This is a genomic window from Vibrio porteresiae DSM 19223 (assembly GCF_024347055.1).
GTDB classification, from domain to species: domain Bacteria; phylum Pseudomonadota; class Gammaproteobacteria; order Enterobacterales; family Vibrionaceae; genus Vibrio; species Vibrio porteresiae.
This window is the reverse complement of sequence record NZ_AP024896.1, coordinates 1,672,240-1,729,910: the sequence shown is the minus strand read 5'-3', so window position 1 is coordinate 1,729,910 and position 57,671 is coordinate 1,672,240. Positions and strand designations below refer to the sequence as shown.

General features: G+C 45.6%; 44 protein-coding genes and 1 pseudogene (2 of these 45 only partly in view). 19 read left to right on the top strand and 26 right to left on the bottom strand.

What is annotated here, in order from left to right; genetic code table 11:
- Both OCV11_RS24355 and OCV11_RS24350 read right to left on the bottom strand, forming a co-directional pair.
- A protein-coding gene (locus tag OCV11_RS24355; protein WP_261897035.1) for a carbohydrate porin crosses the window boundary here: on the bottom strand, positions 1-538 show its beginning. It extends 986 nt beyond the left edge of the window; the window shows 538 of its 1,524 coding nt (coding positions 1-538); it begins with the start codon at positions 536-538; its stop codon lies off the left edge, out of view.
- Positions 539-708: 170 nt separating this feature from the next.
- On the bottom strand, positions 709-4,053 hold the full coding sequence (locus tag OCV11_RS24350) for a glycosyl hydrolase (protein ID WP_261897034.1): 3,345 nt from the start codon (positions 4,051-4,053) through the stop codon (positions 709-711).
- Between the two features lie 179 nt (positions 4,054-4,232).
- Between OCV11_RS24350 and OCV11_RS24345 the strand changes: the two genes are divergently transcribed.
- The gene (locus OCV11_RS24345; RefSeq protein WP_261897033.1) at positions 4,233-5,138 is read left to right on the top strand and encodes a LysR family transcriptional regulator; all 906 of its coding nucleotides are present in this window, start codon (positions 4,233-4,235) and stop codon (positions 5,136-5,138) included.
- Between the two features lie 112 nt (positions 5,139-5,250).
- Positions 5,251-6,888 (top strand): tannase/feruloyl esterase family alpha/beta hydrolase, encoded by a 1,638-nt coding sequence (locus tag OCV11_RS24340; RefSeq protein WP_261897032.1) that lies wholly within the window; start codon positions 5,251-5,253, stop codon positions 6,886-6,888.
- A 110-nt stretch (positions 6,889-6,998) separates the two neighbouring features.
- On the opposite strand, the gene OCV11_RS24335 is transcribed toward OCV11_RS24340, so the two are convergent.
- Both OCV11_RS24335 and OCV11_RS24330 read right to left on the bottom strand, forming a co-directional pair.
- On the bottom strand, positions 6,999-7,379 hold the full coding sequence (locus OCV11_RS24335; RefSeq protein ID WP_261897031.1) for a DUF2750 domain-containing protein: 381 nt from the start codon (positions 7,377-7,379) through the stop codon (positions 6,999-7,001).
- A 487-nt stretch (positions 7,380-7,866) separates the two neighbouring features.
- A complete protein-coding gene (locus OCV11_RS24330; protein ID WP_261897030.1) occupies positions 7,867-8,997 on the bottom strand; it encodes a lactonase family protein in 1,131 nt (376 codons plus the stop codon).
- Between the two features lie 146 nt (positions 8,998-9,143).
- Here OCV11_RS24330 and OCV11_RS24325 point away from each other — a divergent pair, with 146 nt between their 5' ends.
- Both OCV11_RS24325 and OCV11_RS24320 read left to right on the top strand, forming a co-directional pair.
- Positions 9,144-10,202, top strand: a complete 1,059-nt coding sequence (locus OCV11_RS24325; RefSeq protein ID WP_261897029.1) for a LacI family DNA-binding transcriptional regulator — start codon at positions 9,144-9,146, stop codon at positions 10,200-10,202.
- Positions 10,203-10,745: 543 nt separating this feature from the next.
- Positions 10,746-12,188 carry a glycoside hydrolase family 1 protein gene (locus OCV11_RS24320; RefSeq protein ID WP_261897028.1) on the top strand — a complete coding sequence of 481 codons (1,443 nt, stop codon included), beginning with the start codon at positions 10,746-10,748 and terminating at the stop codon, positions 12,186-12,188.
- A gap of 115 nt (positions 12,189-12,303) precedes the next feature.
- Here the strand turns inward: OCV11_RS24320 and OCV11_RS24315 are convergent, their stop codons facing one another.
- Complete coding sequence (locus OCV11_RS24315; protein WP_261897027.1) at positions 12,304-12,552, bottom strand: hypothetical protein; 249 nt, start codon at positions 12,550-12,552, stop codon at positions 12,304-12,306.
- 261 nt (positions 12,553-12,813) lie between these two features.
- Here OCV11_RS24315 and OCV11_RS24310 point away from each other — a divergent pair, with 261 nt between their 5' ends.
- Positions 12,814-14,031: a MalY/PatB family protein gene (locus OCV11_RS24310; protein ID WP_261897026.1), complete on the top strand. Its 1,218-nt coding sequence runs from the start codon at positions 12,814-12,816 to the stop codon at positions 14,029-14,031.
- A 152-nt stretch (positions 14,032-14,183) separates the two neighbouring features.
- Entirely contained in the window at positions 14,184-15,863 is a 1,680-nt protein-coding gene (locus OCV11_RS24305) for an Hsp70 family protein (RefSeq protein ID WP_261897025.1), read from the top strand.
- A gap of 80 nt (positions 15,864-15,943) precedes the next feature.
- Here the strand turns inward: OCV11_RS24305 and OCV11_RS24300 are convergent, their stop codons facing one another.
- Both OCV11_RS24300 and OCV11_RS24295 read right to left on the bottom strand, forming a co-directional pair.
- Positions 15,944-18,760 carry a J domain-containing protein gene (locus OCV11_RS24300; RefSeq protein ID WP_261897024.1) on the bottom strand — a complete coding sequence of 939 codons (2,817 nt, stop codon included), beginning with the start codon at positions 18,758-18,760 and terminating at the stop codon, positions 15,944-15,946.
- Positions 18,757-19,545 carry a DUF1266 domain-containing protein gene (locus OCV11_RS24295; protein WP_261897023.1) on the bottom strand — a complete coding sequence of 263 codons (789 nt, stop codon included), beginning with the start codon at positions 19,543-19,545 and terminating at the stop codon, positions 18,757-18,759. The genes OCV11_RS24300 and OCV11_RS24295 overlap by 4 nt, the downstream gene beginning before the upstream one ends.
- 361 nt (positions 19,546-19,906) lie before the next feature.
- On the opposite strand from OCV11_RS24295, the gene OCV11_RS24290 reads away from it, so the two are divergent.
- Positions 19,907-20,425 (top strand): Hcp family type VI secretion system effector, encoded by a 519-nt coding sequence (locus tag OCV11_RS24290; protein WP_261897022.1) that lies wholly within the window; start codon positions 19,907-19,909, stop codon positions 20,423-20,425.
- A 185-nt stretch (positions 20,426-20,610) separates the two neighbouring features.
- Here OCV11_RS24290 and OCV11_RS24285 read toward each other — a convergent pair whose 3' ends face one another.
- Together OCV11_RS24285 and ptrR are read right to left on the bottom strand one after the other, a co-directional pair.
- On the bottom strand, positions 20,611-20,943 hold the full coding sequence (locus OCV11_RS24285; RefSeq protein WP_261897997.1) for a hypothetical protein: 333 nt from the start codon (positions 20,941-20,943) through the stop codon (positions 20,611-20,613).
- 945 nt (positions 20,944-21,888) lie between these two features.
- Entirely contained in the window at positions 21,889-22,764 is an 876-nt protein-coding gene (gene ptrR, locus OCV11_RS24280; protein WP_261897021.1) for a putrescine utilization regulator PtrR, read from the bottom strand.
- A gap of 145 nt (positions 22,765-22,909) precedes the next feature.
- Here ptrR and OCV11_RS24275 point away from each other — a divergent pair, with 145 nt between their 5' ends.
- Positions 22,910-24,307, top strand: a complete 1,398-nt coding sequence (locus OCV11_RS24275) for an aldehyde dehydrogenase family protein (protein ID WP_261897020.1) — start codon at positions 22,910-22,912, stop codon at positions 24,305-24,307.
- A 128-nt stretch (positions 24,308-24,435) separates the two neighbouring features.
- On the opposite strand, the gene OCV11_RS24270 is transcribed toward OCV11_RS24275, so the two are convergent.
- Genes OCV11_RS24270 through OCV11_RS24260 form a run of 3 tightly spaced genes read right to left on the bottom strand, consistent with a single transcriptional unit; the run spans position 24,436 to position 29,241 of the window.
- Positions 24,436-25,461, bottom strand: a complete 1,026-nt coding sequence (locus OCV11_RS24270) for an L-threonylcarbamoyladenylate synthase (protein ID WP_261897019.1) — start codon at positions 25,459-25,461, stop codon at positions 24,436-24,438.
- Positions 25,445-27,874: a DUF2309 domain-containing protein gene (locus OCV11_RS24265; RefSeq protein WP_261897018.1), complete on the bottom strand. Its 2,430-nt coding sequence runs from the start codon at positions 27,872-27,874 to the stop codon at positions 25,445-25,447. Before OCV11_RS24265 ends, OCV11_RS24270 begins: the two co-directional genes overlap by 17 nt.
- Positions 27,874-29,241, bottom strand: coding sequence for an NADH-quinone oxidoreductase subunit L (locus OCV11_RS24260; RefSeq protein WP_261897017.1), 1,368 nt, complete (start codon positions 29,239-29,241; stop codon positions 27,874-27,876). The genes OCV11_RS24265 and OCV11_RS24260 overlap by 1 nt, the downstream gene beginning before the upstream one ends.
- A gap of 99 nt (positions 29,242-29,340) precedes the next feature.
- On the opposite strand from OCV11_RS24260, the gene OCV11_RS24255 reads away from it, so the two are divergent.
- Positions 29,341-30,213 carry a LysR family transcriptional regulator gene (locus OCV11_RS24255; protein WP_261897016.1) on the top strand — a complete coding sequence of 291 codons (873 nt, stop codon included), beginning with the start codon at positions 29,341-29,343 and terminating at the stop codon, positions 30,211-30,213.
- A 4-nt stretch (positions 30,214-30,217) separates the two neighbouring features.
- On the opposite strand, the gene OCV11_RS24250 is transcribed toward OCV11_RS24255, so the two are convergent.
- From OCV11_RS24250 to OCV11_RS24220, 7 genes are all read right to left on the bottom strand, one after another.
- Positions 30,218-30,694 carry a L,D-transpeptidase family protein gene (locus tag OCV11_RS24250; RefSeq protein WP_261897015.1) on the bottom strand — a complete coding sequence of 159 codons (477 nt, stop codon included), beginning with the start codon at positions 30,692-30,694 and terminating at the stop codon, positions 30,218-30,220.
- 206 nt (positions 30,695-30,900) lie between these two features.
- The gene (locus OCV11_RS24245; protein WP_261897014.1) at positions 30,901-32,553 is read right to left on the bottom strand and encodes a BatD family protein; all 1,653 of its coding nucleotides are present in this window, start codon (positions 32,551-32,553) and stop codon (positions 30,901-30,903) included.
- A 2-nt stretch (positions 32,554-32,555) separates the two neighbouring features.
- Positions 32,556-34,511, bottom strand: coding sequence for a vWA domain-containing protein (locus OCV11_RS24240; protein ID WP_261897013.1), 1,956 nt, complete (start codon positions 34,509-34,511; stop codon positions 32,556-32,558).
- Positions 34,504-35,472, bottom strand: a complete 969-nt coding sequence (locus tag OCV11_RS24235) for a VWA domain-containing protein (protein ID WP_261897992.1) — start codon at positions 35,470-35,472, stop codon at positions 34,504-34,506. Before OCV11_RS24235 ends, OCV11_RS24240 begins: the two co-directional genes overlap by 8 nt.
- A complete protein-coding gene (locus OCV11_RS24230; protein ID WP_261897012.1) occupies positions 35,459-35,947 on the bottom strand; it encodes a DUF4381 domain-containing protein in 489 nt (162 codons plus the stop codon). Before OCV11_RS24230 ends, OCV11_RS24235 begins: the two co-directional genes overlap by 14 nt.
- 6 nt (positions 35,948-35,953) lie before the next feature.
- Positions 35,954-36,871: a DUF58 domain-containing protein gene (locus tag OCV11_RS24225; protein WP_261897011.1), complete on the bottom strand. Its 918-nt coding sequence runs from the start codon at positions 36,869-36,871 to the stop codon at positions 35,954-35,956.
- 9 nt (positions 36,872-36,880) lie between these two features.
- A complete protein-coding gene (locus tag OCV11_RS24220) occupies positions 36,881-37,837 on the bottom strand; it encodes an AAA family ATPase (RefSeq protein ID WP_261897010.1) in 957 nt (318 codons plus the stop codon).
- A 312-nt stretch (positions 37,838-38,149) separates the two neighbouring features.
- On the opposite strand from OCV11_RS24220, the gene OCV11_RS24215 reads away from it, so the two are divergent.
- The 3 genes from OCV11_RS24215 (at position 38,150) to OCV11_RS24205 (ending at position 41,869) form a co-directional block, all read left to right on the top strand.
- Complete coding sequence (locus OCV11_RS24215; protein WP_261897009.1) at positions 38,150-40,066, top strand: methyl-accepting chemotaxis protein; 1,917 nt, start codon at positions 38,150-38,152, stop codon at positions 40,064-40,066.
- 65 nt (positions 40,067-40,131) lie between these two features.
- Entirely contained in the window at positions 40,132-40,332 is a 201-nt protein-coding gene (locus tag OCV11_RS24210) for a restriction endonuclease subunit S (protein WP_261897008.1), read from the top strand.
- A gap of 319 nt (positions 40,333-40,651) precedes the next feature.
- A complete protein-coding gene (locus tag OCV11_RS24205; RefSeq protein ID WP_261897007.1) occupies positions 40,652-41,869 on the top strand; it encodes an aldose 1-epimerase family protein in 1,218 nt (405 codons plus the stop codon).
- Between the two features lie 82 nt (positions 41,870-41,951).
- On the opposite strand, the gene OCV11_RS24200 is transcribed toward OCV11_RS24205, so the two are convergent.
- A complete protein-coding gene (locus OCV11_RS24200) occupies positions 41,952-42,974 on the bottom strand; it encodes an arabinan endo-1,5-alpha-L-arabinosidase (protein ID WP_261897006.1) in 1,023 nt (340 codons plus the stop codon).
- Positions 42,975-43,154: 180 nt separating this feature from the next.
- Here OCV11_RS24200 and OCV11_RS24195 point away from each other — a divergent pair, with 180 nt between their 5' ends.
- Positions 43,155-43,595 carry a hypothetical protein gene (locus OCV11_RS24195; RefSeq protein WP_261897005.1) on the top strand — a complete coding sequence of 147 codons (441 nt, stop codon included), beginning with the start codon at positions 43,155-43,157 and terminating at the stop codon, positions 43,593-43,595.
- Between the two features lie 5 nt (positions 43,596-43,600).
- On the opposite strand, the gene OCV11_RS24190 is transcribed toward OCV11_RS24195, so the two are convergent.
- On the bottom strand, positions 43,601-44,263 hold the full coding sequence (locus OCV11_RS24190; RefSeq protein ID WP_261897004.1) for a DsbA family oxidoreductase: 663 nt from the start codon (positions 44,261-44,263) through the stop codon (positions 43,601-43,603).
- Between the two features lie 417 nt (positions 44,264-44,680).
- On the opposite strand from OCV11_RS24190, the gene OCV11_RS24185 reads away from it, so the two are divergent.
- From OCV11_RS24185 to OCV11_RS24175, 3 genes and pseudogenes are all read left to right on the top strand, one after another.
- Positions 44,681-46,036, top strand: a complete 1,356-nt coding sequence (locus OCV11_RS24185) for an alpha-amylase family glycosyl hydrolase (protein ID WP_261897003.1) — start codon at positions 44,681-44,683, stop codon at positions 46,034-46,036.
- 661 nt (positions 46,037-46,697) lie between these two features.
- On the top strand, positions 46,698-47,930 hold the full coding sequence (gene pepT / locus OCV11_RS24180) for a peptidase T (protein ID WP_261897002.1): 1,233 nt from the start codon (positions 46,698-46,700) through the stop codon (positions 47,928-47,930).
- Positions 47,931-48,229: 299 nt separating this feature from the next.
- Positions 48,230-49,084: pseudogene (locus OCV11_RS24175) on the top strand (mechanosensitive ion channel family protein); the annotation flags it as partial.
- Positions 49,085-49,181: 97 nt separating this feature from the next.
- On the opposite strand, the gene norR reads toward OCV11_RS24175, so the two are convergent.
- The gene (gene norR / locus OCV11_RS24170; RefSeq protein WP_261897001.1) at positions 49,182-50,786 is read right to left on the bottom strand and encodes a nitric oxide reductase transcriptional regulator NorR; all 1,605 of its coding nucleotides are present in this window, start codon (positions 50,784-50,786) and stop codon (positions 49,182-49,184) included.
- Between the two features lie 232 nt (positions 50,787-51,018).
- Between norR and hmpA the strand changes: the two genes are divergently transcribed.
- Positions 51,019-52,194, top strand: a complete 1,176-nt coding sequence (gene hmpA / locus OCV11_RS24165) for an NO-inducible flavohemoprotein (protein ID WP_261897000.1) — start codon at positions 51,019-51,021, stop codon at positions 52,192-52,194.
- 8 nt (positions 52,195-52,202) lie between these two features.
- On the opposite strand, the gene OCV11_RS24160 is transcribed toward hmpA, so the two are convergent.
- A complete protein-coding gene (locus OCV11_RS24160; protein ID WP_261896999.1) occupies positions 52,203-53,294 on the bottom strand; it encodes a GGDEF domain-containing protein in 1,092 nt (363 codons plus the stop codon).
- 357 nt (positions 53,295-53,651) lie between these two features.
- Positions 53,652-53,861, bottom strand: a complete 210-nt coding sequence (locus OCV11_RS24155) for a cold-shock protein (RefSeq protein ID WP_068716393.1) — start codon at positions 53,859-53,861, stop codon at positions 53,652-53,654.
- A gap of 369 nt (positions 53,862-54,230) precedes the next feature.
- Between OCV11_RS24155 and OCV11_RS24150 the strand changes: the two genes are divergently transcribed.
- Complete coding sequence (locus OCV11_RS24150) at positions 54,231-54,443, top strand: alternative ribosome-rescue factor A (RefSeq protein ID WP_261896998.1); 213 nt, start codon at positions 54,231-54,233, stop codon at positions 54,441-54,443.
- A 106-nt stretch (positions 54,444-54,549) separates the two neighbouring features.
- On the opposite strand, the gene OCV11_RS24145 is transcribed toward OCV11_RS24150, so the two are convergent.
- Together OCV11_RS24145 and OCV11_RS24140 are read right to left on the bottom strand one after the other, a co-directional pair.
- Positions 54,550-55,713 (bottom strand): threonine/serine exporter family protein, encoded by a 1,164-nt coding sequence (locus OCV11_RS24145; protein WP_261896997.1) that lies wholly within the window; start codon positions 55,711-55,713, stop codon positions 54,550-54,552.
- A gap of 164 nt (positions 55,714-55,877) precedes the next feature.
- On the bottom strand, positions 55,878-56,822 hold the full coding sequence (locus OCV11_RS24140) for a LysR family transcriptional regulator (RefSeq protein WP_261896996.1): 945 nt from the start codon (positions 56,820-56,822) through the stop codon (positions 55,878-55,880).
- Between the two features lie 344 nt (positions 56,823-57,166).
- Between OCV11_RS24140 and dgcN the strand changes: the two genes are divergently transcribed.
- On the top strand, positions 57,167-57,671 hold the start of the coding sequence (dgcN, locus tag OCV11_RS24135) for an N-acetyltransferase DgcN (protein ID WP_261896995.1). 506 nt of this gene lie beyond the right edge of the window; the window shows 505 of its 1,011 coding nt (coding positions 1-505); the start codon lies at positions 57,167-57,169; its stop codon lies beyond the right edge, outside the window.

The following is a 57,671-nucleotide window of genomic DNA, read 5'->3' as shown; positions in this document are numbered from 1 at the left end:
CGCGCACGTACATGTCGAGGAATTGAAAGTAATCATCGGTATTTTCTGGATTACCCACTACTTCACCGTTGTTCTCTAGGCCTGTATTACCATCGATCATGATGATGGCATCGACCCAGCGGTCTTCTTTTTCGTATGCGCGTTCGCTAAAGATTAGATCGTAAGCTCCGTTGTATTCATTACCCAGGCGACCTAGAGATCCTGGCGCGTAACGTTCTGGCCCACCTTTGTTCGAGCCTGCAATACCAGCACGAAAGTAGCCGCTGTAGTTGAAGGTGCTGTTGACATCTTCTCGTTTCTTTTGAACGGATTCCGTTGATGGTGGGAGGTCATAAGGTTTGTTTTCCGGCTTCGCGTTCAATTTGGCTTCAAGTTCTGCAAGGTGTGTTTGTGTTTGCAATAACTGAGTTTTGAGTTGTTCAAATTCCTCTTTCGATATGTCGCTCGGAGCGGAAAAAGCATAGTTAGACGCTGCTAATGAAGCAACTAAGCCTGCGGTAATCATTTTTTGCGTAATAATGTTCTGTTTGTAGGACACAGTGAGCTCTCCTTTGTAAACAAGGATTGATTAAAGTACGGGATGGTTGATCTGCAGACGTCACGAGAATCGCCGTCTAGGTACAGAGGGTGTTGATTGGTTAATCAAGAGCTCTCCTAGTAATGGCTTGGAGAGCTCTAGAGTTTCATCGCTATGGATGATGTGTTGAATTAGTGTTTAACCACCAAGCTTATTGGACCTATTAAGCCAGAAGGCGTTAATTTTGCGTCGGCTTTAAAGGTTGGCGCTGATGTCCAAGCCAGAACTTTTGCTCCCGGTTGTTTGTCACCAATCAGACGGTTAGTCCAAGTGTTGGATACCGTTACTGTTAGGTCGTTGTGTGCTTCAGTGAGGTACTGGCTAATATCAACACGTTTTGGCGCATACCAAACTGTGCCAGCATCTTGACCATTGACTTCAACGCGAGCCACATTACCCACAGTGCCTAGGTCTAACCAAACTTGGTCTTGGTCGACTAAGTTCGCAGGACGGTCGATTTGAGTTTGGTATTTCACCGTACCAGAGAAGTAACGTACCGCTTTGTTTTTGCTTTCATTTAGCGGCATTAGTGTTTTCATGGTCATTGGTTTAGGAAGTTCTAAGCCTTTTTCGAAATGCACTGCCCAAGGTGAAGTGATATCGATGGTTTGTTTTACTTGCGCCACAGTGGCAGTGTGTTGCTGCTCAGTGGTTGGCTCAGTAAAGACCACGAAGAGTGATTCTTCAGGGGCAAAGTCTACATCCACAACGGTTTGACCGTTTTCTACATGGAAACTTGCATCGCGATGGCTACCATCCACTGGGTTCCAGATTTGTGGTGCAAAACCAGTCACATTGAACGTCAGTGATTGATTCATGGTATTTTCGGTGCGGTTGCTCACGTAGTAAATATGGCCGTTATCCAACTGACGATGACGGAACATCAAGTGATCATTTTCTAGTACGTGGTCTAGAGCATCCACATCATGAGGAACGTTCATTGCGACTAAGGTGTTGTCGAAATCGTTTGATTCCACCACATTGTCCATACCCCAAATCATATTCACATAAGCGTGGAATAGAGCGGAGTTGTCTTCTAGGCTTGGGCTCTTCTCTGGTTTATCACCAATGATTTTCACCTCTTGTTTCGCCAAACGAAGCAGTTGCTCTAGAGCAGAAACGGTCAATTCACGCGTGTTACCGAACAAGCCAAGAGCTTGGTATTCCGCTCCTGCAGGGCTCACGATGTGTTTGTCTGCTGTGACAGTTAGCGCCGCTAACATGTCTTTATTGACGAAATCGTAGGTGTAATGTTTTGGTAGACCTTCAGGAACGCCATCAGCGTACATGGTAGTAACAGGCGTGTCTTCACCATAGAACAAAGCGATTTCAGAGCGATCTTTACCGGATTGAAGCATGTACGCGCTGCGTGCCATGTAATCCACCCAAGCGCTAGCCATGCCAGCCCAAGAGTCGTGACGGTTAAAGTGTTGACCGAAGATGAATAGAGACAGACCTGGATTTTTGTCATCCACTGGTTGGTGAACCGAAGTGTGTACCACTGGGCGGTTTACACCGTACAGGAATTCAAGGTCGATAACGTGTTTCAAATCTTCTGGAGCCAATGCCCAAGGTGCGAATGCTGACGTCATTGATTCAGCTGCCACAAGGTTTTGACCGTAGAAGTGCGACGTTGATGCTGCGCCGCGCACATCACCTAGTAGACCCGGACGAGCTTGGCTGTCTTTAGGGTAGTACCACAATGCAGCCATTGGGATGTCAGTGTAACGACGTGCAGCAATATCATCGCCCAATACTGGACGTTGGTCTTCTAGGAATTCACCGTAAGTGGTTAAGCCGTTGGCATGTGCCACTTTTGCTACGGTGCCGTAGTGCGCTTCAGAGATTAAATCTGCCAAAGTAGTACGGAAGTCGAACAAGAATTTATCCGTTTGTTGTGGTGTACCAAGCACTGTACCAGTCAAAGTAGGCAACCAAGGTTTGGCATCGTAGCCACGACGTTGTTGGAATTCTGCTAATAGATTTGGTGTCCAGTTGGACGCACCGATTTCCACACTGTCGTTCACTAAAGAGGTCACGCCTTTCTTACCAAACATGTCATCGCCAACCAAGGCTTTGTATTTGTCTAGGTAAGTGTTTAGGTAAGCTTCAACGGCTTTCGCATCGTATTTATCGACTTCTAAACCAGTGGCTTCTTTGGTCGCAGGGTGGTTAGTTTTACCGGTTAGCGTCCAACCCATGTTGATGATTTTCCAATCATGACCTTGAGGTGGCACCCAATTGATTTTGCCATCCGCACCGATTTTGTCAGTCAAATCGACCACATCGTTTAACGCAGCGGTGCTTTCATCGAATTGGTTATTGAACTTGTAATAGTCTTTAACGGTGTTAAAGCCCGCTTTCACTTCTGATTGGTTAACTTTAGGTTGAGCGTAAAGGTGGAAATCGAGAACATCGATATCACCTGTTGCAGTTGGGAAGAGATCCAATACTTCCGCGCCTTTCACTGCGCCCAAAATGTCTGCAGAAGAAGCGGCTGGGCGAGGAGTCACAATCACACGGAAATCTTGCGCAGTCAGTGCCGAGAAGCCAACCGTCGTGGTGGTGGTGCTCAATGGGATGTCGCTGACATTTTGCCATTCGCCGTTCACTTGTGCTTCTAAAACCACGTCGAAACGAGCTGGGGCAAATGGCATTTGACCATCTTTAATCAAGATACGCGCAGAGCGAACAGTGGTAGGTTGGTCGTAATGAACCGCGAACACCGCTTTGTTGTCTTTGATTGGCACGGCAACGCTGGTTTGAAAATCGTCGTCAGTAAGAGCCGCAGCATCTTTGGCTTCGCCATTGATCAGCACATGAGCAAAAGGAGTCAAAACAGGATGAGGCAGTGGTACAGCGTAAACGCCAATTTTACCGTCTGCGTAAGGGACTTTTGTACCTCCTTCGTCATCATTAAATAGATGGTTAAAGCCAACGGTTTGGAACGGGCCTGTTGCGTGTGGGAAATCTTTCAGTGGTTGCTCAATAGGTTCACCGCCAGTCACGATCTGTTCTGACCATACCACTTTTTTCATGCCGTCTTTGGCTGCAACCCAAGGACCACCGGTTTCACTCCAACCTGGCGAAGATGCAATGCCAAATTCCATATCATATTGGTCAGCCAGTTTCACTGCATGGCGAAAAGCCTCTTGCCATTTAGGCGTCATATATACCAAGCGTTCTTTAACCACTTGTGGTGTTGGCAGGTTGGCGTCAAAACTGTGTACACCACCTATGCCTACTTGATGCATCCAAGCAAGGTCTTTATCGATACCATCGATAGTAATGTTGCCATCCATCCAGTGCCACCAAACCCGAGGTTTTGCTGAGTTTGGTGGTGAAGTGAAGCCATTCTCTAAGGCTGTGGTTGTTTGTGTCGCGGCATAACTGATAGGAGCCATTACAATAGATAAGGAGATAGCTGCCGCGAGCGTAGAGAGCTTTTTGAATCCTAATGTAGTACAAGAAGACATAGGTATTCCTTTGTTTTGTCGGTATAGGATGAATCGGTTTATGGGGCGGAACATATCACTGCTGCTATCGAACAGAAATTGAAATAGTTGCGATTATCCATCGAATTTATCAATAGTTGACGTGGCAATAAGGGTTGGAGTTGTGTATAACAATTTGCTGAATTATGGGGGATGTGATCGTGTTCAAAACTACGTTAGACCAGTGGATTGTGTTTAAAACTGTGGCAGAGCAAAAAGGCTTTAGTGCCGCAGCCGAAGTTCTCAATCGAAGTCAGTCGACCATCAGTTATTCCATGTCCAAATTGCAGTCACAAATTGGTGTGCAATTGGTTTATATGGAAGGGAAGAAGTGCGAACTAACGTCTTCGGGAAAGTTGCTGTTACAAACAGTGAAAACCATTATTAATGATTTCGACTATCTGGAGACGGTAGCGCAGGGAATCTCTAAAGGTATCGAGGCGAATTTGACGTTAAGTATCGATACGCTTTTCCCGAGAGAGCTGCTGTTTGATGCGATTGCCTCATTTGGTAAGCAATTTCCAGCTACCGAAGTGTTTATTGATGAACATTTACGTTTGATGCCAAGTGATAAACGGGAATACGATTTATCGGTCAGTACCTCAGAGCATGGGCTGATTCCAGGACCTAAACTGTTGGATGTTCCTTTGATTCCTGTCGCGCATAGAGAGCATCCCATTTTTACTGCCAATATCCCTTATTATTCCGTTGAGGATATTGCAGCACACAAACAGATTTTTTATAAACGTTCGCTAGGTACCGAATTGGAAACCATGCCATCTACCCCAAATAAGATGTGGACAGTTGATTCGTTAGAATCGGCAATTGCTGCGATTCGCGCTAACTTATGTTACGGATGGTTACCCAAACATCATGTCGAATCGATTATTGCGCAAGGAGAGGTTCAAGTTGTGTCGTTTGAAAATCCTCCGGTTTGTGAAGTCCCCCTCTATTTGGTAGAAAAGAATTTGGTCGCTCGAGGCCCGGCGGCTAGATGCTTGGCCGGATTAATTAGAGAGCGCTGTGAGCGAGCGTTGCGCGAGGAACGTAATAAATATGCGTCGTAGATAATCTAATTTTTCGATAGATATGAGTGATTATTTGAATATTTAATTGAATTTATCAATGTTAAATTGGCCTGACCTACAGAACTTCATCTCTATTGGTTTGGAGCTAATTGTGAAAGCATTGAAAGTATATCCAGTTGGATTAGCGATATTAGGGGTTGCTGGATTTGCCAATCCCGCCCTCGCTGCCAGCGCACAGCAGTGTGCTCAGTTGCAAAATACTGAGCTGTTTAACGGCAAAATTACTGAGGCAGAATATGTAAAAGAAGGTATGTCTCAGTTGGATCCTAACCGCATGTTCACCGGGGCATCGAACCATACCTTCAAGCTGCCAGCCCATTGTTTAGTCCGTGGTGAAGTCACTCGGCATAAAGGCGCAGACGGTAAAGACTACGCGTTACGTTTTGAACTGCGTTTACCGGATGAATGGGCGAATAAGTTTATTTTCCAAGGTGGCGGTGGTACCGATGGTTTCCTTGCTAACGCGATTGGTACTATCCCTCTTTATGGCGCAACTGAATTGCCTGCGCTCGCTCGAGGCTTTGCCGTAGTTTCGATGAACGGCGGACACGATGGCTTAGATGCGTCTTTCGGTTTAGACCAACAAGCTCGTCTTGATTACGCTTACGCAGCGATTGGTAAAGTGACGGATACAGCAAAATATTTGATCAAAACGTATTACCAAAAAGCGCCACAACACTCTTTCTTTATGGGATGTTCAAACGGTGGGCGTGAAGCAATGATCGCTGCACAACGTTATCCAACTCAGTTTGATGGTGTCGTTGCCGCTAACCCTGGTTTCCATCTAAGCCGCGCTGGCGTGAGTGAAGCTTGGGATACCAAACAGCTGATGAACATCGCACCAAAAGACAAAAATGGCAAAAAAGTGCTAGCGAACGCTCTGAGCGATCAAGATTTGACTCTGCTTAGCAACGCTGTACTGAAAAAATGTGATGCAATTGATGGTCTTAAAGATGGCATCATCAATGATTATCTAGCCTGCGACTTCCAACCTGAAGACGTGCAATGTAAAGCCGGTAACACTAAAAATTGTCTATCAGCAGAGAAAGTCAACACTATCAAAACGGTGTTTGGCGGTCCTAAAGATAGCCAAGGCAATGACCTCTACAGCGATTGGCCATACGATGCTGGTGTGAACGCGATGGGGTGGCGAATGTGGAAACTAGGGTCATCTCAAGATGCCGATAAACCCGATGCACTAAATGCAACGTTAGGTTTGAACTCACTACAGTTCTACTTCATGACACCGCCAAATATGGAAGTGAATCCATCTAACTTTGACTTTGATAAAGACGTGGTGAAAACCAATGAGACGGGGGCAATCAACGATGCAACCAGTACCATGCTTTCTACCTTTAAAGCTCGCGGCGGAAAACTGATAGTGGTTCAAGGTGTTTCTGACCCTGTTTTCTCTGCAAACGACATCAAACGTTGGTATGAAAATACGTCGAAGCATACAGATGGCGACATGAACAAAACTCGTGAATGGGGCCGTCTATTTATGGTTCCTGGTATGACTCACTGCGGCGGTGGCCCTGCTCTTGATGATATCGACCCACTAACAGCGATTGATAACTGGGTAACGAAAAATCAAGCGCCAGCTTACCTACCAGCGAAAGGTGGCCAAGCGTTCCCTGGTAAATCACAACCTATCTGTCCTTTCCCACAAGTGGCGAAATACAACGGTAAAGGTGATGCAAACGACATCAACTCATTCCACTGTGAATAAGCGTTTTTGATAGAGAAAAGCATGTACTTCTCTCACTAAAGTGATACTAAAGAATAAGCCGCTCTCATGAGCGGCTTATTTGTTCAATCTGTTTCTTCGGTTAACGTGGATTAACGACGTTTATTTTCGCGTTTTGCTAGTTCAAATTCAAACTCGTCTGGATATAGAACAATGCCTTCACCTTGGGCATCTGGGAAAACGATAATCGAAAGTTCGTCTTCTTCTAGACCTTGAGTCCAGCGGCTTTTCCATTTAGCGACTGAAATCGCTTCCGTTTGAAAACCTTCCCACTCATCGGTTGCCCATAATGCGGCGTGCTCTTGCGATGGCCATACAGGGACACAATCGTCTTCGTCGGCGGTGAGCAGCACACTGCCATGCTCATCAATCAAAAGCCATATTTTAAGATCGGTCGCTACGGCATTGAAGAATTGATTCATTCGTTCGGTTGGATCTTTAGGAAGAGTGTCTAAAGAGATAGTTGCTGTCATGAAAAGCCTTTGCTTCTGTTTGCTGGTGGACAGTATTTAGTATAACGGTATGTGTCAGGTTTTTAGAATGTTTTTACAGCTCTAGCTAAAAAAGCGAATTATCTGGTGCGTAATATGGGAGAAAGTGTGTTTCTGCTCTTTTTTAAGCATTAACAAAAAATGTCAGGCGTATCACATAATCGCGCATCTGATTTCACTATATTCGCCGTGAAAACAGGCTTCTCGTTACGAGAATGCTTATTGGAAGATCAGCTAGTATCTTCCTGTTCGTTGGTCTTGCCAGCGTTCGAACGGATTCAACGCGAAGCGAAATGCGTTAAGTGCGTGATATAGAGGTGCGAATATGAAAGTGATCATCATTTTATTGGCGGCTTTATTGTTTACTGTTGCCAGCTTTGCTTAAAGCAGCGCTGGGAAAATAATTCCCCCTTATTGAAACAAAGCAGCAGTCATCCTTGCAGGAATGGTTGCTGTTTTGCTTTATATTTCATTTACTATTTTTCATTTTGAACGTAACGCTGACCCAATTTGCACCTTTACCGCAAGGGGCTTCACATTGGCGCGTTAAATATCCTGTAGCGCTATTAATAGCATAAAGCCCAATAACCGAAGACTGTTCGCCAGTGACGATGAGCCATTGATCATCCGGTGTAATAGCAAAACTTCTCGGGCAGGTCTCGACGGGAAACGAACACACATAACGCATTGATCCTGCATCAATCTCAAACAAGGAAATGCGGCTGGTGGTTCGCTCTGAGGTGTAAATAAACCGCCCGTTATGGGTGAGATGAATATCCGCTGCCCAGACCCGAGGTTGAGTGTCGTTCTGGCGCTGCTCTGGCGCAAGACCTGGAGCTATTCCCATTTCTGCAAAAGGCAATATGGCACAGCGATCTCGCTCGATAAGTGACGGCAGAGACACGTCGTCTTCACTTGCTGATTCTATGCGGTAACGGATCACTTCTCCCGACATCTCGGTTAAGAGATACAGCTCATCTCCCGCTGGTGAAAAGACAAAATGGCGCGGACCAGACTTTGGTGTGACGTTAATGTGCCTAAGTTCACCATGCTCTGCGCTGTAAGAAGAAATCTGTAGCCTATCGCTACCTAACTCACTATGAATTAACCATTTTTGATCTGGGCTGATATGAATCGCATGCGGATGTGAGCCACAAGAAAAACATTCTGTTGTGTCATCACTTGCGTCTTGTAAACGGGTCTGTGCCCAAAGGTTATCGGCAAAAGAGACGCTATAGGCGGTTAAGCCATCTGGGCTTAGTTCGATATTTGCCATGCTAGCGGGTAATGGCCACTCTTGAGTGAGGCTTAATCCTTTAGGCTCAATACGATATTGCAATAAGCGATAGGGTTTAGAACGAATAACCGCATACAAAAGTGCGCGTTTTTCGTCGATGGTCATTGGCATCACGAGCGGTGCGGCTGGAATATCGGTTACCCAACGCAAGATCTCCGTTGTATTAGGCGTACTGGTGTCGAGTTCGTAACAGGATATTGTTCCAGATTCGGCATTGGAAACAAAGAGTTGGTAGGGCATCGGCAGCGTCTCGAAATTATTTTGACCCAGTATATCAATCCGGCAATGAAAGGCAGCTGGCATCAGCAACCAATCGCCGACCTTTTGAGAAATATCGCATTTTTCCGTTCAGATAGGTTAAGCGATGGTATTTCCCCAAGAGAGACTTATTCCTTTTATTTAGTACGTGTTAATATGCACAAACTAAATCGTTGAGGTGTTAATAAGTTATGACAACTATATTGGATGTGTCTCGCCGGGCAGGAGTGGCAAAATCTACGGTTTCTCGAGTGTTGAGTGGTCGTGGTTACACATCAGAAAAAACGCGTGATGCAGTGTTAAAAGCAGCTCAAGAATTGAATTATCGTCCTAATGTGCTTGCGCGTAATTTAGCTCGTCAAACATCAGATACGATAGGGTTAATTTTACCTGCTGGGGCGAACGTTTCGCGCTATTTGGCATCGCTGATTGATGAAATCCATAAGTCGGCCCATGCGGCGGGAAAAGATGTCATCATGAGACACATCGAAGATTTGCCTGGCCAAGCGTTATCGTCTATCTACGATTTGATCGACCACCGCTGCGAAGCTGTGCTCTATTACAATGCTTCTAGTTCGGCTCATTATGAAGAAACCATTGCAGTGATCGATGAGGAAATTGAAAAATTTCCAGTTCCAGTCATGTTACTCAACAGCTACTTACCTAAACACCCTAATTATTGTGTTTGGTATGAGCATGAAAAATATGCCGCTAAACCAGTCGAATATCTGATTGAAAAAGGGCATCGTCAAATTGCCTATCTTAGTTGCTCGTTAGTTCAACGTACTGCACAGGCGCGTCAGATTGGTTATCAGCAAGCATTAAGCCAAGCTGGAATTGATTACGATCCTCAGAGATTTATTGAGGGCTTGCCAGTCAGTGAAGATGGCAGTGTGCCGCGAGATATGTGTGAAGTGGGGTATTTGGCGTGTAAGGAGTTACTTGCTCGTGACGTATCATTTACCGCTATTTGCTGCGTTAACGATCATCTCGCAATTGGCGCGTTAAAAGCGCTGCAAGAACACGGACTGAATGTGCCTAATGATGTTGCTTTGTTTGGTTTTGATGACAGCCCAGTGCTCAACTACTTTACGCCATCCATAAGCTCAGTGATTCTGCCATCAGCAGAATTGATCAGTTACGCCGTGGCATTGTGCTTTGCTCATCTAAATAAAACGCCATTTCCTGATTATCAGCAGCATCACATTGACGCACAGTTGGTGATTCGCGACTCGGTTACGAATAGATAAACGTAACGACGATAGATATTGAGCAACAAAAGCCGCAGGCGTAAGTTCCACATCAAGAATAGAGTTTTAATTCAAGGTGGAATTCATTGCTGAGGCTTTTTCGTTTGTGATTATGTCATCACTAGATAGCCGCATTGCCATAGAAACTTGAGTCGCGCATTGGTTGGATTTGTTGATAGAGTGATGCCGATTTTCACTCAAGTTGACATGTCATTCTAACGACCTTTTTCTCAAGCAAATTTCGATTGAATCACAAAAGATCAATTTTACGACAAAAATGTGGAAACGGTTTCCTATCGGTTTTGGGTTGTGCTAGATTAATCGACACAGTAACCCGCATGGGTTGCCGGTTTCATTTTATCAAAGCGTGATAAGGTTGGAGGTCAACCTGCAAGGTTGAGTTTCACTTCAGCTACCCTACCCATTAAGCGAATAGAGAAGTCGCTTTTATTATCGCCACAAATGGAACCGGTTACAGTTTTGAGTGGATCAACGTGAGTTTTGCTCTGTTGGTTTAACACATTGAAATATGGAGAAATAAAAATGACAACATCCGTTTTCCCTAAAGATTTCTTGTGGGGTGGTGCAACAGCAGCAAACCAATTTGAAGGCGCTTGGAACGTTGATGGCAAAGGTCCAAGCTGTAGCGATATGTTAAGCGGAGGTACACACACTACTCCTCGTCGCATTACCCGCACGAATGAGCAGGGCGTGCATTACCCTTCTCATGAAGCGATTGATTTTTATCACCGTTACAAAGAAGACATTAAGCTGTTTGCTGAAATGGGCTTCAAAACATTCCGTCTTTCCATTAACTGGTCACGTATTTTCCCAACCGGTATGGAACAAGAACCGAACGAAGCTGGCTTGCAGTTTTACGATGATGTGTTTGATGAATTGAAAAAATATAACATCGAACCACTCGTGACCATTTCTCACTACGAACTGCCATTTGGTTTGACTCAAGAGTACAACGGTTGGGCGGGTCGTGAAGTGATTGAACACTTTACTCGCTACGCAGAAACCCTGTTCACTCGTTATCAAAATAAAGTGAAATACTGGCTAACCTTCAATGAAATCAACTGCGGTACAGCAGAATTCGGTGCTTACTTAGCACTGGGTATCTTGCACAAAGACACCAAAGATTTCTTACACCAAGTGGATGAACCAGCGGTACGTTTCCAAGCACTACACCACCAATTTGTAGCCAGTGCTCGTGCAGTGCAAATCGGTCACAAAATCAATCCAGATTTCAAAATCGGTTGTATGATCGCGTACATGACCACTTACCCATACACCTGTAACCCAGAAGATATTTTGTTGGCGCAAGAGTACAACAACATTCGCAATAACTACTGTGGTGATATTCAAGTTCGTGGCGAATACCCTTACTACGCAAAACGCTTCCTAAAAGAACACAACATCGAATTAGATATTCGTGATGGTGACTTAGAAGACATTAAAGCGGGTACCGTGGATTACTACACCTTCAGTTATTACATGTCTAACTGCGTATCAACCGATCCTAAGTTAGAAAACACCTCAGGTAACATTAACGGTGGTGTGAAAAACCCATACTTGCAAGCATCCGATTGGGGCTGGCAAATCGACCCTAAAGGTCTGCGTTACTCCTTGAACGAAATCTACGGTCGTTACGGCATTCCAATGATGGTGGTTGAAAACGGTCTGGGTGCATTTGATACGGTTGAAGCTGATGGTTCAATCAACGATAGCTACCGCATCGATTACCTAAAAGAGCACATTGAACAAATGGGTGAAGCGATTAAAGATGGCGTTGAACTTTGGGGTTACACACCTTGGGGTTGTATCGACCTTGTGAGTGCTTCAACCGGTGAGATGGAAAAACGTTACGGCTTTATCTATGTTGATAAAGATAACCAAGGTAAAGGCACATTGGATCGTAAGAAAAAGGCGTCTTTCTTCTGGTATAAAGACGTGATTGAATCTAATGGTGAAAACCTTTAACCCGAAGTTAAGCCTTGATGAGATGAGCACTGATATGCTCCGGTGCTCTTAATCTCGGCTGAACTAAAAAAGCCAGTTCACGGGGAGGTGACTGGCTTTTTTATTGAGAACGGAATTAGCGACGTTTTTTCGGTCCGTAGCGAACCATCTCTTTACCATTCTCATACACGTCTTGAGATACCCAACGACCCAAAACCAGTTGGTGTTTGTCGTCTAGTACGGCAACAAAAGGGCGTCCGTCGGCGTTATTCGTAGCAAGGGCAACGCCTTCTACGTTTTTTAAACCTAAGCCACCTTTTTCAACCAAGATTAGAAAGGTTTCCAGTTCTTCTAATGTGTTGATTACATCATTGTCGTTGATCATAACGCTCTGCTCATGTTCTATATTAGCCGCCAAGCATACCAGCTTTCGGTATGGCTTCGAACCTTTCTGCTTTTACTTGATGAAAGTTTAGGCGTTTTACAGTGTAAACTTTAACGCCAACAACTCATATCGTTTTGAATCTCTCAACTTTAGGCTGCTGATATTTTGCTATTTTTACTAATGGTTTAATGAAATCAGTGAGTTGAAATTATTTTGGGTATATTATGAGCACTTAGGAATATGTCGCAAAGAGAGGGAACGATGCACTACGATTTTGATGAAATCATCAGCCGTGAAGAGACCAACAGTATGAGTTTCGAAGGCTGGAAATCTTATATTTTCAAAGGCCGCGACAACGTCAATTTTCAGTATGACGACAAAGACTATATAAGAATGTGGGTGGCGGATATGGATTTTGCGACGCCAGCTCCAGTGTTAGATGCCATTCGTGCTCGATTGGACCGAAAAATCTTAGGTTATACCCAAGTTTTTGATCCCAAATATTTTGCTACGTTAGAAAGCTGGTTTTGTCGTCATTACGATGTGGCGATCAAAAAAGAAGAAGTGGTTCTCTCTCCAGGTGTGGTTCCGGCGCTAAAGCACCTCGTGCCTTTGATCATGCAAGCCGATGAAAGTGTGCTGATTTGTACGCCATCCTATACGCCTTTTAAAGTGGCGGGCGAATTTAACAAGCGTCGAGTGTTGACCTCGAAACTGGTCAATACCAATGGTGATTACCGTATGGATTTTGCTGATATCGAGCAGAAAATAGCGAATCCAGACAATAAAATCTCACTGTTTATTCTATGTAATCCACATAACCCAACCGGACGAATTTGGACCCATGAGGAATTAGCTCACCTCGGCCAAATCTGTGTAGACCATGGTGTATGGCTAATTTCCGATGAGATTCATTGTGATTTATTGCGCGTAGGTAAACAGTTTCATCCTATGGTAAATGTGCTGCCAGAGTATAAAAAGCTCATCACCTGTACTGCTCCGAGCAAAACCTTCAACCTTGCGGGGAACTTAGTTTCTCATATCTTCATTCGTGACAGCATACTGCGCGCTAAGTGGTTAGAGCGTCATTATGATATTCAAAATCCGCTCGCCCTAGCGGCGGCTCAAGCGGCTTACAGCGATTGTGATGAATGGTTGGCGCAACTCAAATGTTATCTTGATGATAACTTCGCACTGGTTGAGCAATTTTTGCAAACCCACCTCCCTGCAGCCAAATTCAAAGTGCCAGAAGCGACTTACTTAGCTTGGATCGATTTTTCTGCCTATCTGAGTAACACCGACAGTTTTGCTGAACCTGCCTACTTCTTTGCTAAAGAAGCGGGTGTGTTACTTGAGGGGGGCAATATGTTTGTCGACAATTGCGCTGGTTTTGTGCGAATCAATATTGCTTGTCCACGCAGTGTGTTACAAGAAGGGCTCGAACGTATCCTGCAAGCCTTGGTTAAACAAGAAATCTAACCTATCACTGCTTGGGTGGTACTTAAGGATTAAGCACCACCCGTTTTCTGATCACTGTTCCAATTTCTCAATCTAGCGGCTTGATGCAATGAGAAGCGTCCACTAACGTGGCGCTTTATTTAAGCAATAACAATAATAGGTTAGGTTCGGTTATGGTAGATAAGGCAGAATTGGCGATCGGCATAGATTTGGGTACCACCAACAGTGCGATTGCGGTTTGGCGAGATGGCAAGGCGCAGCTTATTCCCAATGCCTTGGGAAGCTTTTTAACACCATCGGTAGTGAGTATTGATGACGAGGGTCATGTGCTGGTGGGGGAGGCGGCGAGAGCTCGCTTGGTGACTAAGCCAACAGAGACGGTTGCCGCTTTCAAACGTTTTATGGGTTCAGAAAAGCAATTTACTCTACAAACGCAACATTACACGCCAACTGAGTTAAGTGCCTTAGTCCTTAAGTCGCTAAAAGCTGACGCAGAAGCGTATCTAGGATGCACCATTCGCGATGTGGTGATTTCAGTGCCCGCCTATTTTAGTGATCAACAGCGTAAGCAAGTCTATCAAGCGGCAGAGCTTGCTGATTTGAATGCGGTACGCTTAATCAATGAACCCACGGCAGCATGTCTTGCTTACAGCCTAAAACAGCAACAAGAGCGGCGTTTCCTTGTGTTTGATTTGGGCGGGGGGACTTTCGATGTCACCGTGGTGGAGTATCAAGACAGTTTTGTTGAAGTGCGTTCTTCTACCGGGGATAACCGACTAGGTGGTGAAGATTTTACCGAAGCTTTAGTTTCGCACGTTTTAGACGCCCTTAATCTGTCGCTTGAAACCATTGACGTTAGCGATCTGGCAAAAATTGTCAGTGTCTGTGAACGAGCTAAAAAACAGAGTAACGACCCGCTCGTGATTGAATTACCAGAGCCATTCAATCAAACATTAACGCTCAATAACAAAGCCTTGGAAGAGGTTTGGCATAACGTGCTAACTCGCTTGGCATTACCGCTTAAGCGTGCGCTAAATGATGCCAAAATGACACCGAGCGAGATTGATGAACTCATTTTTGTCGGCGGGGCAACACGTCTGCGCCAAGTTCAACAATTAGCTAATCGGCTACTGGGTCGTTTTGGCAGTCATGAGCTTGATCCTGATTTAGTGGTCGCGATGGGCGCAGCTACCCAAGCGGCTTGTCGTTTACGTGATGAGGCAGTTGAAGAGCTGATTCTAACCGATGTGTGTCCATTCTCTTTGGGAATAGAAGTCGGGACGAATGAGCACTCTGGGGTGTTTAGCCCGATTATTGAGCGCAATACTGTCATTCCTACCTCGCGCGTAGAGCGTTATTTCACTTCACATGACGATCAGACCCAGGTTGATGTGTCGATTTATCAAGGTGAACGGTATTGGGCGAAAGAGAATATCTATATCGATACCTTAACCGTTGATGTTCCAGCAGGTAAACGAGGTGAACAACAAGTTGATGTGCGTTTTAGTTACGATATCAATGGATTACTCGAAGTGGATGTGACGGTTGTTTCGACACAAAAGACCACGCAAAAGGTCATTGACCGTTCACCAGTTGGCATGACACCAGAGCAGCAGCAACTGAGCCGAGAGCGTTTAGAACGTCTGAAAGTGCATCCTCGTGATCAACTACCTAACATCACCTTAGCTGAAAAACTCAATCGTCTATATGAAGAGTTATTAGGTGAACAGCGTGACGCGGTGGGAGAGATGATTCGCTTTTTTACCAAGGCCGTTGATAGCCAAGATGACAAGGTGATTCGTGGCGCGCGTAAAGAGATAGAGTCACATCTGAAGGCTTTTTTGTTTATCTAGACATTTGCACTTCAATACAAAGCTGCGGGAGAGCATGGCTCTCCCGCGGTTATTTTGATTCTCCAAATCAGTGGTGATGGTTACTTCTCTACTTTGATAAAGGGGATTTTAAGTAGTGAGTTAATGTCAATTTTGCCTTTGTTAATGATGCGGTTATTCCAGCGCTGATTGGCATAGGCCGATCTAATTCGCCATGTTTGACCAAAGTGAATAACGCATGTGAGCCCTGCTATCCACGAGCTACCAAACCCCATAGCCAAAAGATAGAGTGGCCAAACCGTGATTTGATAAAGTCTCTTTTCACTCTTAAGCGGCATGGCTCGACAAATTTTTATCGTCAGCCCCAATTGAGCAAATGTCATCATCAGTATTGAAACCAAATTGGCAGTTGAAAACAGCGGCTGATTCCCCAGTGTGGCGTCAAACAGACCAAACCATAGCAGAGTGAATAGGCCACAGGTTGCCAATAAACTCGAACGTCCCAATTTCTTGAGTCGTTTTTCCTTCACTTCGTTCGTAAAGCGCTCTTCTAAGCGTTGATTGACGAGACCTATACCGAGATTAATCGCCTGTTGTTCTTCTTCACTGTAACTTTCGCTAGTTTGTTTGCGAAGATTGAAGATAGGAGCAAGAGAGTAACCTTGCTCTGGTAAGCCATGAATCAACGTACTGAGTAAATATCCTATCGGATGGTGGAAGCGTTTAGCATCATCGTTGGGGATGCGGTTACCGATTTCATCAATCTGGGGAATGTGGGTCATGTCTTCATTGAGATAGAGAGCATACGCATTGTATTCACCTAGATCGTAAGTCTCTTTTATCCACTCTTTCTTATTCGCTTCGCTCACCAAACAATTATTGAGTGTGGTGAGTAAAAAGGAATAGATGGGTGTGTTGGTAACATTAATCCGTAGCAAGTTATAGTAAAAGATGGCTAATTCGAGTTGGGAATAACGATAGCGCAGAGCCAGCATCGCGTAGGCTTCTGGTCGATGTTGTGCTGCTAGTTCTTGGAGTGTTTGAATATCGTGTTCTCGCTGCTGTTGAAGCAACGTGTTTTCGACTAACAGTTTCATGAGAAATTGCGAGCTATTTGAAACCTGTTCTCCAAGATATGCGACTCGTTCAACACCTTGATAAGAGAAGCTGTTAGCGAGTTCGCCCAATGGGCCGGTTTGCTGTTCTTCGGGTAGGGCTGCTAATTGTGTTAGACATTCTTGACCGGAAATTCCGATCTGTTCATCACAACTACTGTGGTAAACCAACAACCAGCGAAACACGCCAGAAAAAGGTTTACTAAGATAGACGCTGCTTAATTGGTGGCGTGTCTCTGAAATTCGGTAGTATAGAGTTTCGTAGGCCCAGCGCGGGGTTAGGTTAAGGTCATTGAGGGTTGGAATATCGATGCAGTTACCCGCAAGCAGTTGCTCCATCCAGTGATCGGGGATTAACGGATGGCGCATTAGACACTCACCCCATTGTTCTGCGGTGAGTGCGTCTAACTCTTCCTGCGTCAGCAGTGGAGAACTCAATAACTCATCAGTTTCGTAACGGTACAGTTTTTCTGCCAGCGACGTGGAAAACGACTCTTGACGAATCACACTCTGTTCACACCAACAAAAAGCCAAATAGGCAATTAACTGTTCAAATGCTGAAACGTGCTCTGACAAAGCTTGCAGCTCTGCCAATTGGGTTCGTTGCCATACCAAACTGCCATATTTTTCTGCCCATAAACTTTGGGTCACAACACCAATAAAATCAGTATGATCTTTAAAATCTAGATAGTGTCTAAAGTCATTATCGGTGCGTTCTGTGAGTTGGCGATAAAGCCAAGATTGAGGCAATACAGCAGAGGGTTCTTCGTTGTGCAGTGGGTTGATCTGGTACAGACAACGCCAATGAGCCGTTGGTAATGGGGTCCATTGTTGCAATAAATAACCGGTTAATAGGGTGAGGTCGTTATTTTGAGCACTGAGTGCGGTTTGGTATAACAGATCAGCTGCCAAGCCGTAGCTTTGTTTATTGATCAAGTTGGTACAGACATCGATGATGATATCGATATTGCGCATATAAAGTGCGGCTGTACCTAATACTTCGAGTTGCTCAGTGGTATAGCGTTCTAAACGCTCATCCGTGACTAATGTGGGTAACCAGCTTTCGATGATGGGTGGATACCATTGAATAGCATTACAAGCTTTGAGTATCAATACATTAAAAGCGTCATCATCACACCAAGGGACACAAGTGCTTTGTAATAACCAGTAATGGAGCACTCGGATTTCGCCATTGTCTAACGCACGAATGATGGGATTAATAAATTGATACACCGCTTTTTGAGCGCTATCGGGTAATTGCGAGAGGGCGACAAAATCACTGCCACTTTGTATTGCACTCCTTCGCTTGAGATAGTCTGCAAGCTCGAGTTCTTCTTGCGAACCAGAATAAAGCTCATCCCAGTCGCAAGCTTCCCATAGCAGAGCAATCAATTCACCTGGTAACCATGGCCGCGCAAGAATATCTTCGCGAACTTGCTGTGATACTTGGCTCTGCACATCAATAGTTTGCCAACGAAGTTGTTCTTCCCACGCGCGCCACTGCGCCATATTAAAACGGGAAGCTGGGTCGTTCATTTGCTGCAAATAGGCAGTATAAGACTCAGATGAAATGCTTTCAGTGGCGTTATTGATTGGCTGTGATGCTTCAAGTGACGATAAATCAATTGAAATAGGCTGTGGGGTAGATAGCTTAGAGAGTAGTGCCTCGTAGGCCGCGCGTACTTGTTTAAACCCTTCTGGATCATCTTCTGGGTGATGGGCTTTTAAGGCGATGCGATATGCCTTTTTTAACTCAGCTAAGTCGGAGGTTGGGTCAATACCTAAGATTTGCCAGTGGTTCATTGAGCGGTCTCCTTCTGAACTGCGATGGTATCCAGTACCTCTTGCAAAGATTTTGGCATGCTAATGCTTGGCAGTGGGGTATGCCACGCTACATGGTCAAGAGGAAAGGCTTTGTCATTGCGCATAAGGTCAAAATAGTCATCGAAGGTTTTACCTAAACCTTCGTTGAGCAGTTTATCTAGGTATTCAAGCTGCTCTTCTTCATCGCATTTGCTGTAGACCCAGTACGCGCGCCCAAGAATAAAACTGCGGATATAGTGAGGCCAATCGGTAAAGTTTTGTTGCACGCTTTGGCTTAAGTAATTCAGTAAGAAAGCCCCTTCTTCTTCAGTGACGGTGCCTAGTCGAATACCTGCTCTTGTAAGAAATGAACCTCGGCAGTAGTCCCAGGCTAAGAAACCTTGGGTATCCACTAAACGAAACACCGTATCAGCGAAGCGCAACTCTCCTTGAGCGACTGCGCTAGTTTGTCGTGCGATGAAATTTTGCCATTCCCCTGCCGTGGTACAAGCTCGACGCGCAAATAAGCCAGACCATGCATCACCGTGAACGTCACCATGCACTAGCCGGCGAATCATGTTATGCCATTCTTCGCGAGTATCTATTCCCCATGATTCAATAAAGCCTTCTTTCCATTCTTCATCGGTTTCAGAAGAATTCGGGCCTTTCATCCCTACTTCATAGTAATTGGCCCAACCTTGCCCATAAGCCAATTGTGGAGCAGTAATCGCCAGCCAAAACTGGCAGTGGGGGATATTCAAATCGAAAATATTGGGTGTGGACATGGTGACCTCTCTGTAATGACTGACAAAGAGTATCTTGAGTCACTGTGTGAGAAAACGCTCTTTTTGGGCGTCAGATGGGTTATGAGGTCTCGATCCAAGAATGCGTATCTGTTTGTTTTCAATTAAGCAAATAGAGTAAAAGAGCCAAGGCGTTGGCATTAGCGGTCTGTGACACATCGGTGGGCAAAGGATGGTATTTCTGGGCAATAAGTTGCTTAGGAAAAACAGAAAAATTGCCCTAAAAACAGGAGTGTTTTTCTAAGTTATTGATTTGTATAGATGCCAAAATTGGCATCGAGCTTGCTCTTTAGTTGGCATGTAGCGAAAAGCGCACACCCTAATCATTTAAGAGGAATTTGCAATGCCAACTCCATGTTATATCTCTATCGAAGGTCAAACTCAGGGTCTAATCACTGCTGGTGCATGTACATCAGATTCAATCGGTGACTCATATGTTGAAGGCCACGAAGATGAAATGCTAGTTCAACAATTCGACCACGTAGTGACTGTACCAACTGATCCACAATCTGGTCAGCCTTCAGGTCAACGTGTTCACAAACCATTCCAATTCACAGTATCACTAAACAAAGCAGTTCCTTTGCTATACAACGCATTGGCTTCTGGCGAAAAAATGTCTTCTGTGACACTAAAATGGTACCGCACTTCTATTGAAGGTAAACAAGAAAACTTCTTTACTACCACTTTAGAAAACGCATCTATCGTTGATATCCGTTGTGAGATGCCACACTGTCAAGATCCAGCGAAATCTGATTTTACTCAAAACCTAACGGTTTCTATGTCTTACCGTAAAATCACTTGGGATCACGTTAACGCAGGTACTTCTGGTTCTGATGACTGGCGTAAACCTGTGGAAGCTTAATCCGCTAGCCAATAGTCACAATAAAAAGGCCGGAGCAATGCTCCGGCCTTTTTAAATTCACGTTATCTCATATCACATCTGTGAGCGTTGATGGTGACATCAACACTAAACGATTTTATCTGAGGTCATTTTACCGCCGCGAAGCTTGATAACTGCGCCGCACTTTTTGCACACGTAGACTTCTTTTACGCCTGTGAGCTTATCCCACCAACTACGATGGTGACGAACAAGCTGATTTTTGTGATCACATTGAGATTGAGCCATTGAATATAACCTTTATGCCTATGACAGTTGATGAAGCGGCAGCTTTGTAAAGCAATGAAATTTAAACTCTCGCTTAATAATGCCTTTCTCGGACGAATGCGAGTTGCAACTTCATTCAGTTCTGTTTTTGTTGATTTTATATAAGCGCCATTAAATTGACATTTGCTGAGATAATCATCATTACCGATTACTGCTAACTCAATATAGATAGACAGTACGCCGTAGAGTAACGTGCTTTCTGCTAACGAAGACAAAATCAAGTTACTGTAATGTCAATTTACGGTTCAATTTTCATTCTTTAAAAATACAAATGAAAATAATTACCTTTAATCAGTGTAGTTTGAACGTGGTAAATAGAATATCCCTGATATTGGGTAAATAGGATTTTTCTCAAAAATAAAGCACATGAGATATATTATGAGCTTTTTAATATATCAGTTTATCAGTTGATGCTAGATGAAAATAAAGTCGATATATGAAATAAGTAGTATTAGAGGTGGGTAATATCTTGCCAAGATGGGTTGCTGTGATGAAGTCATAGCAAAGTGCGATGAGCTATAAGAACAGCCAAAAGAAAACAGGTAGTTCCTTGTGCGCTTAGGTTGAGTCAGCACACTTCTACCTGATCAAAGTCTGAGAGCTGTATGTTATTGTTATTCATTTTGGGTATTAACCCAAATTATATTAGGCGATGGTAATCTGCCTTTTTATTCACTGACGTTGTTACTTTTTGATATATATTTTGTGTAACTTAGTTTGCCAACTAACGCTGTTATTGTATTTGGTACACCTGCTGTTGCTGTGTAATTTATCAATCCAACCTGTTAATCAATATAATCCTTATGGGTTAAATTCCGTACAATTAAGCTTATTGTAGATTAACTCTTTGATTTTATTTTAATTATGAGTGTTGGCAAACGTTTGCTGACTTTTTTCTCAGTAGATATGACTTTTAACCTGATATATTTCATCAACTTATAAGCTATTAATATAAATTGATTGCATATATTTTAATGACATTTGTGTCAATAATTTGCCGTTGGTAAGAGATAAAATGTGATTTTTCTCGATTAATAACCAGATTGTTTATGAGTCAATATGTCGCATAAACAATCTGATTATGAAATGGGTTTTTATGCTAATCAATCAATGGCTAATAAATGAAAGCGTATTGATATCTGCTGAGCGTATTATTAGCACTATTGGGTGATCATATGCGCATATTCCGGTAACAGATCAACCATAACCCTTAGTTGAGGTGTCATTGAACCGCGACGCCAGATCAACCAAGTGGTGAGGTGATCCCACTCTTTCCCCAGTGAATGTATTTTTACTTGATCATGACCGGGCATGGTTTCGAGCAGACTTAACGGCATCATTGCAACACCCGCCCCTGCAATCACACACGCTAACATGCCATGGTAGGACTCCATTTCATAAATCTTACCTGGTTTAGCGTGGTCAGCCAAAAACCAGTTTTCAAAGTGACGCCGATAGGAACAATTGGCGCGAAACGCGTAAATGTTATGCCCGGTGACATCGCGAGCACGATGCACTTTGGTGTAGCTGGTGGGGGTGATCAAAACCAATTCTTCATTAAATACTGGCATCCCTTCAATGGCGGGATGCAATATTGGCCCATCAATAAACGCCGCCGCCAACTCGCCTTCTAGTACCTGTTCAAACATGGTGCCTGATGGGCCCGTTACCAAATCCAACTGGATATTAGGGTAGGTTTGATTGTAGCGAGCGAGGAGGGGAGGGATGCGCACTGCTGCGGTGCTTTCTAGTGACCCCAGATGCAAGCGACCTTTTGGCGCTTCGCCAGCAACAGCCGCTTTGGCCTCTTCCACCAGTTGTAAAATTTGATGGCTATACTCCAACAAGTTGTAACCTGCTGGCGACAGTCGAAGGCGCTGATTTTCGCGGATAAAGAGTTCAGTACCAAGATCCGCTTCCAATTGGCGAATGCGCGTGGTGACATTTGAGGGAACCCGATGGACTCGTTTGGCTGCATCAGTGATCGTGCCCGTTTCTGCCACAGCATTGAACATTTCTAATTGGGATAGATTCATGGTTATTCTCTTTTTGAGAAAAAGTTTGTCAAAATTATTCACTTTTTTGTTTTGTCTGACAAGGGCAAACTAGAGCGTATATGAGGTGCGAAAGAAAAGCATACCTCCCAGTTTCAAGTCATACTCGCAAGAGGAGTGAAGTTTTATGACCCAAGTGACCCCTACAGTTAGCCAAGCTAAATCGATTAATCCAGCCAATGGTGAAACCATTGCAACCTATGCTTTCGATGCCAAAGAGCAAGTGATCCAGACATTGGAAAACAGTGTTCAGGCGCAGCGTCAATGGCGCGCTTTGTCGGTCGCTGAGCGTGCGCAAACTTTGCGTCATATTGGTCAAGCGATTCGTGAGCATGGCGAAGAGATGGCACAAATGATGACCCGTGAAATGGGTAAGCCGATTGCCCAAGCACGTGGTGAAGTTGCCAAAAGTGCCAACCTATGTGATTGGTATGCTGAGCATGGCCCAGCCATGCTTGCGACCAAACCTACTATGGTGGAAAACCAGCAAGCGGTATTGGAATACCGTCCTCTGGGTGTCATTTTGGGTATTATGCCGTGGAACTTCCCACTGTGGCAGGTCATGCGTGGTGCGGTGCCGATGCTCTTAGCAGGCAATACTTATGTATTAAAACACGCGCCAAACGTGATGGGTTCTGCCTATTTAATTGAAAAGATTCTGAGCAGTGCTGGTCTAATTCAAGGCGCGTTTGCTGTTATTAATGCAACCAATGACGATGTCGCAACAGTCATTGCTGATGATCGCCTTGCTGCCGTTGCGTTCACTGGCAGTGTGCGTGCGGGTAAGGTGATTGGCTCACTAGCGGGAGCGGCTTTGAAGAAATCTGTGTTGGAACTGGGTGGTTCTGATCCTTTCATTGTTCTTGCCGATGCTGATATCGATGAAGCGGTGCGTGCCGCTGTTGCTGGACGCTATCAAAACAGCGGTCAGGTTTGCGCAGCAGCCAAACGCTTTATTGTGGAATCTTCTATCGCTCAGGAATTTACCGACAAGTTTGTGACTGCTGTTAATGCATTAAAAATGGGTGACCCAACACAAGATGAAAACTATGTCGGCCCAATGGCACGTTTTGATCTGCGTGATGAGTTGGATCAACAAGTTCAAGCTACCATCGAGCAAGGCGCTGTTGTTCTGGCGGGTGGTAAACCGTTGCAAGGTGAGGGTAACTATTACGAGCCAACGGTTTTAGCTAACGTCACACCTGAGATGACCGCATTTCGTGAAGAGATGTTTGGCCCGGTAGCTGCGATTTCGATTGCAGAAAGTGCTCAACATGCCATTCAACTCGCCAATGACAGTGAGTTTGGTTTATGCGCAACAATCTACAGCGGTGATGAAGCCTATGCACAAGAACTGGCTGCACAATTAGAGTGTGGTGGGGTGTTTATCAATGGTTTTTGCGCGAGTGATCCACGCGTTACCTTTGGTGGCGTGAAGAAAAGTGGTTATGGTCGTGAGCTCTCTGAGCACGGTATGTACGAATTTTGTAACGTGCAAACTGTATGGAAAAACCGTAAGGGTTAGAGCCAATTACTCAATTTGAACGTGTTCGCTGACCTAAAAAAAGACCCCTACAGAATCTGTAGGGGTGTTGCTATGAACAACAAAGGTTGCGTTTTAGAAATCGTAAATAGAATAGGTATCGCTCTGCATTACAAAGGTAGAGCTGCGCGACTGAGACGGTCGTTAACCGCGTTCCACGCCTCCCCTTGCGGTGGACGCTCGAGCCAAATCTCATCAAGTTGCAACTTGTCAGCCTCTGCAAGAGAGCGATAAAGCTTTTTGCCATAGCTGGCGGCGTCTAATGGCATCTTGAATGAAGCGATTCCATTGTCATCCACCAACTCTGACGTATGTATGACTGCATAAGTTGAGTTCTTGTCTCGGTTAAATACAGCGTGTTCTATGTTATCCACTAAGCGAAGTACGGTTTTCGGTTGATAATGGCTACCGACGTTACCAGGTACTGCCATGTTGTGATGTTTGGGGTAATCGACAGGTTGTTCTAACACCTGACTTAATTCTTGCGCCGTAATCGGCCCAGCGCGTAAAACGCGTACGTTTTCTGACGTTAAATCGACGATGGTCGATTCCAAACCAAATAGGCAATCGCCACCATCTAATACCGCATCAATTTTTCCATCTAAGCCCGAAATGACTTGCTCTGCGTTGGTTGGGCTGAGCTGCTTGTATGGATTTGCCGAAGGTGCAGCAACAGCCAGTTTGTACTCTTTCAAGATAGATAAAATGACCGGATGCGCAGGCATGCGTATCGCAATCGTATCTAATCCACCAGTGACGACAGAAGAAGCCTGTGCGCCTTTGGGCAGCAATAGTGTCAGAGGCCCAGGCCAAAATGCTTTGGCAAGAGCAATCGCTTGGTCTGGAATATCAGCCGCCCAATCACTCAATTGACTCATATCACCAATGTGAACGATCAAAGGATGGTTGGCCGGACGACCTTTAGCGGCAAAAATGCCTTTCACCGCTTCAGGTTGAGTCGCGTCTGCGGCTAAGCCGTAAACCGTTTCTGTTGGCAATGCGACCAATTTGCCTTGTTCAAGTAAGCATGCTGCGTGTTGTAAATCTTGTGCCTTGTTGGCATTAAGTCGAAGCGTATTCAACAAATCATCTCCGTAATAATCGAACCAATCGTAGTCATTAATTGACCATCTCATTATTGTGATTGGTGACAGGTAACCACTGGTGTTTCACGTATTGCCAAATGCGCTGCTCTGCATCCACTTGGTAGAGAAATAACCAGCCGTTGTTCACTAAAGAGGCCACATCTTGGTGACGTGCCATAATCATTTCGATGGCTTCTTTAGGGGCTTGAATAAAGGTGCTCAGACGCACGGGTTGATGGCGATACTGTTTGCCATCGTGTACTGATTGATTAGATAAGCCGATACGTAAATCGCCGCCATTACCTTCAAATACCCCAATATGACCACCCACCACATTGTGAAGCAGTTTGTTACCGCTACCGTATTTTTCTGGTACGGTCACGGAGGCAAAATACTGCAGGTTAATCCAGTTCATCACCAGCAGTGGGGCGGTCATGATGCGCTCTAGTTGAGCAAACTCTGGGTCTTGATCCACATGGTATTCATGTAAGAATGCGCGCCCTGCAAAGTCTAAGTTACGAGTCAGTGCGCGTGGTGCGATAAACACACCTGCGTTATTACATAAACCCCATTCAGGGCGCATCTGTGCCCAGTTAGTCGCTCTTTGCTTAAAGAAGCGATTCACTTCGTTGGCGCTTGGGGCGCTTGGACCATCAAATTGCTGCAGGCGAGCGTGGCGAGCTTGTTCGCTGGCTTTGATCAGCGTTTGACGCCATGGAGCCGACGGTGCATCAAACACCATAAAGTCATCGGTAGTGGTATTGTGCATCGCCGCATAGAAGTGGGTATCTTCTGGAACCGTGACGCCAAACTCTGGCATATGCTCTCTTACAATAGGGTCGTTAATCAGGCTGGCAAGGACTTTGACGTTCACTTCACCAGTCTGTCCACCACACGCACCACAATCTAAGCTGGATGACGTATGGTTGTTACAGGTTTGACTGCCATGACCAGTGAGCAATACCACCGGCGCCAGACGTTGGCTAAAGCCCATCGCTTTAAGAATGCCAGCGCCTAACTCTGCTTTTTCTTGTGCGGTCAGCGGTAGTTGATTGCGTTTTAGTTCCCACTGATCGTTAGGTCTTGCATCGCGGTTCACTGGGTTTTCGGTCCCTTCTTGCATCACGACACGTTTGAACAGACTGACTAATTTAAGCAAGCCACCTGCTTCAACCATACCTAAGTTAGAGGACGGTTTTTCTAAGCTGTTTTGCCAGCCTAGTTTGGTCAGGCGTAACCAGCGCTCAGGGCGCATACGGGTTTGCTGAGCAACAATCGAAGGTGCTAACAGCCCCGGCAATTGGGGGCGTAGGATACTACCGTCGCGAGTTTGATACGCAATCGGAATACCGAAGAAACCTGCAAAACCAATTGTTTCCACACTTGAGCATTGTGCTTCAAGGGCGCGGCGCATCGGCTCGGAGCGCACATCAATACAAAAGACCGCTTGGATTGATGGACGAGTCTGTTGTTGAGCTTTTTGCACATGTTCCACTTGAGCAATCCAATCGGTTTGAATACTCAATTCCATCGCACGTTGCCATACCCAAAGCGGTTCAAGTTGCTGTTTAGCCAGCTCATACAGATGATTCACTTGACTCGCTTGCACGACCAATGTGTGTTTGATGGTTTTAAATTCATCGGCTTTTTCTGCTTGAAGCCACTTCCACAGTACATAGTCCCAAGCGAGCAAAATGGTTGTCAGTCCTAAGGCATGAGGGACTTTAATCTCTTTATTCGCTAAATTGGCTTGCCAATCTAACCATGCTTGCCATCCTGCCCAGCCAGAAAGCTGATGTAGCGAGGCTTGCGCGAATGCCAGTGCGCCTTGCTCATCGGCTAAGACATCGCGCCACTCATCACCAGCAAGATCAAGCATGGTGAGCAATTCTTTTGGCAGCTTTGCGAAGTAAGGCAGTAGATCCACGCCAAGTAATGTACGAATACCTTTGTCGCGAGTGACCACTTCAAGCCAACTTTGGTAAAGGTGCTCGCCATTTTTACCATTGGAATCAAAACGTTCAGGATATTGGTGGTACAGAGCAATAAACTGACTTACCTGCTGCTGAATCTCTTGCACCCAAGAGTGACCTTGCGACGAGGGCACTTTGTCGTCAAGCAACATAGCGAGTGTTTTCCAACGCGGTGCAGGTTGCTCTGGGCGTTCTAAGTCAGTAATGACCTGCTCTTTGCTCAGCGTAGAGCCTAACGAGACCAGTGCTTTTTCTACATGCTGTGGTTGAATTTGTTTCTGCCACTGCGATTGATAGTAACTTTTATCCATCAAACCGGTCGCGCCAACTAAAACAGCTTGTTGAGCAAACACGTCTGTAATGGCCTGATGACGTTGTGGCCACCAAGGATTGACTGCGACAGACTGGTCTAAAGGCCAAGCTGGAGCGATGGTTTGCGCTGCTTGTTGAGCTAACGTTGCGAAAGGGACGGCGATATTTTCTAAAATCATTATTTTACCTCGGTTTCGACTTGCCAATGCGCGTGTTGCAGTTTGAGAAGTGACTCACTTGGCCACAATTTTAAGGTTAAGCGGGTTGCCCATTCATCTAAGTAAGCGCCTGCGTTTAGCCAGATAAACAGACGTTTTACCCAACTCACATGCGGCCAGTATTGCAGTGCGATAGAGCAGGCAAATAGGCTCACGAATAAACAAGCGACAGTGATATCTGCAGCGAGATTCAGCGGTGCATCTAAGCCCATTAACGTACCCAGATGGTGTTTGGCTGTGGTGTATAGGGTTAGTAGAGCAATGGCAAACCCTAGCGATATCAGTAAGCGAGCTGGCGTGCCTTTGTCAAAGCGGGTGATACTCGGCAGCAGTAGGGCGCTCAGTGCCAACCAAACCAAGATGGTGGCGGCAAAACTGGTCATGACCTCGAATTCCCACTGGGCTATGGCCAAGAGAATTAACCCAAGAGACAGTGCAATCGACCAGTGGCGAACCTTAGGTTTCACTTCACCCGCGAGCTTAGCGGCAAGATAGTGGTTAACGGTGTTGCCGCTGTTTAGGAACGAATACGCTTTGTAGAATGAGTGAGCGAACAGGTGCAGCAGCGCCATTTCATACAGACCAAGTGCGATTTCCACCAACATTAAGCCCATTTGTGAGCTGGTCGACCAAGCTAACTTCACTTTGACACTGATACGCGTGGTGCTCACAAGTCCGGCGATAACGGTACTGATGCCAGCAAGAATGACAATCATCCAGCAAGCAATGCTGCTTGAAGCGACAATCGGGGCAAAGAACAGCAGCAAGATACCACCCAGGTTGACGATGCCAGCGTGCAGCAGTGCAGAGACTGGCGTTGGCGCTTCAACCACTTGGATAAGCCAGCCGTGCATCGGTAGCTGAGCACATTTAATTAAAGCCACTAGACCGAGCATGATTGCAGCAACTGTGGTGCTTGTTGTGCTATGAGTAAAGGATGAATGCGCGATGATATCGCTGATGTACGGCGTTTGGTATTGGGTGTACAGAGCGGCAAAGGCGATAGCTAAGAGCAATTCACTCAGGCGTGCTAGCAAGAATTTCTTGTGCGCAGCAAGCTGAGCTCGTGGACGCAATGGATAAAACAGTATCAAACGGTGTAGAGATAAACTGACCGCCACCCATGCTGCCCAGAAAAGTACGAGATGGTTACTTGTAATCACCAATACAACGGCTGCAATAGTCATCAAAAGCGAACGCAAGAATCGGGAACGGTCTGCTTCACCACTAAACGCAACCCAACTATAACGAACGATGGTGAACCCTAAAATCGCAATCAAACCGAGTAACATCAGTTTGAGCGGTGTCACCAGAAACAGAGAATACATGACAAACCTCACACTTTAAAACGTGATGCCTATTGTGTAAGTCTGTTATCGTTAAGTAAAATACATAATAAATTAGTTATCGTTCTGTTTTATAGAATTATGAGTCGCCTAAACTACCATCATCTCTACTATTTTTGGCAAGTGGCCAAGCAAGGTAACCTGACCCAGACGGCGCAGAAGTTGCATATCTCTCAGTCTGCTCTTTCTTCACAAATCAAGCAGTTAGAGCAATCTATGGGGGTGGATCTCTTTGTGCGAAAAGGTCGCGCGTTAACCCTCACGGAGAGTGGCTATCATGCCCTCAGTTATGCGGAAGAAATCTTTCGTAATGGTGAGGAGTTAGAGACGTTATTGACCAGTGGTAAGACCTTACCAGGGGCAACAATTCGTATTGGTATCTTGTCAACCATCTCCAGAAACTTCATTGAGCAGTTTATTCAGCCCCTGATTAATCAAGATGATTGTCGTTATGTACTGCAATCAATGAGTCAAACCGGTCTGCTCAATGCCTTAGCTGAGCTGCAATTGGATGTGGCACTAACCAATATTCCGGTGCGCGGTTCGAATAAACAGAACTGGCAGAGTCGCGTGCTTGCTCGTCAAGCGGTGGCGATTATCGGTCCGCCTGACTTGAAGCTCAAAGAGGAGCTCGGTGCTAGCTATCGCCATCGTCGGTGGGTGTTGCCTTATGGTGAAAACCCATTGCGTGCGGCATTTGATGCTTATGCGGCGCAATATCAGCTGCAGCCGGAGATCATTGCTGAGTCAGACGACATGGCGATGCTGCGTCTGTTGACCCGTGATACAGGGGCGCTGGCAGTCATGCCTGAAGTGGTGGTAAAAGACGAGCTTGACCATGGTGTGTTAAAACGCTATTTGCTGCTGCCGAACGTTTACGAAAACTACTATGCGGTCACCGTAAAACGGCGAGTGGTGCATCCCAAACTGGATATGCTGCTACGGCCGATTTAACCGTTTACCATTCGATAGAGATGGGGGTGCCAACAGGGACGAGAGAGATAAATTCATCCATCTCCTGATCAGTTAAAGCGATACAGCCGTTGGTCCAATCGAAACTCTGAATAAACTCCGGTCGCGCGGTTGTGCCGTTTTTTAACCCATGGACTTTGACATCACCACCTGGGTCTAGGTCATGCAGTTTGGCGTAGGCGATGTCCTGTTCATTGGGATAGCTAATATGAAAGGCTTTGTAAAACTGGGTTTGAGTCGAAATGCTATCAAGGTAATAGAGACCTTCTGGCGTACGTTGATCTCCCTCTTGGTGTTTATGTCCTTTAGGTTCCTTACCTAAAGCAATCCGATATTCGCGAACGGGTTCTCCATGTTCATAGAGATACATGCGCCGTTTGGATTTATCGACCTTGACCCAATCCACCGCTGCCATTGCAGGCAAGGTGACTAAGCAAAGCAGCGCAAACCAGACTAACTTCATTGCATTCCACAATATGATGAAATAATGAGCTTCATTATGGAATCTTTGTCCCTCTCTGCCTAGTGAGAAACCTTGCGAAAGCGAACAAGGTCACGGAGTGGGTAATGACGGACTAGCCCTAACATAGGTGAGATAAAAAAGAGAACGGCGAACCGTTCTCTTTTCGTGAATTAAACCATTTAAGGTCATGTTATCGCTGCAGTCTCTTACAACGGCGGCAAAGTACTATCACGTTTGATCGTTTTTCCTTTCTTTTTCATGCGCTTTTCAATACGACGAATTAGAGCGAGCAGGGCTTTACCATCTAAATCAGAGCCTTTATTGGAGTAGAGCGCTTGGTCGAGGGCGTTTTTCTCTTGGGTTAATTCCGCTTCCTCTTCACTCGTTAGCGTGACTGTTTGACGCCACTGACTGAGTGCTTGGCTAATGGCAATCCCATTTTTCGCGGCGATGGCCTGTTCTAACGTCAGTGATTGCGCACTGGCTTGAACCGGCTTTTCTACCACAACGGTTTCGTGCGGAGCTTTTCGTTTCCAATAGAAAGCTAAACCTAAAGTGGCAAGCCAAAGCACAGCAAATAAACCTGTGAGATACGGCCAGAAGCCTGCGTCCTGTTGGGTGACCACTTTTACCTGTGCTGGCGCGCTTGGTGCTGGATTCGCTGCTGGTAAAGGCTGAGCGTTATCGCTTGGTGAAACAGCAAGAGTCAGTCCACTCAATGTCGCTGTTTGCTCGCGTTTGGCCTCACTATTCCACCAATTCAGTGACACGCCAGGTAGCGCTAGGTTACCTGTTTTGCTTGGGATCACCACTTGCTTGAGCGTCATCACCACATCACCGTTATCCAGCGTTTTAAAGTGTGGCTTTTCCGCGTAAGTACGCACATCAGTTGGATTATTAATGGTGATATCAGGCAGTTCATTTTGCGAGACGCCAGCCACTTCTAACGTGATTTCACGATTTAATGAGTCGCCAACCTTAGTTTTAAAGGTGTCTTGGATGATTGGATTACCTTGCCCATCGGTCCAACGCTGTTTCAGCGTTAGATGCGATGTGGGTAGCCAAACTCCTTTATAATCTTGCGGTTGCGGTTCAACGTGAATTTGATAGGTCTTGGGTGTGGTGTTTAAGGAAACGATGCGGGTACTTCCGTCATAATCGTTGCCATATAAAACCGAGCCTTCAAATTTAGGTTCACTTAAAGTGAACGTTCCGGGTTTGGTCGCGGTGATACGAAAGTTCTGATCAACCACTGTGACTTGTAAACCATTCATCACTGCTTGGTACTGCTTCGGTTCTCCAGCCGATTTCAATTCCATACCATCGACTTTTGGTGGCTCGATGTTGGTACTTTGCAAGCGGCGTGGGTCGGTTTTGACGATCAACCGGGCTTTGAGCAGAGCGGTCTCTTTGGGATAAAGGGTGGTTTTATCTAACTGGCTTGTCACCTCAACGAGGTCTTTCGTTGCAGGGGCATTGGTATCTTTTTGCACTTGCAGAGCAATGGCCTGTGATTGAGCACCATTTAAGGTAAAACTTGGAATCGTAATGATACCGGTGTGTTTTGCTGCGAGTGAAACCGTCCACTGTGCTTGAGAAGAGCGCGAGCCATTAATAATGCTCACTGACGTACCAAAACTTGGACGCCCCATCGTAAAGTCTTTGTTGAGCACCGAAAAGTCGATGTCATCAGAAGAGGCTTTACCATCGGTCGTAACTTGCAACTGGAACACTTCATTTTGGACAACACGGTTTTTGCTGACCGTTGCGTACAAGTTATCAGCCAATGCACTCACACTGACCAATGTCAGAGTGAGTAACGATAACATCCTGATTATATGAGAAAAGAGAAATTTCATAATTACCACTTCTTACCTTGCGTATCGGTTTCATCTTGGTCTTGAGCTTGCAGATAGAGCTGCGCACGTAATAGCTGACTTGGGTCACGTACGCTTTCGACTTGATCCAATTTACGCAGTTCAGGATCGACGGCCTTAGCCGAACTACTTTGTGCTACGTCTGCTTGAGCTTGCTGCTGCCCATCTTTTGGCTTAGCTCCGCCTTGAGCCGTTTGTGGTGAAGGCATGGCTTGTTGGTTACTGCCTTGTTTATTAGCGCTGTTTTGCTGGTTATCGCTTTGATTTTTCGAGCCTTTATCAGCAGATTTTTGTCCCTTATTGGCTTGTGACTGCTTGTCTTGACCAGACTTCTGACCCGCTTTAGCTTGGTCGTCGCCCTGTTTATTTGCCTGAGACGGTTTATTGCCTTGGTCGGCAGAGGATTGGTTTTGCGCTCCTTGCTGATCACCTTGGTTGTTATTATCGCCTTTGCCAGATTGCTTTTGGTTTTGCTGCGAATGTTTGTCGCCTTGTTGCTCATTGGGTTTCGATGAGTTGTTTTTCGATGACGACGGATTATTTTTTTGCTGTTGCTGTTGCTGTTGCTGTTGCTGTTGCTGTTGCTGTTGCTGTTGCTGTTGCTTTTTGGCCTGCTTTACCACCTGTAAATTGTGCTTTGCATCGGCGTTAGTCGGATCATCTTTCAAGATCGATTGATACAGTTCTTCCGCTTTATCCAGCTGTTTGGCTTGAGCATAGGCATTAGCAAGATTGTAACGCGTATTCTCATCGGGATTTTTCACTTGAGATAACGCGTCGATTGCACCCTTATAATCTCCCGCTTGGTAGCGAGCTGCGCCAAGCCACTTGGGATCTTGAAACCGCTCTGCTGCGCCTTTGTAGTCTTTGTTTTGATAGGCTTGATAACCCTCTTGATCTGGAGTTAGCCACGGGGAGGCGTAGGCATGGTTTGGGGTGAGCATAGGCACTACCATGGCGATGAAGATGAACAGCACGCCACGACGAAACAGCAATAGCGCCAGTAATACCACAGGAAACAGCAACCAATAGCCATTGTTGATGCGTTCGGTGACCGTTTGTGCGCCATTCTTGCCTTGGATCGCTTGTACCGATTGGGTTGCGCCAAGCAAGGTGGCAACATCTTGGTCGTCGCCTCGATAAGGGGCAAACACTCCACCGAGATCGTGCGTCAGTTCACTCATGGTGTTGAAGTCGACTTTCGCGACGATAGTATCGCCTTGTCCATCTTTCATCAACGAACCGTCGCTCAACTGAATCGGAGCGCCTTGCGGTGTGCCCATGGCAAGCACCATCAGTTTCCAGTGCGAGCCTTTAAGCAAAGAGAGGAGCTGTGCGCTTTGGTCTTTATCGATGTCATCGGTGAGCAGCACAATATCGCCTTTACCCATTCCCGCATTCGTCATCATTTCGATGGCTTTTTTCACCCCCGCAACCACATTGGCCCCGGGGGCAGGCATGATCTGCGGAGATAAGTTGGGGACTAAGTTGGCAATGGTCGCTGTATCGCTGGTCATCGGGCTGACGGTATACGCCCCGCCAGCAAAGGCAACCAGACCTGTATAACCATCTTGCCAACCTTTGAGCAGGTCGAGTGCTTTATAGCGTTGCTGAGTCAGTCGGTTAGGTGACACATCGGTGGCGTATTGTGACATCGACATATCCATCACTAACACACGAGCGCTGCCGTTGCTGTAAGTCGGGCGAGCCTGTTTTTGCAAACTTGGACCGGCCAAGGCAACGGCCGCTAACGTCCAGACTAACGCCAACAGGGTAACAGTTCGGCTGCGTTTACTTTGTACGCTTAGCCCCATCGCTTTAGCAAGATGAGGCGCGATGAGCGTATGTTTGGTGCGGCTTAAACTAAGCCAAATTAACACCAATCCCAGTGGCAATAAGGTAAGTAGCCAGTAAGGAGAGAGAAAAACAAAATCAGACATGATTTCTCCTGACGATAAACAGAACCACAGAAAGCATGAGCGCAATGGCAAGAGGTAAGCCAAACCACTCTGTTTGTGGACGCCAAGTCTGACTGGCTTTTTCCACCGGTTCTAACTGATTAATGGTGTTGTAGATGTTGGCTAAGTCCTTGGCATCGCGAGCACGGAAATAGCGACCACCAGTCATTTTGGCAATGGTGGTTAAGGTCTTTTCATCTAGGTCTTCTGCAGTATTGACTCGTTGTGAACCAAAAAAGTTTCGTACGACCATTTCTCCAGCGCCGACACCGATGGTGTAAATGGTGGTGTGATATTTTTTGGCTATTTTTGCCGCTTCTATCGGGTCCATCACGCCGGAGTTATTGCTGCCATCGCTGAGCAAAATCATCACACGCTGCGGAGCATCGCCATCGATGAAGTTTTTCGTGGCTAGGCCAATCCCTTCACCTATCGCGGTTTGCGTACCAATAAGCTTAAGTACTGCGTGATTAACTTGCTCTTCAACGGTATGCAAATCGAAGGTCAACGGCGTTTGTAAGTAGGCGTGATCAGCAAAATAGATCAAACCGAGTCGGTCGCCTTTACGTTTAGCAACAAACTCTTTGAGGACCTGTTTTACAGCCGATAAGCGATCGATAAAATCATCTCCTTGCTGCATGTCTTTTTGGCTCATTGAGTAAGACAAATCGACCACTAACATCATGTCGCGATGTTTAGGAGAGACGTTGACCGGCGCACCATACCATACAGGACGAGCCAGAGCGGTAATCAGAAAAATCCAAGTCGCAATCGCCAGCACTTTAGCCAAAGCATTGGTTGGTGCTGCGATGGTCGACTGAGTTGGAAGGTAGGGCAGCGAAATCGCTGCTTTTGATTTTACTGAAGGTGCAAATTTATAAACGAGTAACGGAAGTGGTAGTAGGCAAAATGCCCACCACCATACGAATTCAATGTTTGCCAACGCTGACATGTCTCCTTTTCTTCGGCGGCAAAGCATCATTAATCCATTGATAACAATCTTCGACTAACGCTTTAGCATCAACAGAAGATTGTTTTTTATAGAGCGCTTGCTGCCATTGAGTTTCGTTGGGGACGAACAGAGGTCGTCCAATCTGGTCATCTAAAAAGGCATACCACTCTTTTCCAGTAAGGTGTGCAATCTCTTCACGAGGGTAGTAGCACAAAGCAGCTTGGCGCAGCAGTTCAATGGCAGACGAAGGCGTTTGAGCGCCTAATGATGGTGAAAGCAAATGCAGAGCCGTTTTCTTCGGCGCAAGTCGCTTACGTTTCCAGCGAATAACCATAACCACAATAACCAAGACAGCCACGATACTGGCGACTGTTGCCCACCATCCCCAAGCAAGGGGTACCCATGACGGTACATCGGGTAGATGCAAATCACTGAGTTTGAATGGTGCTGATGATGTTTCCTGCATATGTATTTATCCGGCTAGTTGTTGTAGCAAAGGACTCTCACTGGACAGAGCGTGATAATCCATCTTCATTGACTGACACAGTAATTCTAGTTTTTCTTTATGGGATTCAAAGGCTTTTTTGATCCCATTCCGAGTACTATTTAACGAAAAGTTGAGCCAACGCTCGTCTTTTTGGTCTGTCACCAGCTCGGTTCCGCGAAAAAGGGTCTCTCCTTGCTCTAACGGATCATAAATATGAATCAGGCGAACTCGATTCCTCCGATGCAATTGATTGAATAATGGTTTGAGATCAGAACGATAGCGAATGAAATCGCTAATGAGTACCACTTCACTGCCTTTTGGACACAGGCGATTTAAAGCGATAAACGCTTGTGCCATGTCACGGTGTTCAGCAGCGGCTTGACCACTGGTCAGCTCTTTTTGCAAGGCCACCAATTGGGCAAGAATATTGAGTGGACCTTTTTGCCGACTGGTCGGTTTGATCTCCACCAATTTGTGGCCAGTGTCGATAACCGCACCAATGCGATCTTTCTGCGCGATAGCTAGCCAACTGAGTAATGAGGCTAAATGCGCGGCTTGTACCGACTTAAACAGCAGTGTGGAACCAAACTGCATGCTGGCACTTAAGTCGATATAGAGCACGACGGGCTTTTCACGCTCTTCGGTAAACAGCTTAGTGTGCGGTTTGCCTGTACGGGCCGTCACTCGCCAGTCGATGGCACGAATGTCATCCCCCGGTTGGTATTGGCGCACTTCGGAGAAATCCATGCCTCGTCCAAGTTGTCGACTCTGATGCTGCCCAAGCATTTGCGACCACAAACTTTTAGCTGGTGGTAACCACTTCGCCGTATGTTGTTGATAGGGAAGCAGTTCATCGAGACACAAATGCACGCCATCGGCGTGAGCAGGTAATGAGTACTTCATCGCCACTCCTTACGCACTACCTACTAGTGAGAGTAAGTGAGCAATGACTTGGTTGGGATGAATATTCTCCGCTTGTGCTTGGTAAGAGAGCAGCAGGCGATGACGCAACACAGGGAAGATCATAGTCTGGATATCTTCAGGACTCACAAAGTCGCGACCATTAAGCCAAGCATGTGCGCGCGCGCAGCGGTCAAGTGCAATCGTGGCACGTGGACTCACGCCCATTTCGATCCACTCTGCCAATTTGGCATCGTATTGGGCTGGCTTGCGTGTGGCCATGATGAGGCGAATCAAATAGTTTTCAATCGCTTCGGCCATATGAATATTCAGCACTTCTTGGCGTGCCGCAAAGATCGCTTCTTGAGAGATGCGAGGTTTGTTTTGTGAGTTTTCACCTTTGGCTTCACCGCGGTTCAAACGCAAAATCGCCAGCTCGTGCTCTGCATCAGGGTAATCCACATCAAGATGCAATAGAAAACGGTCGAGCTGAGCTTCTGGAAGCGGGTAGGTGCCTTCTTGCTCAATCGGGTTTTGAGTCGCCATGACTAAGAAGAGTTTTGGCAACGCATAGGTTTTACGCCCTGCCGTAATTTGCTTTTCTGCCATCGCTTCGAGCATAGCCGCTTGCACTTTGGCTGGCGCACGGTTGATTTCGTCGGCCAGTACCAATGAATTAAAAATCGGACCTGGTTGGAAAGTAAATTCACCGGTTTCTGGACGGTAGATATCGGTACCGGTTAAGTCCGCTGGTAGCAAGTCGGGCGTGAATTGAATCCGGTGAAATTTCCCTTCGATGCATCCTGCTAGCGCCTTAACTGCGCGTGTTTTTGCTAAGCCCGGAGGGCCTTCAACCAGAATATGTCCATCGGCTAGTAGAGCGACCAGTAGTTGCTCTACTAAGGCATGTTGTCCAATCACTTGTTGGTTCAGATAATTCTTGAGTGTTTGAAAGGTTTCTGACTGCATAACATCCTAGTCTCTTTAGCTTATTCAGAAGTTAGTGAATCTTACAGCGAAAAAGTTCCGTAAAAAATCGTCACAAAATGTGTTTGGTGATTAATTCATCATCTTGTAGCCCTTGTGATACAAGGTGTGGCGGTCATTTCGACTAATCAAGGTTCAAATGGCAATTTCGTTAAACATTTGTGGCTATTTCAGCTACAATCGCGACCCTTTGACCTGATAGAGATGCTAATTTAGTGGTTGCTAAATTTTGCCTGTCAATTTTTGGTCATGAACAAAGTATAAAAAGAAACGCCATATCGCCACGCAGAGGCCATGATGTCATTACACAAATTAAGCATTAAACAAAAAGTGATCATTGGGATCACTCTCGCTGTACTCGCTTCCACTATGGTGGTTGGCATGATAGCGCAGCGTCAAACACACGAAGTATTGCGCCACCGTTTGGTGGAAGTCGAGCTGCCTTCCATGCTCAATCAAATTGGCGATGAAGTGGATGGGCAAGTGTCACAACTGCTCAATGCCGCTCGTCAATTAGCGTCCAACGAGTTCATCAAACAAGCGATTAATGATAAAGACATCGACCCTGCTCAAGAGAGTATGGTGGTGCAAACTTTAAACAACGTTCGCAGTCAGTATGCATTAAACGATGCTTCAGTCGCTAACCGTCAAACGGCGTACTACTGGAATCAAAATGGCTTTTTGCGCCAACTTAACCATCAGCAAGATGGTTGGTTCTATGGCTTTGTGCAGTCAAATAACCCAACGATGGTAAGCATGTTCCAAGAAGCTAATGGCGATGTGAAAATGTTTGCTAACTACCAAAACGTCTCTGGGACTACGCTGTCAGGCGTATCCAAATCGATGGATGATATGGTGAAGTTTTTGAACGGCTTCCATATCGAAAAAACCGGTTATGTTTATTTGACCGATGCGCAGGGTAAAGTCCAAATTCACCGCGATACCAGCAAATCTCACGGTACCTTAAGCGATTTTTACGGTGTGAGTGCTCGTCAGCTGCTGAACAAAAACGGTTTTAACCTGATTGAAACTCAGTCTAACGGTCGTGATGTGTTTGTCGGTAGCCTTTACATTAAGTCGATGGACTGGTTTGTTATTGGTGCGGTTCCAGTTGATGAGGTGTTTGCGGATGTTAACAATGTGACGCATCGCATTTTGTTGACCACCCTGATTGTGGCTATCATCTTTATTCTTGGCGGTATTTGGCTCGCCAATAGTATCGTTAACCCAATTCGTTTACTTGCACAGCGTTTTACTGAGCTAGGCCGTGGCGACGGTGATTTATCACAACGCATCGCGGTGGAAGGGCATGATGAAATTGCTCAGCTTTCGCAAGGTTTTAACGGCTTCATCGAGAAAATTCATGTTTCAATGCGTGAAGTGGCTGAAACCAGTAATGCGCTACAAAGTGCGGCAAATCGTGTTGCTGAGAAAGCCTCTACCACCCACGACAACAGCCAAGAGCAGCGTGATCAGACGCTACAAGTGGTTGCAGCAATCAATGAAATGGGCGCGACCATCAGTGAAATCGCATCCAATGCTTCTACTGCAGCAGATACCGCCACCGACGCATCGAAAAATACCGATACTGGACGTGACGTGGTCAATAAAGCCAAAGACGTGATTGGTCGTTTAGCAACTGACATGGAAAGTACTGGCGCGGTGGTGAAGCAACTGGCTGATACTACCCAAAATATCGGGTCGATTTTGGAAGTGATTCGCGGCATTTCTGAGCAAACCAATCTTCTCGCCTTAAACGCGGCGATTGAAGCGGCGCGCGCTGGTGAACAAGGTCGAGGTTTTGCGGTGGTAGCGGATGAAGTACGTAACCTTGCCGGACGCACTGCCAGCTCGACAGACGAAATTCAAGCCATGATTAACCAACTTCAATCTGATGCGAAAGACGCGGTAGAGGCGATGTTGGCAGGTCAGCTAGTGACTCAAGATGGTGTGAGCGCTGCAGATGAAGCAGTGGGTGTATTGGCCAATATCTCTGAGCGTATCCACGATATCTCTGATCGCAATATTCAAGTGGCAACAGCAACGGAAGAGCAATCGACCGTGGTACATGCGATTAACGTTAATATTGAAGAGATTAACGCGATCAACGAGATGACCACCAATACCGCTGAACAACTGGCGGATGCGAGCCATGAGTTGAAGGATCTTTCTTCACGTCTGGACCGCATGGTAAGCAGCTTCAAGCTGTAAACCCTAGCATCTGTATGGGGAGTTGGGTAAACTCCCCATCAGTGCAATTTAACTAGGTAAAGATCATGAGCGATTTTGAAAAAGAACTAGAACTGATGTCTCAGGAAATGGGTGAAGAGCCAGAAGTAAAACTTCCTTCACTTGAAGAGCAACAAGCGATTGTTGCTGAGCTAAAACAGCTAGAAGCAGAAGGCAAACTGACTCCAGAAGTGCTAGAGCAATTTTTTGGTAAGTACTACGCAAAGTCAGAACAACCGATTCATTAATCGGCTCTGTTTACCTATAAGGTCGCCGCGGCGGCCTTTATTTTTATCTAATGATTTCAATCAGTAATATTCATCAAGCTCCTCAGATTTAGCCACACATCCCTAGTGCAAGTTCGATTTTGTATCTACATCACACTCTCCCTATCAGAGTTTTGTGCTGAAAGTGATTCAGCAATCAAAATTTATGCACTTTTTCTGACTTCCTATTGCTACGATCACGATGTGTGTTTTTGCATATTGAATCCGTTGCTCATGAGCGTATTCTTTTTGCTGAATCGATTCAGTCCAATAAAAATGCAGAAACTAATAAGGAAAATCTATGAAAGTGAAACTAACCCTTGCGGCGATTACCCTTGCGCTGGCTTCTCTTAACACTCAAGCGGCTGAATTTCTATTAACGCATGCAGCAACGGGAAGTGATGTCGGCAACTGGCAAGTCACCAGCAGTACTTTAGGTATGACCTCTGGCCCTGCTTTCTCCATTGAAAAGCGTCAGCTACATGGTGGCAAACAAGCGGGCGTGGACGTTTTGGTCATCAATAATGGTGAACTGTCGGTCACTTTGGTGCCCACTCGCGGTATGGGGATCTATCAAGTGGCTCGTCAAGGGCATCGCATATTGGGTTGGGATTCTCCGGTTAAGGAAATTGTGAATCCTGCTTACATCGATTTAGAAAGTCGTAATGGTCTTGGTTGGCTAGATGGCTTTAATGAAATGATGGTGCGCTGCGGTTTTGAATGGACCGGTCACCCTGGCTATGACGATGACGGTCACCTGCTGACTTTGCATGGACGTGTGCAAAATACACCAGCTTCTATGGTGAAAGTGATCATTGATGATCAACCACCACACAAGATTACCGTGCTGGGTCAAGTGGCAGAACGAACCTTTAAGAAAACGCAGCTCGTGACCATGACCGAGTTACAAACGGTACCGGGCTCAAACGCATTTTCTATTCATGACACTCTCACCAACGTTGCCGATTATGACGATGAATACCAAATTATTTACCACTCTAACTTTGGTCGTCCCATCTTAGAAAAAGGCGCAAAAGTCACCATCGCTGCATCAGAAATCTCACCTTTTAACGATTACGCTAAGGCGGGCTTAAAAGATTGGCAAACCTATATGGGGCCAACAAAAGGGTTTGATGAGATGGTGTTCAATTTGAAATCCCTAGGTGATAGCAAAGGCAATACTTTAGCCGTGCTTAACAACCAAGCGGCTAACTCAGGTGTGTCTATTCAGTACAATGTGAAACAGCTACCAGTGATTGGTCTTTGGAAAAATACCGACACCGAAAGCCAAGGTTATGTGACTGGGATTGAACCAGGCACCAGTTACTCTTACAACACTAAGCTGCAGCGTCCACTGGGGTTGGTACCTACCATTAAAGCGGGTGAATCCAAACACTTTGATTTGACCTACACCGTATTACGCTCTTCTGATGAAGTAAAAGGCGCGCTGAAACAGGTCGCTAATATTATGAAAGGTAAAGAGGTGAAATTGGTAAAAGAGCCTCTAGCGAAAGAGTAGTTCTCAAATTCTATGAACGGCATGAAAAAGGCTCATCTGGTGTAGATGAGCCTTTTCTGTTTGGGGTAAACAATACCAGCGCTTATGGCAGTTTGTTGACCAAATTAGTTTTGCGCGTGTCGAGGTCTGATTGCACGACAGTTGGCCAGCCTTGTTTCCAATGGATAGGCAGAATGCGCAGTTTTTGTAGCGCATTATCCGCTGTCTCGTAGGCGTGGAACACCATGTAATCTTTGCCCTTAAAGGTGTAAGCCGCATTATGGCCAAGGGCAACCCAGTTTTTGTTCCCTTTCAACACCAAAGTACCACCGCCTTCAAGCATCGATTTACCGGCTTTGTCATAGTATGGCCCTTGGATTTTTTTACTGCGGCCGACACGAATGTGGTAAGTACTGTCCATTCCGCGGCAACACAGATCAAAGGAAACAAACAGATAGTAATAACCTTGTTTATAAAAGATAAATGGCGCTTCAATCGCACCGTTACCGGCTTTGGCTTCATCGCTTTCATCATTAGGGCGGCGTGCCAAGTTATACCATTGCTGTGGTTCGGCGAGTCGGGTAAGAGAAGGATCCAATTTGACCAGTTTCAAACCATTCCAAAATGAGCCAAAAGCCATCCAAGGTGTGCCACTTTGATCGAAGGTCACGGCTGGGTCGATAGCGTTCCAGTCATCGCGATTGGGTACCGATTGAACCACAATACCTTGGTCTATCCATTGATAGTGGCGAGATTGAGGATCTAAGGTTGGTGATATGGTAACGCCGATGGCAGAGGTGTTTTTACCAAACGCGGAAACGGAGTAATAAAGATAGTATTGACCGTTATGTTGCAGAATATCTGGCGCCCAAAGATGGCCATTAAATTCAGGAGCCACTTTTTTTGCCCATGTCGGTTCGGTAGCAAACACTCGTCCCATATGCTGCCAATTTTTCATGTCTTTCGACGCATAAAAAGTGATTCCAGGGCCGGTACTAAAGGCGTAATAAGTGCCATTGTCGAATGCCATGACTGGATCATGAACTTCAACCTGTTTGCCAAACACGCTGGAACTGGCACTACAACAAACCAGCAGTGGGAGTAGCACGGTGCGAAAAATCCCCATCAGAATGTCCTTATGAATTCGGTATTGAGTTTCTACTGTATTGAATTCCTTGTAATAAGACTGCGATCTCTGTGCCGATTGAAACAATAGCTAAACCAGATTATGTGAACACGAGTTAGGAAAGATGATTTGGCCTGTGTGGTTTATACTGAAACAACAGCGGAGAAGGGAGTGACGTTTATGCGATGGAATGTGTTGTTGATCCCTATGAGTTTTCTCATGGCGTTTCAGACGATGGCGCGGGCCGATATGTGGGTTGGGGATGGCATCGATTCTGACTTAGGTCCTATGGTCCGGGTGGTGATCTTTGAAAATAGTTATGGCAGTAAAAATGTCGGGCTGACGTTTCCGTCCAGTGAATGCCGTTCTTATGAACAAGATGTGCAGCAGGCACCGTCTTATCAAATCAATGGCATGGAAGTACAAACCTACGCCCAATGCATTGGTGCGGGTGTACGCTTGGATTTTCCGGCAACGCCGGCAGGAATGCGATATGTGATTGAGCAATTTCAATCGCAGCAGCAAGTGGCCTATTCACAAGATGGAGTCACGGTAACCTTCAATACTTACGGCTTTAGACATGCCTATTTAAATTATGGCATGAGCATGCAAGTGATCTGAGAGAGCTAATGAGCGCGAGAGTGGTGCGGTTGAGCGGCAATCTCTCGCAGTTGTTTGACCCAAACCTCTTCACTTTGCGCGCCATTGAGCAGATGTTGCTCGTCGATAATCATCGCCGGAACCACTTGAATGCCAGCTTGTAACCATTGAGTTTCAATGTTGGCCACAACGCCAGACCAAGAAGGTTCTTTAAGAACTTGCTCGCATAGCTGGCGATCAAGACCGACTTCTGTTGCCATCGACAGAAGAATCTCTTCATCATCAATAGGCAAGTGTAATGTGAAATAGGCGTGAAATAGACGTTCGATTAACGCTTGCTGACAACGATGTTGCATGGCCCATTGCACTAACTGGTGCGCTTTACGAGTGTTATACATCGCCATGTCGTCATCAAAATCGAAACGGATTCCGACTTCAAACCCAAGCTGAGTGACATGCTCTTGCAACTCACGACACGCTTGTTCTGAAGTCTGATACTGTCTCACCAGATATTGCAACAAAGGTTCACCACCAGGAGCGATGGTCGGATTAAGCTCAAAGGGATACCAATAGAGTTCAATGGTTAACTCTGATTCAAGTGATTTGATCGCCCTTTGTAGTCTGGCATAACCGATATAGCACCAAGGACAGACAACATCTGCCACGATATCAATTTTTATCTTGCGCATAACCTGTGTTTCCTGTCCCTCTTTTAATCCGTGATCTGCGTTCCTAGTCAAGGTGAAAACAAGGCAAAGCCATGCATATGCTGGTCATTAGACACTATATTGGCTTACTGGTTTTCTGTTGCTGTTTATCTCAGAAGCTCTCTTTTGAGTAATAGAGGTGCTTAATTTATGAACAGTGTATCTCAGCGTAGCGGGTTCTGGTGTGTAGCTCAACCCATAATCTTGTGTTACATGGGGTAAGAAGCTAGCAAAAACGGACCAGACTGATTGATTACTATCGATTTTTCGACAGTTGGTCGCTTAGTAATGAATTTCGGTGATTGATTTCAGTCCATCCTATAATGATGGTTGCATGCCGCAGCGGTGGTTTTCGATAGCTTGTCGAACGGACTTGCGGTTTAACTAGGGATTGCCTTCATGACTACTCAACCAACAGATGTCATATTACATGCCTTCGACTGGCCCTATGAGATGATTCAAGCCAGAGCGGAGAGGATTGCTGCCTGCGGATATCGCAGCGTGTTAATTTCTCCACCGATGAAATCGTTCAAACATCCGTGCGGCACACCATGGTGGCAGCGCTATCAGCCGCAAGATTATCGGGTTATCGATAACCAATTGGGCAACAAAGAAAGTTTAAGCGCCATGATTGCAAAGCTTAACCAAGTGGGTGTTCGGGTCTATGCAGATGTGGTGTTCAATCATATGGCAAATGAATCGAAGCTGCGTAATGACTTGGTTTATCCCAATCAGCGTGATTTGGACGATTATCAACGGCACGCTGCTTATTATCAGCAGCAAACTCTTTTTGGTGATTTGAGCCAACCACTGTTTACGGAGAAAGATTTCGTTGCCGAGTTTGGTATTCGCGACTGGAAAGATAAGTGGCAAGTGCAAAACGGGCGCATTACTGGTGGTCCACATGATCGCGGACTGCCCACTTTAAAAGATTCACCCTATGTGATTGAACAGCAAAAGGCGTTTTTGTTGGCTTTGAAATCGCTCGGAATTCAAGGGTTTCGTATTGACGCGGCGAAGCACCTTACATTGAATCACATCAAACAGGTCTGGAGCGAAGAGGTGATTCAAGACATGCATATCTTTGGTGAAATCATCACTGATGGCGGCGCAACCAAACAAGAGTATCAGCTGTTTCTCCAGCCGTATTTGGCTGAAACTCAGTTGAGTGCGTATGACTTTCCTTTGTTTCAAACCCTGTTTAATGCCATGGCAGACAACGGTGACCTAGCAACCCTAGTTGACCCCTATTGCTTTGGTGAAGCGCTGTCAAAAGATCGCGCGGTCACCTTTTCGATTACCCATGATATTCCAAATAATCAGGTGTTTAGAAGTTTAGTTATGGCTGATCAGCGCGAAGCGTTGGCCTACACTTATCTGCTTGGGCGAGATGGGGGAGTTCCCCTGATTTACAGCGACCTCAATACCAGTGGCATCGTCAATGGTGATGGTCAGCCAAGATGGCAAAACCAGTGGTATGAGCCAGAGATGACCGGAAAAATTGAGTTTCATAATCGCATGCATGGCTTGCCAATGAAAACGGTACAAGTCGATAAAGAGTTTCTGGCGTTCACCCGTGGCGAGCAGGGGCTGGTTGCGTTAAATAAATCGAGTGCGGAACGCCAATTTACCTTTGCCACTTCGCAAAAGTGGTTGGATTTGCTCAGCGGCGAACACTTTTCACCGTCGCCAGATGGCATGCTGTTGATGTCAGTAGCCGGAGGAACAAGCCGTATGTTGTGCGTCGTAAGCTAAGGATTTGCGTTTGTTTTGCAGAGAACAAAAAAAACCGCAGCGGAAGTGGCTGCGGGAATCAAAGACAGTGGAGGTATCCTATTGTCTTTAGGATGAAATTATCTTCGCTCAAAGCCGAACGGCTTGTGTCTTGTTTAAGACACTGTTTTGTCAATTATTCCCCACAACGGCTCAGAAATGGATTGTTTGTGAACCGTTTTCCCTGTTCGTCATCGATTCAGTGTCGCCAGAAAAAGAAAAGCCTCAAGGGCCCAGTGACGGGCCACAAGAGGCATTATGACGTTGCTAGTAATTGTAATTTGGTTCTCGGAAAAGAGTCTGTACTAACCCTAGTTGGTTAGTTGAGTTTACGCAAAGCACATTACAATGAAATAACTCAGTTTCGTTACAGTCTGTGATGTGGCTTCCGAGTGCGGTGCAAGAATGTACACGAAAGTATCATTAATTTCACTAAAAATAACGCATTTAAATTCATCGAATCAATGTGTTGTGAAACGAGTTGAGGCTATGACACTGGTTTCTAATTCAACAAAAACTGATTTGCAGCAAACTATCTTTGTGCGAAATGCGTAGTATGAAAGGCATTAGGCTGCTATGGCAGCATTTTCTTTCAGCTCAGGAGTTCCTTGCGCTGAGTTTTGACTGAACATGAGTACCTGTAATGGAAAATCTTGTTGATCGCTTTTTGCGCTATGTGACTTTTGAAACCCAATCCAAACCAAAGAATCATCATTGCCCAAGTTCTACGGGGCAGAAGGTGTTTGCTCAAGCACTTTATGAAGAGCTGCAGCAGTTAGGGCTGACAGAGGTGAGCATTGATGACCGTTGCTATGTGATGGCAAAACTCAAATCCAATGTCTCTTTTCCCGTTCCTGCCATTGGCTTTATCTCCCATATGGATACGGCACCCGATGCTTCTGGGAAAAATGTGAAACCACAGATCGTTGAAAACTATCAAGGTGGTGATATTGCTTTGGGCAAAGGTGATGAAGTTCTTTCACCAATTCAATATCCAGAGCTACACACGCTGCATGGGTATAACTTAATTACCACCGATGGTACAACGCTCCTTGGTGGGGATGATAAAGCGGGTGTGGCTGAAATCATGACGGCGGTGCAGTACCTGATTCAACATCCTGAGATTCCTCATGGTGATATTTGCATCGGTTTTACTCCCGATGAAGAAATTGGTCGCGGTGCGAACCATTTTGATGTGGAAAAATTTGGCGCACAGTGGGCATACACCGTTGATGGTGGTCCTGTTGGTGAATTGGAATTTGAAAACTTTAATGGCTCGACCGCAGAAGTGATTTGTCATGGGGTCAGTGTTCACCCTGGTACTGCGAAAGGTAAGCTGGTCAACGCGATGTACATTGCTGCTCAGTTTATTCAAAAAATGCCAGCGGAGCAGACACCAGAACATACTGAAGGTTATGAAGGTTTCATCCACCTTACTGCGGCGAAAATGGGTGTGGCGCGATCAGAGCTCACTTATTTTATCCGAGACTTTGATGCAAAAGGCTTACAAGAGAAAAAGGCGCTAGTGGAAGCGACTGTAGCGCAGTTAAATCGTGAACTGCGTAAAGGTTCAGTGAGCGTAGAGATCACAGATAGCTATTCAAACATGCGCGAAATGATTGAACCCCATCCACACATTATCGAGATTGCCAAAGAGGCGATGATAGCCTGTGATGTTGAGCCTTTGATTAAACCAGTGCGCGGCGGTACAGACGGTGCTCGTCTCTCCTTTATGGGCTTGCCTTGTCCAAATATTTTCACAGGTGGCTACAATTTTCATGGCATCCATGAATTTATTACTATCGAAGGGATGGAACAAGCGGTCGATGTGATTGTCAAAATTGCTGAACGGACAGCAAGCCGCTATCAGGCTTAAAAGAACCGTCCTATTTTCCTTACTTTTGGCGTTGAGTGGGCTCACTCAACGCCTTTTCTTTTTCTCCCGCGTGGTAGAGGTTTTCTCACCGCCTATCTCTTTCTATCCCTCTAAAGGATAAGGAAATTCTTGTTTCTCTCCTGATTGTTATGCATTTGGTTGCTATTTATTGATGCGAACATTTGACCTAACACGTAATTTCACCATCTTCTTACGTGCTTTTTCCCACTCTCAGCTACTATGCTCTTCTCAGTGAGTTGATATAACCACCGCATTGATGAGTGGGGAGAAGAGTTTTGATGGATAAATTTAACGCGGTCGTGGCGTTTTTAATGACTTATAAGCTGGTATTTACCGCGCTAATTTTAATAGTAATGGGGTTTGCTCGCCGTTTTCTGCTTGGCATGATTCGTGGCGATGTCTCTTTTCTCAGTGATGATCAACGTAAATGGATGTCACGCACCAAAAATGGCGTGTTTGCTAGTACATTGCTCGCGCTATTTATTTTGTGGCAATCGGAAATCAGTGAATTTGCTCTTTCAGTGACAGCGATTGCGGTGGCGATTGTGGTCGCATCGAAAGAGATCATTTTGTGTCTTACTGGCTCGATTCAACGGGCGAGTTCTCGTTCGTTTCGTGTCGGCGACTGGATTGAAGTCGGGCAGCTTTGTGGTGAAGTGATCGATCACAATATGATGGCGACGGTGATTCAAGAGATTGATCTGCTGCATGGTCAGTATCACTACACCGGTAAAACCGCCACGTTACCTAACAGCATGTTTTTTATCCATCCAGTAAAAAACCTCAACTTTATGAAACGTTATGTGTTTCATAACTTTAAAATTGTGGTGCCTCATTTCGTCAATCTGTTCCCGTTACTGCCAGAAATTCGCGCTCGGATTCAGGTACACTTTAGCCACTTTATCGATGTCGCGCGCCGTTATAACAGCATGATTGAAAAACATGCCGGGGTCGATTTGCCAAGTGCTGAACCACATATTGAAATCACTAGTACCAATGCGGGTGAGTTGGTTGTGCACTTTATGATTTTTTGTCCGACAGAACGGGCTAACCAGTTTGAACAACTGATTCGTCAAGACTTTATGGAGATATTCACGCAAGCGTTTCCCGAGCTTTGCCAAGCTCCGATTGTAACGGAGCTAAGTGAAGAATTGGTGGAGTCATCAGAGGAACCGCTTAAGAAGAAGTTTAAACCACAAGGCGCACTGATGCTCAAAGTGCGCCATTATGTTAATTCGTTTTGGAACAAGTAATGGTGTGATGGCGTGACACTTCAATGCCTAAGCGCTTCGCTAAACGTGTTAAATTGGCCCGATCGACTTTGAGCGTTCGGGCCGCTTCCGCCCAATTCATTTCCGCTTGAGTTAAGGCTTGTATCACCAAGTTACGTTGAAACTCATCAGTCGCTTCTCTAAGACCTGTCTCCTCGTTTAATGTGCTGTTTGCCCCTTGAGTTTGACCCACTAGATGCTCTTGAGTGTGATCGCTCAGATCGTCATCTAAGGGACCAATATCTTCGCTGGTCACTGTGACTAAAGATTTGCCACTGAGGCGCGCTCTCGCCTTTAGCGCTGCTCGGTTAATCACATGTTCCAACTCACGCACATTGCCCGGCCATGGGTAATGAACCAAATGATGCAGAGCGGATGGGAGCATCTTCAATTGAACGATGCCTAATTTGCGGCGCGCATTCTCCAAGAAGTAACCAGCCAACAGGGAAATATCACCATTGCGTTCGCGAAGTGGTGGTACATAAATCGGATAAACACTTAAGCGATGGTAAAGGTCTGCACGAAAGCGTCCTTCTTTAACCTCTTGTTTTAAATCACGGTTGGTGGCGGCAAGAATTCTCACGTTGACGGTTTCGACTTTATCTTGCCCTACCGGCTGGATTTCGTGGTTTTGCAGAGCACGTAAAATCTTACTTTGCGCTGCGAGGGGCAATTCGCCAATTTCATCTAAGAAGAGCGTGCCACCATCGGCGAGGGCAAACTTGCCGAGTCGATGACGATCGGCCCCGGTAAATGCCCCACGGACGTGACCAAAAAGTTCACTCTCCACCAAGTTTTCCGGTATGGCGGCGCAGTTGACGTAAATTAATGGCTGACGAGCTCGAGGAGACTGCATGTGTAGCGTGCGCGCCACTAACTCTTTGCCCACGCCAGTTTCGCCGTGAATAAGGATGTTAAAACTGGATGGCGCAACTACGTCAATGTCGGATTTCATGGTCAGCATCGCCTCACTGCTACCGATGATCTCTCCTCCATCTTTTTCCGAGGCTTCTTGATTGAGCTGTTCGAAACGTAATTGAGTTTGACGCGCCTGTGCTTCCAATTGGGAAAAGGTTAATGCCATTTTTAAACTGGAGGCGGCGATGGCTGCCAGTCCCTCTAAACTGCGCTTGGAGAGATGATCAAACATATTGGGACGAAGACTGTCGAGTGTGAGAACGCCGAGCAGCTCATCGCCAAAGATCAAAGGTAGACCCATGCAAGAGTGCATTAGAAGTTCATCGTCATGGTCGAGTAACAGGCCATCAAAGGGATCTGGAAGGTCGCAGTTGGCATCAAACAGGGTTGGGCTATTGGAACGACAGATGAGATCCAAGCGTGGGTGATCGGCAAGCACAAAACGTCGACCTAAGGTGTCACGTGTTAGTCCTTGCATCGCAAGTGGTACAAGGGTGTCTGCTTGTTTGGACATGAGCACCACACAATCACATTGAATGGTTTTACGCACCGCATCGAGTAGCTTGCTGAATCGGTCCTGATCGCTTAAGCCACTGGCGAGGCCAACCGTCATATCGACTAACGTTGAAATGGAGAAATCTTGCATAACAATCCAAAGCTGGTTTTTTCGATATTATGCAGTCAAAAAGACCAAATGGCAATTTGTCAAATTGACACAAAAATAGATAACGAAAAATAAAAATATCATTAATATCTGAGTGTTACGTATTGGCATGGAGTGTGCTCTAGGCATAAGGCATGGTGAAGTTGTCCATCGGATGTGTTACTTCGCTTTGTCCTAACAATAACAACGATAATCAGCTATAGAGGAAAACTTTATGCTCACTGAACACCATATTGCGGTCATTAAAAGTACTATTCCATTGTTGGTATCAGCTGGCCCTGAACTGACCCGCCATTTTTATCAACGTATGCTAAGTCATCACCCAGAATTGAAGCACATCTTCAATCTGTCTCATCAGAAAAGTGGACGACAAAGTGTCGCGTTATTTGAAGCCATCGCTGCGTATGCCCAAAACATCGATAATTTGGCGGCCTTAACGTCTGCAGTGGAACGGATTGCTCATAAGCACACCAGTTTCAACATTCAGCCTCAGCACTATCAGATTGTGGGTACGCACCTCATTGAGACATTACGTGAGTTGGCGAAAGAGGACTTTACTCAAGAAGTTGAAGAGGCTTGGACGGCAGCTTATCTCTTTTTGGCGGATGTCTTTATTCGTCGTGAAGACGAGATCTACTCTCAGAACCAAGCTGCACTAGGTGGATGGCGTGGGACGCGCCGATTCGTAGTCAGTCGCATTCAGCAAGAATCTGACAGCGTAGCCAGCTTTATTCTTGTCCCTGAGGATGGTGAAGCGGTGATGGACTATTTGCCGGGTCAGTATTTAGGGATTGAAGTAAAGCCTACGAACAGTGAATATCGTGAAATTCGCCAATACTCTTTATCTGCAGCGCCTAATGGGCACTCCTATCGTATTGCGGTGAAAAAGCTGAACGATGAGCATGGCGGCACGGTCTCACATTTTATGCATGACCATATCAAAGAAGGTTCTGTTGTGGATGTCTATGCGCCAGCTGGGGATTTTTACTATCTAGAACGTGATAAGCCCGTGGTGTGCGTCTCTGCAGGTGTTGGCGTGACGCCAATTCAAGCGATGGTGCAATCGCTAGCCAAAGCCGGTAAAGAGCAACTGACTTATCTATATGCTTGCCCGTCACCTAGCGATCATGTGTTTTGTGATGAGACAGCAGCACTTGTGCAAGAGCACGGATGGCATCAACAGGTGTGGTATGAAGAGGGGGCTACTGGGCAGTATTCTTCAGGGCGTATGAACCTAGCGGATGTCTCTTTGCCAACGGATGCCGACTTTTACTTGTGCGGCCCTTTGCCTTTTATGCAGCATATCGTTAAACAGCTTTTGAGTTTAGGCGTTGCCAGTGAGTCTATTCACTATGAAGTGTTTGGGCCTTTCTCATCGGCCAACGCCTGATATGGAGATTAATGCGCGTTCTGTGTTAGTGGTGGTAAAACCTCAGTAACACCTGAGCTAGCAAATGTCGACGTGACCACGCAGTTCTTACCTTGTGCTTTAGCGCGGTAGAGTGCGTGGTCTGCAACCCGCAAGGCATCGTCATAACTGGCATCATGATTGTGCACTAAGGCAATGCTGATGGAGACTGGCAAGCAGATCTTGAAGTTGGTTTCACTTACCTGCTTTCGTGCATGCTCTGCCAGCGTTTCACCACTTGGAATCATACCGTTGGGAATGACGACAATAAATTCTTCACCACCCCATCGACCGACCAAATTGGGCTGTGGAAAGACTTCGGTTAATACTCTGGCTATCTGCTTTAACACTTCATCACCGATTAAATGCCCATAGGTATCATTGAGTTGCTTAAAGTTATCAACATCGATAAGCGCTAGACAGTATCCTTTGGCTTGTTGGGCAATCAGTTTTTCAGTGTAGCGTCGGTTATACACTTGAGTTAACCCATCGACGGTGGCACAGATTTCCAAGGTTTTATTGAGTTGGTTTAACTCGCGATAAGCCTTTTCTCGGCTTCTTTCGAGATAGAAGATCAGTGTGCTGAGAATGAGCCACACCGCTACCAAGTTGGCGTAACTGGCGACGTCAAATGATGTTGGCTGCCAAGTATCCAAATGGCTGTATAACCAATAGTTGAAGAAAATAAATTGCCCAAAAATAAAAAATAGGCTGACGCGAAAAGGGAGTGTCACTATCGCTAATATGGGCGTGACCATAGCAAAGACCAATGCGTACTCTTGGTTACCAACGCACACTATATAGAAATGGGTCAGCGCCATTACAATCCCGTTGATCAGCAGTGACGAAAGTAATAAACGTTGATGGGAAAAGAGTAAATACTGAGAAAACACCGCCAGTAAAAGAGTCACTCCATTGGCTGCGACTAACGACACATTATGCTCTATTGTGAGGTTATAAATGATAAAAAATAGATTGGTGCAAGCCAAAAGTCCGGCACAAACGACGTTGAGAAAGGCTTTACGGTGTTCTTCACTGTTGTGAGTCCATCCAAGATGGTTCTCAAGTAAGGTCGTTATCATGTCTGATGCGCTAAAGTATTAATAATTAAGATTAATATTAACTTAAGGCAACGCAAAAGAGAATGCTACTAGTTGAACAAGATACCGTATGGCACACAGTATGCTTTAGGCGTGAGTCGCTGGAAGGTTGAGCTCTGTTGAAACAGTAATAGGATAAGATGAGGGAATTAGTTTATTAAAACAAACCGAGAAGATTGCAATTATTTTTTATTAAATAAAAAAATTTTTAATAATTAAAATTTATTTTCATTTGATATGCAGTTTGATTATATATTGAAATTAAAAGAATTAAGTTATTTAAAAAACAAATAAAAAAATAGCCAGCTTAAAGCTGGCTATTAGGAATTCTTTTAAGAATTAAAGTACTTTGATGCTTTCAGCTTGAGGGCCTTTTTGACCTTGAGTGATTACGAACTCAACTTTTTGGCCTTCAGCTAGAGTGCGGAAACCGTCACCAGTGATTGCACTGAAGTGTGCAAAAACGTCTGGACCGTTTTCTTGTTTGATGAAGCCAAAGCCTTTAGTTTCGTTGAACCATTTAACTGTACCAGTAACTGGAGTAGACATATGTATATCCTAATTTAACTATAAAATATTGGGCCGATTTCGGCGCTGATAGCGTGGAAAAGTAAATTGCTATTGCGTACGACACGACGGGGGAGTTACAAGTAATCCAACGAGGCAATGTGTATACAAAGAACTTCATTTCTAGCTAACGAGAAGTCTAGAGTAATCCATGTAGTTGTCAATCGAATATTTTGATTAATAGGGTAGGAATGCTTAATTTCCTGTAAATATTTGCTCTATCATTCGTTTCCATGTAATTAACCATTTTCTCATTTCCGAAAATAAGATCTTGCACTAAATTTTTGTTGACTTAATCAAAGGATTGAAGACAATCAGCGGCGAAGAAATCACCATTATTTGGAGTAAAAAATGGCACACAAAAACAAAGTACAAAAAGTCCCAACCACCGATTCCCCAGTGGACATCGAGTTTGGTCGTGGTCAGATCAAAGACAATGCATTGAAAGCGTTAGTGACTAGCCAAGTGTTTCACACTCGAGTAGTGAAAGCGAAAAAAGGCAAAGGCAGCTACAACCGTAAAGAAAAATTTAAGGGGCAAGAGTCCTATGCAAAAGCGGCCTAAGGGCTTTTTCGCATAGGGTTCTTTTCACAACCCGTCTATTAAACAAAAAGAGTCGCATCAAGCGACTCTTTTTGTATCTATATATGTCGATGTTTAAACGCTGTGGTTACCGTTCGATTTTCGGAGAATAGATCGAATACGCGGTCACTTGCCCTGCCACAATGGCTGAGAACATAAAGAGTGCCGACAGACCAATACTCGGAATAGGCAGAATCGATTGTTCGAACAGCGATTGACTCGCACTGATCAGCACGCGGCTACCTGGTACTAGGATAATGATGCCTTGCACAATATAGATAGAACCAGTGAGCTCCATCTTTTTCGCAATCCAAGTGCCGTATAACGTGATGAGCACTGTGGTTACCCAAGTACCAACAATCCAACCGGCATCAAAACCTAGATAGAAAGGACCCCACATACCAAGTACGGCAACGGGTGCGCCAAGCAAAATATCTTTGATCCGCGCGTTAAATAAAATCCCGATAGAGCCAGAGAGTAAGAACAGACCAAAGATATGCAGATAAATAGGAATCTCGTTATGGTAAGCCATCGCTGGCGCTTGGCCCCAAATCGATTCACCGATGTTGAGTCCCATAATGATGCCAACAAAGAGTTTGATCAGCACTAAACCACTTTGCCCGAGCAGACTCGTACCTGAGACCAAGTCATTAAAGGCCAGACACTCGAGCGAGTTTGCAATAGAGAGGCCGGGCACGAATAAGATAACGGCGGCGATACAGAGCGTCCACACCGGAATGTGTAATCCGGTATGAGCTAAGGCCGCAACCAAGATGCCGGAAAATAAGGCAGCCAAAAACTCGACAGCGATGGCGCGGCGGCCACTGCAAATCAGCTGAGAAATCCACACGATGAAACCTAAGATAATTGAAATCAGCGTGGCTTCTATAGTGCTGCCCACCAACATCAGATAGGCGGGTGGGATTCCCATATTGGCAATAGCAATCGCCCACCAAGGATAACCGACCGGTTCGGGAACAGGTTCGTTACTTGGCTGGTTAATGCGAATAATGGTATTCGCCAATAAACTGAGGTTAATCGACGCAGGTTTTAGGCGCTTCATTACCACGATATTGTTGTCGTCCGGAAACTGGTAGTTGATTTCGGTAGGCGTAGCCTGAACCATTACATCGACACCATGTTTACGAGCGTAATATTGGGTGTATTTTTCTACTTTATAGGGAGCACAGCCGCTGCGGTGCAGGGTGTCGCCAATTTCAACGATTTTATTAATTCGATATTGTGACGGCATAGTGAGCTTATGTTGTCAAAGGGACGGGGAAAAATTCGGCGTAAATTAGCAGAGCGCAACAGAATAATCGAGCTAATTTAATTACATTTTTACATTAGTTTAGCTAATTGTATAACGTATGCCATTCCTATGAGAAATAAGTCGCTATATTGAGCAGGTTTGGATTAAGAAACCAGCAGTGGCTCTGGGGCGTTATCGCGCAAAATAGCAGGCGATATGCCAATGCGAGGGGGCACAATTTGGCGACAGCAGCGTTTGAACAAGCTTTTGAGCTGCAGTAGTTGCCGTGATTGTGGTAAATCTCGACGTGTGACTAACACTAATTCGAAAGGCAGACGTTCCGCGATAGGCACAATATGGACATCTTTGGCATAACGCTGCGCGGTAAAGAGATCAACCACCCCGACGCCACCGCCGGAGACCACCATATCGGCGATCACCGAGTAGGTCTTAATATAAAGCGGATTTTTCGGTTTGACGCCTGCGTTGGCCATGGCGCGGTGCAAAATGCGCCCCAGCGGGTCATTTTCTTGCATCATTAGAAAATTATGCTGACTAAGCCAATCCAAACTCACACTGGCTGGTGGGGTCATCTCTTTGGGCAAAATCGCGACCATGTCGGCTTGAAAGAGCGGTTCGGCAAACAGCGATCTGGGTACATACTGACCAAACACCAAAGCGACATCCAGTTCGTTATTCAGAACCGCTTGTTGCAGCGCGGCGAAATGTTCCGTGACCAGATCAACATGAACATCCGGTTGTTGCTGACGATATTCAACCAGTGTCGGAGCCACTACCATGTGAGCGCACGCGTGGGCTGCACCAATTCGAATCGTTTGTTCCTTCTCTGTGCGCATCGATTCAGTTAAGGCGGTAATACTTTGTAGATGACGGGTGAGCTGTTCCACTTCTGGCAGCAGTTGTTGACCCTCTTTGGTCATCACCAGTCCTTTGCTGCTTCGGTCGAAAAGAGTGAAGCCTAACTGTTGCTCGGTATGATTTAAAACACGACTGACATTGGGTTGTGACACGTTTAATAAACGTGCTGCACCGCTAATGGTTCCCGCTTGGATAATGGCGTGAAATACTTCAATTTGTCTTAATCGCATTGCTGTTCCCTCGCAATTGGCTGACCCCAACTTAACGTATACACACTCCTTGTTATACGTCCCTCCCGCCTGTTTAGAATTGCCACTTTTTCAGTAAAGCTGCAACCCTTTTGATTAAACTATGTGTTTGATTTGAACAGAGGCTTACGCATAACGCAGCAAAAATTAAGCCAATACTCAATAAGCCAAACCTTGGGTCCATCGGCGTTAGGGAGCTCTCCAGTACCTTAGTTAGGGGTATAACCTAAGGTTATGGGGCTGCAACAAACAAGTATTCGTGGCAGCGGTTTTGTTCATGCCATAGTGAATTTCATCAACGAATGACAGTAGCAAGAGACATGGACATGCAAATACCTCAACCTTATCTTCTTTTCCTCGGTGACGTAACCGATCCCCTTTCTGCCAAAACAGCGCGCGGTATTCATGCTTGGCGCCCAGAGACCTGTGTTGGTCAAATGCATTTAGAAGGTTGCCAAGTTTCTCTTGGGTTACCAGAACTCACACCTGCCCAAGCCAAAGACCAAGGCGCTAAAACGTTTGTACTTGGCACGGCCAACGCAGGTGGTTATATCCCAGAGCATTGGATGACGGTGATTAAGGATGCGATTGAAGCTGGTCTCAATATCGCCAGTGGTTTACACCAAAAATTGGTCGATGTACCTGAGCTCGTTGCTTTAGCCAAACAACATGATGTTGCGCTGTTTGACGTGCGCCATCATCAACCTGCATTAAAAGTGGGCTCTGGTTTACCTCGCAGTGGTAAACGTGTGCTGACCGTCGGGACCGATTGTGCTGTGGGCAAAATGTACACCTCATTAGCACTTGAAGCGGCGATGCAAAAACTGGGTA

Coding starts and splice junctions, on each gene's coding strand:
- OCV11_RS24350 (WP_261897034.1), bottom strand. CDS start 4,053: ATGTCTTCTTGTACTACATTAGGATTCAAAAAGCTCTCTACGCTCGCG.
- OCV11_RS24335 (WP_261897031.1), bottom strand. CDS start 7,379: ATGACAGCAACTATCTCTTTAGACACTCTTCCTAAAGATCCAACCGAA.
- OCV11_RS24330 (WP_261897030.1), bottom strand. CDS start 8,997: ATGCCAGCTGCCTTTCATTGCCGGATTGATATACTGGGTCAAAATAAT.
- OCV11_RS24325 (WP_261897029.1), top strand. CDS start 9,144: ATGACAACTATATTGGATGTGTCTCGCCGGGCAGGAGTGGCAAAATCT.
- OCV11_RS24320 (WP_261897028.1), top strand. CDS start 10,746: ATGACAACATCCGTTTTCCCTAAAGATTTCTTGTGGGGTGGTGCAACA.
- OCV11_RS24315 (WP_261897027.1), bottom strand. CDS start 12,552: ATGATCAACGACAATGATGTAATCAACACATTAGAAGAACTGGAAACC.
- OCV11_RS24310 (WP_261897026.1), top strand. CDS start 12,814: ATGCACTACGATTTTGATGAAATCATCAGCCGTGAAGAGACCAACAGT.
- OCV11_RS24305 (WP_261897025.1), top strand. CDS start 14,184: ATGGTAGATAAGGCAGAATTGGCGATCGGCATAGATTTGGGTACCACC.
- OCV11_RS24300 (WP_261897024.1), bottom strand. CDS start 18,760: ATGAACCACTGGCAAATCTTAGGTATTGACCCAACCTCCGACTTAGCT.
- OCV11_RS24295 (WP_261897023.1), bottom strand. CDS start 19,545: ATGTCCACACCCAATATTTTCGATTTGAATATCCCCCACTGCCAGTTT.
- OCV11_RS24290 (WP_261897022.1), top strand. CDS start 19,907: ATGCCAACTCCATGTTATATCTCTATCGAAGGTCAAACTCAGGGTCTA.
- ptrR (WP_261897021.1), bottom strand. CDS start 22,764: ATGAATCTATCCCAATTAGAAATGTTCAATGCTGTGGCAGAAACGGGC.
- OCV11_RS24275 (WP_261897020.1), top strand. CDS start 22,910: ATGACCCAAGTGACCCCTACAGTTAGCCAAGCTAAATCGATTAATCCA.
- OCV11_RS24270 (WP_261897019.1), bottom strand. CDS start 25,461: ATGAGATGGTCAATTAATGACTACGATTGGTTCGATTATTACGGAGAT.
- OCV11_RS24265 (WP_261897018.1), bottom strand. CDS start 27,874: ATGATTTTAGAAAATATCGCCGTCCCTTTCGCAACGTTAGCTCAACAA.
- OCV11_RS24260 (WP_261897017.1), bottom strand. CDS start 29,241: ATGTATTCTCTGTTTCTGGTGACACCGCTCAAACTGATGTTACTCGGT.
- OCV11_RS24255 (WP_261897016.1), top strand. CDS start 29,341: ATGAGTCGCCTAAACTACCATCATCTCTACTATTTTTGGCAAGTGGCC.
- OCV11_RS24250 (WP_261897015.1), bottom strand. CDS start 30,694: ATGAAGTTAGTCTGGTTTGCGCTGCTTTGCTTAGTCACCTTGCCTGCA.
- OCV11_RS24245 (WP_261897014.1), bottom strand. CDS start 32,553: ATGAAATTTCTCTTTTCTCATATAATCAGGATGTTATCGTTACTCACT.
- OCV11_RS24240 (WP_261897013.1), bottom strand. CDS start 34,511: ATGTCTGATTTTGTTTTTCTCTCTCCTTACTGGCTACTTACCTTATTG.
- OCV11_RS24230 (WP_261897012.1), bottom strand. CDS start 35,947: ATGCAGGAAACATCATCAGCACCATTCAAACTCAGTGATTTGCATCTA.
- OCV11_RS24225 (WP_261897011.1), bottom strand. CDS start 36,871: ATGAAGTACTCATTACCTGCTCACGCCGATGGCGTGCATTTGTGTCTC.
- OCV11_RS24220 (WP_261897010.1), bottom strand. CDS start 37,837: ATGCAGTCAGAAACCTTTCAAACACTCAAGAATTATCTGAACCAACAA.
- OCV11_RS24215 (WP_261897009.1), top strand. CDS start 38,150: ATGATGTCATTACACAAATTAAGCATTAAACAAAAAGTGATCATTGGG.
- OCV11_RS24210 (WP_261897008.1), top strand. CDS start 40,132: ATGAGCGATTTTGAAAAAGAACTAGAACTGATGTCTCAGGAAATGGGT.
- OCV11_RS24205 (WP_261897007.1), top strand. CDS start 40,652: ATGAAAGTGAAACTAACCCTTGCGGCGATTACCCTTGCGCTGGCTTCT.
- OCV11_RS24200 (WP_261897006.1), bottom strand. CDS start 42,974: ATGGGGATTTTTCGCACCGTGCTACTCCCACTGCTGGTTTGTTGTAGT.
- OCV11_RS24195 (WP_261897005.1), top strand. CDS start 43,155: ATGCGATGGAATGTGTTGTTGATCCCTATGAGTTTTCTCATGGCGTTT.
- OCV11_RS24190 (WP_261897004.1), bottom strand. CDS start 44,263: ATGCGCAAGATAAAAATTGATATCGTGGCAGATGTTGTCTGTCCTTGG.
- OCV11_RS24185 (WP_261897003.1), top strand. CDS start 44,681: ATGACTACTCAACCAACAGATGTCATATTACATGCCTTCGACTGGCCC.
- pepT (WP_261897002.1), top strand. CDS start 46,698: ATGGAAAATCTTGTTGATCGCTTTTTGCGCTATGTGACTTTTGAAACC.
- norR (WP_261897001.1), bottom strand. CDS start 50,786: ATGCAAGATTTCTCCATTTCAACGTTAGTCGATATGACGGTTGGCCTC.
- hmpA (WP_261897000.1), top strand. CDS start 51,019: ATGCTCACTGAACACCATATTGCGGTCATTAAAAGTACTATTCCATTG.
- OCV11_RS24160 (WP_261896999.1), bottom strand. CDS start 53,294: ATGATAACGACCTTACTTGAGAACCATCTTGGATGGACTCACAACAGT.
- OCV11_RS24155 (WP_068716393.1), bottom strand. CDS start 53,861: ATGTCTACTCCAGTTACTGGTACAGTTAAATGGTTCAACGAAACTAAA.
- OCV11_RS24150 (WP_261896998.1), top strand. CDS start 54,231: ATGGCACACAAAAACAAAGTACAAAAAGTCCCAACCACCGATTCCCCA.
- OCV11_RS24145 (WP_261896997.1), bottom strand. CDS start 55,713: ATGCCGTCACAATATCGAATTAATAAAATCGTTGAAATTGGCGACACC.
- OCV11_RS24140 (WP_261896996.1), bottom strand. CDS start 56,822: ATGCGATTAAGACAAATTGAAGTATTTCACGCCATTATCCAAGCGGGA.